Annotated in this window: 48 protein-coding genes, 3 tRNA genes and 3 pseudogenes (2 of these 54 running past the window's edge); 25 read left to right on the forward strand and 29 right to left on the reverse strand. The window is 58.8% G+C overall.

What is annotated here, in order from left to right:
- Positions 1-795: pseudogene (locus tag AB4N47_RS11185) on the forward strand (IS1182 family transposase); it begins 635 nt to the left of the window's first position.
- Between the two features lie 930 nt (positions 796-1725).
- Here AB4N47_RS11185 and AB4N47_RS11190 read toward each other — a convergent pair.
- From AB4N47_RS11190 to AB4N47_RS11200, 3 genes are all read right to left on the reverse strand, one after another.
- Positions 1726-2496 carry a molybdopterin-dependent oxidoreductase gene (locus tag AB4N47_RS11190; protein ID WP_341637664.1) on the reverse strand — a complete coding sequence of 257 codons (771 nt, stop codon included), beginning with the start codon at positions 2494-2496 and terminating at the stop codon, positions 1726-1728.
- Entirely contained in the window at positions 2493-3113 is a 621-nt protein-coding gene (locus tag AB4N47_RS11195; RefSeq protein ID WP_460154536.1) for a cytochrome b/b6 domain-containing protein, read from the reverse strand. The genes AB4N47_RS11190 and AB4N47_RS11195 overlap by 4 nt, the downstream gene beginning before the upstream one ends.
- Positions 3114-3184: 71 nt before the next feature.
- Positions 3185-3793 carry a hypothetical protein gene (locus tag AB4N47_RS11200; RefSeq protein ID WP_042609816.1) on the reverse strand — a complete coding sequence of 203 codons (609 nt, stop codon included), beginning with the start codon at positions 3791-3793 and terminating at the stop codon, positions 3185-3187.
- Positions 3794-4008: 215 nt separating this feature from the next.
- Here AB4N47_RS11200 and AB4N47_RS11205 point away from each other — a divergent pair, with 215 nt between their 5' ends.
- Both AB4N47_RS11205 and AB4N47_RS11210 read left to right on the forward strand, forming a co-directional pair.
- Complete coding sequence (locus AB4N47_RS11205) at positions 4009-4704, forward strand: heavy metal response regulator transcription factor (RefSeq protein ID WP_039760267.1); 696 nt, start codon at positions 4009-4011, stop codon at positions 4702-4704.
- Positions 4677-6065, forward strand: a complete 1389-nt coding sequence (locus AB4N47_RS11210; protein WP_341637665.1) for a heavy metal sensor histidine kinase — start codon at positions 4677-4679, stop codon at positions 6063-6065. The genes AB4N47_RS11205 and AB4N47_RS11210 overlap by 28 nt, the downstream gene beginning before the upstream one ends.
- On the opposite strand, the gene AB4N47_RS11215 is transcribed toward AB4N47_RS11210, so the two are convergent.
- Positions 6037-6543, reverse strand: a complete 507-nt coding sequence (locus tag AB4N47_RS11215) for a nuclear transport factor 2 family protein (protein WP_042609814.1) — start codon at positions 6541-6543, stop codon at positions 6037-6039. The two genes, AB4N47_RS11210 and AB4N47_RS11215, sit on opposite strands and share 29 nt — an antisense overlap.
- A 79-nt stretch (positions 6544-6622) precedes the next feature.
- Positions 6623-7381, reverse strand: coding sequence for an SDR family oxidoreductase (locus tag AB4N47_RS11220; protein ID WP_039760604.1), 759 nt, complete (start codon positions 7379-7381; stop codon positions 6623-6625).
- Between the two features lie 267 nt (positions 7382-7648).
- Here AB4N47_RS11220 and AB4N47_RS11225 point away from each other — a divergent pair, with 267 nt between their 5' ends.
- Complete coding sequence (locus AB4N47_RS11225; protein ID WP_241669482.1) at positions 7649-9061, forward strand: MFS transporter; 1413 nt, start codon at positions 7649-7651, stop codon at positions 9059-9061.
- A gap of 1 nt (position 9062) precedes the next feature.
- On the opposite strand, the gene AB4N47_RS11230 is transcribed toward AB4N47_RS11225, so the two are convergent.
- Positions 9063-9923, reverse strand: a complete 861-nt coding sequence (locus tag AB4N47_RS11230) for a LysR family transcriptional regulator (RefSeq protein ID WP_122704478.1) — start codon at positions 9921-9923, stop codon at positions 9063-9065.
- 118 nt (positions 9924-10041) lie between these two features.
- Here AB4N47_RS11230 and AB4N47_RS11235 point away from each other — a divergent pair, with 118 nt between their 5' ends.
- From AB4N47_RS11235 to AB4N47_RS11250, 4 genes are all read left to right on the forward strand, one after another.
- Positions 10042-10893 carry an NAD(P)-dependent oxidoreductase gene (locus AB4N47_RS11235; RefSeq protein ID WP_042609811.1) on the forward strand — a complete coding sequence of 284 codons (852 nt, stop codon included), beginning with the start codon at positions 10042-10044 and terminating at the stop codon, positions 10891-10893.
- A gap of 34 nt (positions 10894-10927) precedes the next feature.
- The gene (locus tag AB4N47_RS11240) at positions 10928-11260 is read left to right on the forward strand and encodes a chorismate mutase (RefSeq protein ID WP_042609810.1); all 333 of its coding nucleotides are present in this window, start codon (positions 10928-10930) and stop codon (positions 11258-11260) included.
- A gap of 46 nt (positions 11261-11306) precedes the next feature.
- Positions 11307-11960 (forward strand): hypothetical protein, encoded by a 654-nt coding sequence (locus AB4N47_RS11245; RefSeq protein ID WP_460154537.1) that lies wholly within the window; start codon positions 11307-11309, stop codon positions 11958-11960.
- A 232-nt stretch (positions 11961-12192) separates the two neighbouring features.
- Complete coding sequence (locus AB4N47_RS11250; protein WP_009049394.1) at positions 12193-12585, forward strand: RidA family protein; 393 nt, start codon at positions 12193-12195, stop codon at positions 12583-12585.
- Positions 12586-12776: 191 nt separating this feature from the next.
- Here the strand turns inward: AB4N47_RS11250 and AB4N47_RS11255 are convergent.
- A pseudogene (locus AB4N47_RS11255) lies at positions 12777-13378 on the reverse strand (terminase small subunit).
- On the opposite strand from AB4N47_RS11255, the pseudogene AB4N47_RS11260 reads away from it, so the two are divergent.
- Positions 13378-13863 (forward strand): annotated as a pseudogene (locus AB4N47_RS11260) (tyrosine-type recombinase/integrase); the annotation flags it as partial. The pseudogenes AB4N47_RS11255 and AB4N47_RS11260 sit on opposite strands and share 1 nt — an antisense overlap.
- A gap of 93 nt (positions 13864-13956) precedes the next feature.
- Here the strand turns inward: AB4N47_RS11260 and AB4N47_RS11265 are convergent.
- Positions 13957-14043 (reverse strand) — tRNA-Leu (locus tag AB4N47_RS11265).
- A gap of 493 nt (positions 14044-14536) precedes the next feature.
- Between AB4N47_RS11265 and AB4N47_RS11270 the strand changes: the two genes are divergently transcribed.
- Positions 14537-15070: a GAF domain-containing protein gene (locus tag AB4N47_RS11270; RefSeq protein ID WP_163012213.1), complete on the forward strand. Its 534-nt coding sequence runs from the start codon at positions 14537-14539 to the stop codon at positions 15068-15070.
- Between the two features lie 84 nt (positions 15071-15154).
- Here AB4N47_RS11270 and AB4N47_RS11275 read toward each other — a convergent pair.
- From AB4N47_RS11275 to AB4N47_RS11300, 6 genes are all read right to left on the reverse strand, one after another.
- Positions 15155-15228: transfer RNA gene (locus AB4N47_RS11275), tRNA-Cys, on the reverse strand.
- A 46-nt stretch (positions 15229-15274) separates the two neighbouring features.
- A tRNA-Gly gene (locus AB4N47_RS11280) sits at positions 15275-15350 on the reverse strand.
- 60 nt (positions 15351-15410) lie between these two features.
- Entirely contained in the window at positions 15411-15971 is a 561-nt protein-coding gene (gene pgsA / locus AB4N47_RS11285) for a CDP-diacylglycerol--glycerol-3-phosphate 3-phosphatidyltransferase (protein ID WP_016774513.1), read from the reverse strand.
- 32 nt (positions 15972-16003) lie between these two features.
- Complete coding sequence (uvrC, locus tag AB4N47_RS11290) at positions 16004-17827, reverse strand: excinuclease ABC subunit UvrC (RefSeq protein ID WP_024012762.1); 1824 nt, start codon at positions 17825-17827, stop codon at positions 16004-16006.
- A gap of 2 nt (positions 17828-17829) precedes the next feature.
- On the reverse strand, positions 17830-18471 hold the full coding sequence (gene gacA / locus AB4N47_RS11295) for a response regulator transcription factor GacA (protein WP_024012761.1): 642 nt from the start codon (positions 18469-18471) through the stop codon (positions 17830-17832).
- A gap of 127 nt (positions 18472-18598) precedes the next feature.
- On the reverse strand, positions 18599-19042 hold the full coding sequence (locus tag AB4N47_RS11300) for a GNAT family N-acetyltransferase (protein ID WP_341637666.1): 444 nt from the start codon (positions 19040-19042) through the stop codon (positions 18599-18601).
- 603 nt (positions 19043-19645) lie between these two features.
- Between AB4N47_RS11300 and AB4N47_RS11305 the strand changes: the two genes are divergently transcribed.
- Positions 19646-20719: a 3-deoxy-7-phosphoheptulonate synthase gene (locus AB4N47_RS11305; protein WP_341637667.1), complete on the forward strand. Its 1074-nt coding sequence runs from the start codon at positions 19646-19648 to the stop codon at positions 20717-20719.
- A 53-nt stretch (positions 20720-20772) separates the two neighbouring features.
- Here AB4N47_RS11305 and AB4N47_RS11310 read toward each other — a convergent pair whose 3' ends face one another.
- On the reverse strand, positions 20773-21852 hold the full coding sequence (locus AB4N47_RS11310) for a hypothetical protein (protein ID WP_341637668.1): 1080 nt from the start codon (positions 21850-21852) through the stop codon (positions 20773-20775).
- A gap of 334 nt (positions 21853-22186) precedes the next feature.
- Here AB4N47_RS11310 and AB4N47_RS11315 point away from each other — a divergent pair, with 334 nt between their 5' ends.
- The 10 genes from AB4N47_RS11315 to AB4N47_RS11360 all read left to right on the forward strand — a co-directional run bounded on the left by AB4N47_RS11315 (position 22187) and on the right by AB4N47_RS11360 (position 35111).
- Positions 22187-23056, forward strand: a complete 870-nt coding sequence (locus AB4N47_RS11315; protein ID WP_341638013.1) for an esterase/lipase family protein — start codon at positions 22187-22189, stop codon at positions 23054-23056.
- A 95-nt stretch (positions 23057-23151) separates the two neighbouring features.
- Entirely contained in the window at positions 23152-23433 is a 282-nt protein-coding gene (locus AB4N47_RS11320; RefSeq protein ID WP_016774509.1) for a peptidylprolyl isomerase, read from the forward strand.
- Between the two features lie 131 nt (positions 23434-23564).
- Positions 23565-25433 carry an extracellular solute-binding protein gene (locus AB4N47_RS11325; protein ID WP_341637669.1) on the forward strand — a complete coding sequence of 623 codons (1869 nt, stop codon included), beginning with the start codon at positions 23565-23567 and terminating at the stop codon, positions 25431-25433.
- Positions 25433-26494 (forward strand): microcin C ABC transporter permease YejB, encoded by a 1062-nt coding sequence (locus AB4N47_RS11330; RefSeq protein ID WP_071172270.1) that lies wholly within the window; start codon positions 25433-25435, stop codon positions 26492-26494. The genes AB4N47_RS11325 and AB4N47_RS11330 overlap by 1 nt, the downstream gene beginning before the upstream one ends.
- On the forward strand, positions 26494-27516 hold the full coding sequence (locus AB4N47_RS11335; RefSeq protein WP_341637670.1) for an ABC transporter permease: 1023 nt from the start codon (positions 26494-26496) through the stop codon (positions 27514-27516). Before AB4N47_RS11330 ends, AB4N47_RS11335 begins: the two co-directional genes overlap by 1 nt.
- 9 nt (positions 27517-27525) lie before the next feature.
- Positions 27526-29100 (forward strand): ABC transporter ATP-binding protein, encoded by a 1575-nt coding sequence (locus tag AB4N47_RS11340; protein ID WP_341637671.1) that lies wholly within the window; start codon positions 27526-27528, stop codon positions 29098-29100.
- Positions 29101-29231: 131 nt separating this feature from the next.
- Positions 29232-30659, forward strand: a complete 1428-nt coding sequence (locus AB4N47_RS11345) for a sigma-54 interaction domain-containing protein (protein WP_186567145.1) — start codon at positions 29232-29234, stop codon at positions 30657-30659.
- 265 nt (positions 30660-30924) lie between these two features.
- Entirely contained in the window at positions 30925-32316 is a 1392-nt protein-coding gene (locus tag AB4N47_RS11350; RefSeq protein WP_016774505.1) for a GntP family permease, read from the forward strand.
- Between the two features lie 7 nt (positions 32317-32323).
- Positions 32324-33097: a 3-hydroxybutyrate dehydrogenase gene (gene hbdH / locus AB4N47_RS11355; protein ID WP_122610517.1), complete on the forward strand. Its 774-nt coding sequence runs from the start codon at positions 32324-32326 to the stop codon at positions 33095-33097.
- Between the two features lie 58 nt (positions 33098-33155).
- Positions 33156-35111, forward strand: coding sequence for an acetoacetate--CoA ligase (locus tag AB4N47_RS11360; protein ID WP_341637672.1), 1956 nt, complete (start codon positions 33156-33158; stop codon positions 35109-35111).
- A 48-nt stretch (positions 35112-35159) separates the two neighbouring features.
- Here AB4N47_RS11360 and AB4N47_RS11365 read toward each other — a convergent pair whose 3' ends face one another.
- Positions 35160-38918 (reverse strand): hypothetical protein, encoded by a 3759-nt coding sequence (locus tag AB4N47_RS11365; RefSeq protein WP_460154538.1) that lies wholly within the window; start codon positions 38916-38918, stop codon positions 35160-35162.
- A gap of 134 nt (positions 38919-39052) precedes the next feature.
- Positions 39053-40162: a PilT/PilU family type 4a pilus ATPase gene (locus tag AB4N47_RS11370; RefSeq protein ID WP_460154539.1), complete on the reverse strand. Its 1110-nt coding sequence runs from the start codon at positions 40160-40162 to the stop codon at positions 39053-39055.
- A gap of 109 nt (positions 40163-40271) precedes the next feature.
- On the opposite strand from AB4N47_RS11370, the gene AB4N47_RS11375 reads away from it, so the two are divergent.
- Both AB4N47_RS11375 and AB4N47_RS11380 read left to right on the forward strand, forming a co-directional pair.
- Positions 40272-42821: a PAS domain-containing hybrid sensor histidine kinase/response regulator gene (locus tag AB4N47_RS11375; protein ID WP_341637675.1), complete on the forward strand. Its 2550-nt coding sequence runs from the start codon at positions 40272-40274 to the stop codon at positions 42819-42821.
- A 40-nt stretch (positions 42822-42861) separates the two neighbouring features.
- Complete coding sequence (locus AB4N47_RS11380; RefSeq protein WP_007912322.1) at positions 42862-43137, forward strand: peptidylprolyl isomerase; 276 nt, start codon at positions 42862-42864, stop codon at positions 43135-43137.
- Between the two features lie 116 nt (positions 43138-43253).
- Here AB4N47_RS11380 and kdgK read toward each other — a convergent pair whose 3' ends face one another.
- The 8 genes from kdgK to AB4N47_RS11420 all read right to left on the reverse strand — a co-directional run bounded on the left by kdgK (position 43254) and on the right by AB4N47_RS11420 (position 49920).
- On the reverse strand, positions 43254-44177 hold the full coding sequence (kdgK, locus tag AB4N47_RS11385; RefSeq protein ID WP_341637676.1) for a 2-dehydro-3-deoxygluconokinase: 924 nt from the start codon (positions 44175-44177) through the stop codon (positions 43254-43256).
- A gap of 134 nt (positions 44178-44311) precedes the next feature.
- Positions 44312-45526, reverse strand: coding sequence for an amino acid deaminase (locus AB4N47_RS11390; RefSeq protein WP_341637677.1), 1215 nt, complete (start codon positions 45524-45526; stop codon positions 44312-44314).
- A 38-nt stretch (positions 45527-45564) separates the two neighbouring features.
- Positions 45565-46329, reverse strand: a complete 765-nt coding sequence (locus AB4N47_RS11395) for an IclR family transcriptional regulator (protein WP_016774498.1) — start codon at positions 46327-46329, stop codon at positions 45565-45567.
- A 147-nt stretch (positions 46330-46476) separates the two neighbouring features.
- Positions 46477-46866: a RidA family protein gene (locus AB4N47_RS11400; RefSeq protein WP_016774497.1), complete on the reverse strand. Its 390-nt coding sequence runs from the start codon at positions 46864-46866 to the stop codon at positions 46477-46479.
- A gap of 31 nt (positions 46867-46897) precedes the next feature.
- Positions 46898-47689: an amino acid ABC transporter ATP-binding protein gene (locus tag AB4N47_RS11405; RefSeq protein ID WP_073474746.1), complete on the reverse strand. Its 792-nt coding sequence runs from the start codon at positions 47687-47689 to the stop codon at positions 46898-46900.
- Positions 47686-48348 (reverse strand): amino acid ABC transporter permease, encoded by a 663-nt coding sequence (locus AB4N47_RS11410; RefSeq protein WP_016774495.1) that lies wholly within the window; start codon positions 48346-48348, stop codon positions 47686-47688. Before AB4N47_RS11410 ends, AB4N47_RS11405 begins: the two co-directional genes overlap by 4 nt.
- Positions 48349-48357: 9 nt before the next feature.
- Positions 48358-49020: an amino acid ABC transporter permease gene (locus AB4N47_RS11415; RefSeq protein ID WP_024012746.1), complete on the reverse strand. Its 663-nt coding sequence runs from the start codon at positions 49018-49020 to the stop codon at positions 48358-48360.
- Between the two features lie 51 nt (positions 49021-49071).
- Entirely contained in the window at positions 49072-49920 is an 849-nt protein-coding gene (locus tag AB4N47_RS11420; RefSeq protein WP_016774493.1) for a transporter substrate-binding domain-containing protein, read from the reverse strand.
- Positions 49921-50378: 458 nt separating this feature from the next.
- Here AB4N47_RS11420 and AB4N47_RS11425 point away from each other — a divergent pair, with 458 nt between their 5' ends.
- Complete coding sequence (locus AB4N47_RS11425) at positions 50379-50810, forward strand: thioredoxin family protein (protein ID WP_341637678.1); 432 nt, start codon at positions 50379-50381, stop codon at positions 50808-50810.
- A 113-nt stretch (positions 50811-50923) separates the two neighbouring features.
- Positions 50924-52000 (forward strand): GGDEF domain-containing protein, encoded by a 1077-nt coding sequence (locus AB4N47_RS11430; RefSeq protein ID WP_341637679.1) that lies wholly within the window; start codon positions 50924-50926, stop codon positions 51998-52000.
- A gap of 35 nt (positions 52001-52035) precedes the next feature.
- On the opposite strand, the gene AB4N47_RS11435 is transcribed toward AB4N47_RS11430, so the two are convergent.
- From AB4N47_RS11435 to cobN, 4 genes are all read right to left on the reverse strand, one after another.
- On the reverse strand, positions 52036-53595 hold the full coding sequence (locus AB4N47_RS11435) for a TerC family protein (RefSeq protein ID WP_122699206.1): 1560 nt from the start codon (positions 53593-53595) through the stop codon (positions 52036-52038).
- A 357-nt stretch (positions 53596-53952) separates the two neighbouring features.
- Positions 53953-54645 (reverse strand): vWA domain-containing protein, encoded by a 693-nt coding sequence (locus AB4N47_RS11440; protein ID WP_341638014.1) that lies wholly within the window; start codon positions 54643-54645, stop codon positions 53953-53955.
- Positions 54618-55628 (reverse strand): ATP-binding protein, encoded by a 1011-nt coding sequence (locus tag AB4N47_RS11445; protein WP_122610530.1) that lies wholly within the window; start codon positions 55626-55628, stop codon positions 54618-54620. The genes AB4N47_RS11440 and AB4N47_RS11445 overlap by 28 nt, the downstream gene beginning before the upstream one ends.
- A 230-nt stretch (positions 55629-55858) precedes the next feature.
- Positions 55859-57671: the end of a cobaltochelatase subunit CobN gene (cobN, locus tag AB4N47_RS11450; RefSeq protein WP_460154540.1), read on the reverse strand. It continues 2036 nt past the right edge of the window; 1813 of the gene's 3849 nt are visible here — the last part of the coding sequence; its start codon lies off the right edge, out of view; its stop codon occupies positions 55859-55861.

The raw sequence follows: 57671 nt of genomic DNA on the forward strand, positions 1-57671 counted from the left end.
GCAGGTCATTGAAACTCAGCTCAACGAATCACCGGATAAACAGGTCTCACTGACCGATCCAGACGCCCGTTCCATGATGACGCGCGGCACTGGAATCGTCGGTTACAACGTGCAGACAGCGGTCGATACCCAGCACCATTTGATCGTTGCGCATGAGGTGACCAACGTCGGTTCCGACCGCGATCTACTCAGCTCGATGGCCAAGCAGGCCCGCGAGGCGATGGCGTCAGATACGTTGTCGGTAGTGGCTGACCGAGGTTACTTCAAAAGCGAACAAATCCTGGCTTGTCACGATGCAGGCATCACCGCCTATGTGCCAAACCGATGACCTCTGGAGCCAAGGCTGACGGACGTTTCAATAACGATGCCTTCATCTATGACGCGGCAAAAAACGAATACATTTGTCCCGCTGGAGAGGCGTTGATCTGGCGCTTTTCCAGCGTTGAAAAAGGCCTGACGCTGCACCGTTACTGGAGTTCTAATTGCCAGGGATGCGTGCTGAAATCGAAGTGCACACCGAGCAAGCAACGGCGAGTTCGGCGATGGGAGCATGAAGCCGTATTGGAGGAAATGCAGAACAGGCTGAGCAACGCGCCGGACATGATGCGAGTCCGCAAGCGTACGGTCGAGCATCCCTTCGGGACACTCAAACAATGGATGGGCGCCACACATTTCCTGACACGAAAGCTGAACGGAGTAAGTGCGGAGATGAGCTTAAACGTCCTCGCCTACAACTTGAAACGAGTCATGAAAATTCTCGGTACCAGCAGTTTAATGAAGGCGCTGTCGGCCTGAAGAGGTCTGTATTTTGGCCACCCAGCAAGGTAGAAGCGGCGCGAGGGGCTCCCTGACCCTCGTGATGATCCGCAGGACTTGTTGTGAGCAATTACTCAGCTAACAACCGTCAGCGCTGCGCGCCGACAGTGCATCAGCGCGTTTTTACACACTCTGGGCCGAAAGCGGCCGTTCACGAACGACTACCTTCGGCCAAAAGTAGCCCTGATGGCGGGCTATAATTCTCTGATGCTCAGAATAAACGGGGGATGACAGCGGGGTGGAAAAATAGGCTGTAAGTCGACGCTGCCTCATAACACCACCTTCGCCACGGTAGAGAAGCCATCGGGCTTTCTACTTCAGGCGAACGAAAGACCATTCAACGCTACAGGTGAGAATTGGCGGTATGTGCTTCTCCCTTAATAATACTGGCCTACGGCGAGCAAGCTCTCGAGACACGTCTAATCATAACCCCTATCCTCCGAGCTTGACCGGTTGAGGAAGGAGCTCTCGGCTGAAGAGGGATTGCGACGGCGAAAAGTCGGTATCCCAGGCGAACGCAGTGGCGCTCGAACAATCTCGGTCGGTACCCAGGTGACGGTTAGCGGCGAAAGAGCCACTGCAATGGCGAACGCATTCAGTCCCCCTGTGCCGATAACCTCAGAGCAGATAGCTCTTTTTTCGCCATTGAAGGTACATGCGGCAAGATTATCAAAGAGCATCCGAGTGCGAGCTTTATCCGACTGTTGTAAAGGTGGCCTGGACTGAGCCTGCAAGAGAGATTGGAAATCTGCTCCATCACTCGTTGCCCGCATCCTGGGTTCTGATGTCGGCAAGACGGATGGTGCTGGCGGTACTGCAGAAATACCGGTCATCGGCATGCCTCATATCACGCTTGGTGTCATGAATCTCGCCAGTGTTCCTGGCGTGACAGTTCCGTTCTTTGCTTCATCAGATCCCGCTGAACCAGTTGTAGCCCTGGTCTTCCCAATACCCGCCCGGGTTGTCGTTGCTGACGAAAATCTCGACAACATGCTTGGGGTTTTTGAAGCCCAGTTTGGTGGGGACCCGAACCCTCAGCGGATAGCCGTACTCGGGCGGCAGCGCCACGTCAGCGTAATCCAGTGCCAACAGCGTCTGCGGGTGCAACGCAGTCGGCATGTCCAGACTGGAGTAGTAACGATCGGCACATTTGAAACCGACAAATTTCGCTGTGGTGTCGGCGCCGATGTGTTCCAGGAAGGTTTTCAGCGGTACACCTCCCCATTGCCCGATCGCGCTCCAGCCCTCAACACAGATCAGCCGAGTGATATCGCTGCGTTGCGGCAGCTTGCGCAAGCTTTCGAGTGTCCACGGCGCCTTGTCCCTGATCCGGCCGGAGACGGCGAGCGAGTAACTGGTCAGGTCTACTTTAGGGATATCGTCCTGACCATAGAAAGCGTTGAACGGAAACGGCTTGGTGATCTGCGCGCGGGCGAAGGTCGGCGCCAGTTTCCGTCCACTGAACAGCCACGCCTGGACCCGGTCGTTCCAACGCGACATGGCCCAAAGCACTTTGTCGACCTGATCGCCGTCCTGCAGGTTGCAACCGGTCAGCATCGACATCGCGCCAACCGTCAGGCCGGCCCGAAGAAAATGCCGGCGCTGAATGTTTTCCAGTTCAAGCTGTTGCGCAGGTTCAATCCTGACGCGCTGACGCGTTGTTATTTTAAATTCAGTCATGACCCATTTTTCTCGTTATTAGGCGTCCGCACTCTACCCGTGATCATTGGCACCAGGGTTTTTGGTACCAGAATCACCAAGACCAGGTGAATCACTACAAACGCTGCAATCATCGCCATGGCCGCAAAATGTACGTAACGAGCAACGTCATAGCCGCCCAGTAACGCGACCAGCTCTTGAAGTTGAACCGGTTTCCAGATCGCTACACCCGAGATCACGATCAGTACACCTGCCGCCAGCACGATCCAGTACATCAGGCGCTGTACTGCGTTATAGACACCCTTTTCATGCACCAGCCGAAAGCGCAAGGCATCGGTCAGATCATGCTTCAATGCGGCAATGCCGATGGGCAGCAGCTCACGTTTGAAATGGCGACTGGCCAACCCGTACAGCACATAGATTGCGCCGTTGATCAGCAGCAGCCACATGAACGCAAAATGCCAGGCAAGTGCCCCGCCCAGCCAACCGCCCACGGTCAATGACACCGGAAACCTGAAACTGAACAGTGGCGAGGCGTTGTAGATAGCCCAACCGCTCATGAACATGCAGACCATGCAGGCCGCATTGAGCCAATGGGTGAGGCGAACCGGCCAGGGATGCAGTTTCTTCTGTCTCACGTGGTTCCCCTTGCAAGCCTTCCGTGTAGCGGAGCGTTGCCAGACGGCAACGCTCAAGCTTTCTCAGATGATTACATCGGTGGCTGGAAGCCATCCTTGCCGACTGCAATGCCGCGTGCGGTGCCATCTGCAGCGGGGAACACGACGATTTTCGTTCCTTTGACCAGCTCATCGGCTTTGCCTGGCTCGACGTAGGCGATAGGCACGTCATCCGGCACGACGATTTGTTTCTCGCCGCCCTGGTAGTTGACGGTCAACGTGCGGCCGTCGGTTTTGGACAGTTTGCCAACGGTGCCGTTGGTCATGGTGCCAGTGCTGCCGTCTGCGTTCTGCCAACCGTAATGACCTTCGCCGCTGCCCTTGAGCCTGGCGTCGAATACCGTGACCTCAAGCGCCTTCAAGGTTCCGTTGGCCTGCGGGATGGCCGCCGAGCCGATGAAGCTGTCGGATTTGATCGAGTCGATATTGGCCTTCGATACCCGGCTGATACCGGTCTTGTCAGTCAGTCCGATCGTCTGCTGGGCGCCAGAGCGGACAGTGAAGGTCAGCGTGTTGTTGCTGACGCTTTCCACCGTACCGCGCAGTGGTTTGATGACCGGCATGTCGGCGGCGGTGGCAATGACGGCAGCGCTGAGCATCACCAAACCGAACGTGGTAGACAGGGCGTTTTTGAGTTGCATGGCGACGATTCCTCATGGGTTGATGTGTCGCCATCCTCGACCGCAGACCGGGACGTCACGATGACCGTCGAATGACATTTTTGTCATTCGCCAACCCTGACCATGTATGACAGAAATGTAACCGACTGCGCCCGCTCATCCCGTTACACTGCACAGCCGAGATACCGATGTCGCGGACTTAACCCCGTCATGAAGAAACCCGAGCGCGCCTGACGATGCATATCCTGTTGATCGAAGATGACACCAAAACAGGTGAGTACCTGAAAAAGGGGCTCGGTGAGTCCGGTTACAACGTCGACTGGACCCAGCATGGCGCTGACGGCCTGCACATGGCCTTGCATACGACCTATGACCTGATCGTGCTGGACGTGATGTTGCCCGGGATTGACGGGTTTCAGATCATCGAGCTGTTGCGCGCCAGACAAGACGTACCCGTGCTGTTCCTTACCGCGCGCGACCAGTTGCAAGACCGCATTCGCGGTCTGGAACTGGGCGCCGATGATTACCTGATCAAACCTTTTTCGTTTACCGAACTGCTGTTGCGCATCCGCACTATTCTGCGCCGCGGTGTCGTGCGCGAAGCCGACCATTTCCACCTTGCCGATCTCGAACTGGATCTGGTCCGGCGCCGCGTGACCCGCCAACAACAGGTGATCGTGCTGACCAACAAGGAGTTCGCCCTGCTCCATCTGTTTCTCCGTCGAGCCGGCGATGTATTGTCCAGGACACAAATCGCTTCGGAAGTCTGGGACATGAATTTCGACAGCGATACCAACGTGGTGGACGTCGCTGTCAAGCGCCTGCGCAACAAGGTCGACCAGCCCTACCCGATCAAGCTGATCCATACCATTCGCGGTATCGGCTATGTCTGCGAGGTGAGGCCATGCGGTCCCGACGCCAACCCTCGCTGACGCTGCGATCGACCGTGGCGTTTGCCATGGTCGCGATGCTGGCCGTGGCCGGCGCGGGCTTCTATCTGTATCAGACGATGAAGGCCTCGGTATTGGTCTACAGCGATCACGCGGTGATGGGCCGTCTGGAGCATTTTCGCAAGCTCCTGCATTACGAACTCGCCATCGAAAAGCTGCGCGACAGCCCGCAGATTTTCAAGAACATGCTCGACAGCGAAGACGACATCTTCATCATTGAAGAGCCGGGGCAGCCACCGGTCATCCAGGTCAATCCACTCAACGTCACGTTGCCTGAACTGCCGGTGATCGGCCAGGACACAAAGCTGAGCGTCAATGATCTGCGCAGCGGCGTGACCGACTCGGGAACAAGGCTGCGCGCCGCCTCCGTAGTCACGACGTCGGGTGGCCGTGTAGTCCGATTGACGGCCGCCCACCTTATGGGCAAGGAAATGGCGATGCTTGCAGCGTATCGCGAGCGCATCTACCTGGCCGTGGCCCTTGCCTTTCTGGCAACCGCGTTGCTGGGTTATCTGTTATTGCGTCGCGGGCTGCGTCCGCTGCGCAAAATGGCCGCCCATGCCGCAGCCATAACGCCTGAGCGTCTGCACAGCCGTATGGACAGCGCCGATACGCCGGTTGAATTGCAACAGCTGAGTGACGCCTATAACGCGATGCTTGATCGTCTTGCTCAGGGTTATCAGCGACTGACGCAATTTTCCGCCGACCTTGCCCATGAAATCCGCACGCCGGTCGGGTCGTTGATGGGACATTGTCAGGTTGCCCTTCGCCAACGCCGTAGCGAGGACGAATATCAGGCGCTGATCGCTTCGAACCTTGAAGAACTCGAACGGATCTCGCGCATCGTCGAAAGCATTCTATTTCTGGCGCGCGCCGATGAAGCGCAAGCCGTAGTGGAGCGCCAGCAATTGTCGCTGCATGACGAATCACAGCGCATCGCTGAGTATTTTGAGGGTTTGGCTGAAGAGCGGCGAATGAGCTTCCAAATAACGGGCGATGGTATCGTGCTCGCTGACCCCTTGCTGCTGCGCAGAGCGTTGAGCAACCTGGTGGCGAACGCTGTTCGCTACGCTTACGAGGGCACCGAGATTCTGATACGGGTATTGGAAACCCACGGAGGTGCCCGGATTGAGGTGGAGAACCAAGGGCCGGTGCTGGGCGACGAAACCCTGGGCAAACTCTTCGACCGCTTTTACCGTGGCGATGCGTCTCGGCACCAGAATTCCGACTCCTACGGGCTTGGCCTCGCCATTGTCGTGGCCATCATGCAACTGCATGACGGCCACGTGGGTGTCGAACAGCCAAGGGCCGGGACTATTCGTTTTTCGCTGTCGTTCCCTTGAGCTGCTCGAACGGTGCAAACTGTTCTTCGCCCGCTGCGGGTACCCAATCTTTTAACGGCGTCAGGAAATGCATTTCAAAACGACGTGACAGGAACGCCCACTTTCCGTCCCGACGTTCAAACCTGTCGTGGTAAAGACCGCTGACTTGCACCGGGCCTTTTTCAATGTCATGAAACAGGCAATCCGCAGCTACCGTGCCCACTGCGCTGTCACCCTCGATTTCAATCAGCGGGTTGGCCATCCAGTGGTGCATATGGGGCATCTGGCGCCAGCTGTTTTGCGCCATCGCCAGGATTTCGTCACGGTTTCCAGCCTGGCCAAAACCCGGTAGATCCAGTGTCGACTCTTCGTGCCAGATTGAGCTAAGAAGCGAGGCGTCGATGCGGTCGAAAGCATTGGCGTAGGCGCTGATCAGCGACTCGATGGCGGCGCGACTTTCCAGGGCGTCCAGTCGGGCTGTCAGTTGTTCATTGTTCATGATGAGGTTTCCTGCAGGGGCTGCGCATAAGCGAGGAAGGCAGCCCTGCGCGAGGGCTGCGCTACGGTTGAGCACGTGGTCAGATCTGCGACAGGCCGCCGTCGACCATCAACTCCACACCGTTGACATATTTCGCATCGGCAGACGCAAGAAACAGCGCCGACGAGGCGATTTCCTCAGGCTCGGCCATGTACCCCAATGGCGTGATCTGCTCGACGTGCTGACGCAGCGCGGCGACGTCGGTTTCGCTCATCTTCAAGCCGTTATCCATCAGCGGTGTGCGGGTGAAGCCAGGGCTCAGGACATTCGCTCTGATCTTGCGACCTTTGAGTTCGTTGGCCCACGTCCTGGCAAAGGAACGTACCGCGGCTTTGGAGGCGTTGTAGAGGCTCAGTCCTTCCATGCCATTGCTGGAACAGATAGAGGCCGTCAGCACGATCGAAGCGCCATTTTTCAACAATGGCATCAACGTCTGTACAGTAAAAAAGACTCCCTTTACGTTGATGTCGAACATGTTGAAATAGGCGGCCTCGGTGGTCTCGCCCAGCGGGTTCTTTTCACAAATACCCGCATTGGCAAACACTGAGTCCAGTTGATCGCCGTGCGCCTCAATCGTCGCCTTGAGCTCGTCCAGATCAACCTGGCGCGCGACATCGGAAATGACCGCGACCGCCCTGTCGCCAAGCTTGGCCACCGCAGCCTCCAGCGTGGCTGCAGAACGCCCGGTGATGTAAACGCGCCTGGCGCCCTCGGCAATCAAACCCTGTGCAATCGCAAATCCGATCCCGGTGGACGCGCCGGTGACGACTGCGACCTGATCAGCGAATTTACCTGACATAACTGACTCCTCGATTTCGGTTGTGTGGCTCGACTGGAACCACAGTGCGGCCATTTTGCGAGGAGGCAGGGGCGCAGCGGCACTGCCATAAATGAACATTGGCCGTTCATTTATGTGAGGCGTCAGCCAGGGTTTGATCGTTTAGATTGAAGTCAGCTTATTCAAAGCATGACTCGCAATCGAAAATATTCTGGAGCCGAAGGGTTTCAGAAAGGAGACCTTATGCCTGAGAAAATAGTAGCCCTTCCGGAACAGCGGCGCTGGCTGATGTTCGCCATCCTGTTGGTCGGTGCATTCTTGCCGCCGCTGGATTTCTTCATCGTGAACGTAGCGCTGCCTTCGATTCAGCAATCGCTGGGCACGGCCTCCTCTGCAGAACAGTTGATCATCTCTTCTTACGCGGCGCTGTATGCCGTGACACTGATCACCGGAGGAAGGCTTGGCGACATCTTTGGCCGCATGAGAATGTTCTTCGTTGGCCTGATTGGCTTTGCCGTCGCCTCACTGATCTGCGGCGTCGCCGAGTCACCCTGGGTGTTGATCGCCGGACGCTCGCTGCAAGGCGTGACGGCCGCTGTCATGGCGCCGCAGGCACTCGCTTCAGTGCAGGCGATATTCCCTGAGTCGGAAAAACCCTTGGCGTTGAGCCTGTACGGTGCGGTGTTTGGTTTGGCGTCGGTAGTCGGCCAGGCACTTGGCGGGATTCTGATCTCGCTCAACCTGATGAACCTGGGCTGGCGGTCGATATTTCTGGTGAATCTACCGATTGCGTTGCTGGTCATTCTGATCGCCATCCCCGTGGTCAAGGAAACCCGCGCACCCCAGACCAGCAAGCTGGATCTGGGTGGAACGCTGTTGTCGATGGTGACGCTTGCGGCGCTGATCGTTCCACTGATCGAGGGACGTGAAGCGGGCTGGCCGTGGTGGGCCTGGCTGTCGCTGGCGGCGGTGCCACTGCTGGCCTGGCTGTTCTGGCGCTACGAAGCCCGCTTGTATCAAGCGCAAGGCGCGCCGTTGCTGAACCCTGCTGCACTGCGTGCGCCCGGGCTGGGCCGGGCATTGCTGGTGGCGCTGACTTTTTACGCGATCGGCGTGTTCTTCCTGCTGTTTTCCATCTATTTACAGGGAGCGCTGCATACGAGCCCGCTCAGTGCAGGTCTGGTCTTTCTGCCATTCGGCGCTGGTTTCTTGCTGGGGCCGCTCGCCACCCATCTATTCCGGCGTTTGCTGGGGTCTTATGTGAATCCCTTCGGAATGGCACTCGAAGTGCTGGGGTTCGTGCTATTGGCCTGGCTCGTGGCGCACACGCCAACCGCCGTCACGCCCTCTGCGCTGTCCCTTGCCGTGATTCTCTTTCTGATCGGTTTCGGACAAGGACTGGCCCTTCCGACATTGATGCGCATGATCACTGGACGCGTGGCACCGGCGTATTCCGGCATGATTGCGGGCATCACCAGTTCCACACTGCAAATCAGCACGGCACTGAGCGTAGCGATCATCGGTGGCATTTTTTACACGCTTCTGGGCAAGGACACGGACGCGGCGGCCATCACCCACGCCTTCACCGTCGCCATACTGTGCATCGCTGCGTGTCTGGTGGTAGGCGCAGGACTGAGTCTGAGTCTGGCGCGCCAATCTGCTGCAGAGCTGCAAACGGCGGCCATGCAGCCGGCAGAGTGAATCAACCGCCTGCCTGAGTGCCAATCATGACGGAGGCCAGGTCGGCAAGCGCGCGCAGACTGTCCATCTGGCGCATGTCCTGGTGGTAGCCCATCCAAATGTCGCGGCCTGGTGGCGGTTCATCTGAATCGATCAGACGCAGCGCCGTCAACTGGTCGCCCAAAGCGCGGGGCAATACCGCGACGCCCTGCCCCTGCGCACACATTTGCGCCTGGACTGTGCGGCTGCTACTGGTAAACACGGTACGCGCCAGAGGGTAACGCTGCTGCAGCCACTGCACATCGGGATAATGAGACTGGGCAACACTCATGGTGATCAGACCCAGCCCGGCGCCCTGTGGCTCAGGGTCAGCAGATCCAACGGCTGCGTATAACCCGTAAGTCAGGGAGATCAGCTTGCGGTGCACGATATCGGGTTCGGTGAACGGAACGATTCGAAACGCGATGTCGGCGTCGCGGCGAGCCAGATCAAACAATCGATGCCCGGCAATGACCTCGGGCACGATCAATGGATAACGCCGGCCCAGTTCACTCAGCACCGGGGCCAGCACATAACAGGCGAACCAGTCAGCGCAGGAAATGCGCAGCACACCTTCGGGCTGTGCGCTGTCCCCCGCGAGGCGCCTTTCGATGGCCAACGCACTTTGCTCCATTTCCTGCGCGAGGCTGAGGAGCTTCTCGCCGCTGTCGGTCAACACGAGACCTTGGTTGGTACGCAGGAAAACGGGTTGGCCACTGAACTGTTCCAGCACCTGCAAGCGCCGCCCCACGGTCGGATGGCTGACCCCCAACAGCTTGGCGGCAGCCCCTAATGACCCGCTGCGGGCAATCGCGAGAAAGACCCGCACATCACTCCAGTCCATGCTCCGCCCCCGTACAAAAATGAACAGTGAGAGTGCAGCAATGGCAGTGCCGTAGCAATCCCGTGCCCGACATACTTGTCTGCATTCACCGTCGTCGAATACCAACCGGAGACTGCAAATGAAGATTGGTTTTATCGGAGTGGGATGCATGGGCAGAGCCATCATTCCACTGCTCGTCCGCGCTGGCCATCACGTCTCGGCATGGAACCGCAGTCAGGCGGCGATCAAGGATCTCGAAGGCATCAGCGTTATCGAAACGCCGGCCTCGGCGTTCCAGCAAGAGGTAGTCATCACTCTTCTGGCCGATGATGCCGCCGTCAGGCAAGTGTTGCTCTCCAGCGCTGTTCTGGAAACTGCAGACAAAGCTTGCGTGCATGTCGTGATGTCGACCTTGTCGCCTTCGCTGATGTTGGAGTTGCAGCGCGAACATGAAGCCGTCGGCATGCCATTGATCGCGGCGCCGGTCTTCGGCGTGCCCGCCGTGGCGGCCAAGGGCGAGTTGAATATCCTGGCGGCCGGATCGCAGGCCGCTGTCTCGACCGTCCAACCGCTGTTCGACCTGCTCGGGAAAAAAACCTGGTATCTGGGCGACCAACCTGAACAGGCCTGTATCGCGAAAATCGCCGGCAACATGATGATCACCCAAGCCATCCAGTCGCTGGGCGAAGCCAGCGGACTCGTTCAACGCCACGGACTGAGCCCTTCGATTTTCATCAAGCTCATGACCCAGACCCTGTTCGCCTGCCCCAGTTATCAACGTTATGGGCAGAACATCGTCAGCAGCAATTTTGAACCGGGATTCAAACTGTCGCTTGGCCTCAAGGATATGAATCTGGCGATCGATGCGGGTCGTCTCAAGGGGCTGGAGTTGCCAGCGGCGGATGCCGTGCGATTGAAAATGACATCGGCGGTAGCCAGGGGAGATGGCGACAAGGACTGGTCGGTTTTTGCTCAGCAGACGAATCATTGAGAAGCTCTTTCGAACACCTGTCACGAGGTCATTCATGGAAAACTCCGACATCGCGCGTCAACTCTCAACATTCAGGAAAACCATCGACAATATCGACGCCGCCCTCATCCACCTGCTCGCGGAACGGTTTCGCTGTACCGATGAGGTCGGATTGCTCAAGGCCCGATATCAGTTGCCTGCGGTAGACGAGGCCAGAGAGCAGCAGCAATACCAGCGTCTGGCAGCACTTGCTCAGGAGGCCGAGCTGGATACGGCCATCGTGCAGAGGCTGATGCAGTTGGTCATTGGCGAAGTGGTCGAGCGCCACAGGCAGATCGCCGCCAGGCATGCCCCGGCACCCGCCAATAACCCTGACCCTCGGGCCTGACCCCGGCGCCACTTATCGAAGCAATCAGACAAACGAGCAGAACCGCATGAAATGGCCAACGATCGAGCAAATTCGCAGCTTCACCGATTTACCCTATGGCTACAGTTGGGATTACCTGAAACGTGAGGAGATCAATGTCGCGACAGATTTTTTCCGGACATGGTTTCCCTCCATTTCGGTGGGGTTGGCAAGCCCGTTTCTGGACCAGCAGTTCTACGCAGACAACGTGGTGCTCGAAGACGATCCGGATCGAGGCATATTCGCTACCGTCGTCCGCCAGAACGATGAGATTGTCGCTATCGCCACGTGGGAAAAAATTGACGGTGCTGACGTTATTTTCGGGCGGGTCGGCGCGGTAGCCAAACCGCACAGACAAGCCAGACTGGCCGTTGCGGCCCAGGACCTGGGAGAAAAAATCGGCACGTTCATGGGCGCGGGGCTGATCTATGGCATGGCAACAACCCGCACGCCGTATATGCAACAATCACTGGAGCAAGCCGGTTACAAAGCGGTAGGGATAATGCCTGGCTTGGACCGGGAAGAAACAGCACCTGGAATCGTGCGCAGGGTTTACGAAGTCATCTACGTAAAACGGCTCGCACCACACGCCGACTTTCTCATTCCTGCCGGTCATAACCTTACCCCTACAGTCGCGCGACTTTACGCAGATATATTTCAAGGTGATGACGACACGAACTGACGAGCCAGCCTAGCAGCGAACCAACCATCGAAATGCTTCTGATCAGTAACGCTACCGGCTCGCGCCTTTTGCATCGATCGAGGTAGCCACATTAGGTAATGAGTTCAAAAAGACTCAGCAGCGGCTAAAAGCACCTGTGGGGTTGATTAATAGATGAGAAGTGAACTGAGTGGACGCGGCTCTGGCCCCTGAGTTAGCTTTCGTAACCGTTCTAACTTGGGGCTCCGCAATCATGACTGACCGTCAGATCATTGTTCCAGATGGCATGAGATTGATCTACGAGCGCGCGGGTTATGCACCAGCAGTAAAGGTAGGAAAAACTCTCTACTGCGCGGGTCAGGTAGGCAGGACGCCGGAATTATCCGTCATTGAAGAACCTGAGCAGCAGTTTTTAGCTGCATGGGACAATCTCCGGATCGTCTTGGAGGCAGGTGGCTGTAAATTTGAAGATGTCGTAGAAATGACAACTTACCACGTCGACATGCACCGTCACATGCCAATTTTCAGACGCGTAAAGGATAAAGTATTTCCGAGAAGCACTTGTGCATGGACCTGCATTGGTGTCAGTGAATTAGCTCGACCTGGCCTTCTCGTGGAGATCAAGTGCGTCGCAGTAGAGCGATAACCCTCTGACAAGAACCTGCATATCCAGGTCTTAAAATGGGTGACTACGCATGCGGTGGTAGATTCAAAATTACACTTGCCTGCTGCATCGGTAGGCGCGTGATAACACTTTACGCCGACGGCTAATACTGACTGGAAGCAGGCGCCAATCAATTCCGATGCGAGCAGAAAAATGCCTATCAGCGGATATCCTTAGCACTCGCTAAACGCAAATCCAAAGTCATCGCTTGACACTTGTGCCGCTTCGTTAAGTCGTTGGCGCAGCGCAGCCGTTAGCTGCCTCTCCACCACCCACGGATCCGACAGCGCGGCGAGTTGTGGCGCCAATTGCGGCGACAGGCTCATTAGCGAATGATTAAGCGATCGCGCCGTTTCAAAAGCGGCTTTCTGCACAAAGCTGATTTCCACCAGCTCCCCCTGCGCCTTGCGAAACTCCATCTCAGCCATCCGCGCCAAGTAGTGCTCGCGATGTGCACGCGCTTTCTGAAAGTCCGGGGACTGCCCTTGCGCGGGATCAACGGGCGGCGGCGCAGCCATGTTGGTCGGTTCGGATTGTGTAGCGACGTGGCTGTACACATTACGCTGAAGCCGCTCCTGTTGGTGGCGAGCAGCGACGGCAGCCTTGCTCGGGTCAGCGGTATCGCGGATCAATGCTTCGGTGGCCAGAACGTCGACCTGCTTGCCATTGGGGACAGGACCAGTCGACCGTTTTCCTTCAGCCAGGTGATGTAACTCGGTGAGCGGCCGATGTGTGCGGCGAAGGCGCTCTTGGATAGGTACGTGGCTGCGGTCATACCAGCATGCCGATCAACCATTAAGAGATGCTTTGGACCTGTTCTATCTAACAGGTCAGAGGGTCGCTGACACATTGAAGATGGATGAGCGCGACATAAAGGACGGAAAGCTCTCCGTCCAGCAAGGCAAAACTGGGGCTAAACGAAGGATCGAAATCATTGGTGAGCTCAAAGTCGTAATAGATCGAATCATGGCGCGAAAGACCGGACAGAAAATCAGATCAACACGCCTGGTAGTAATCGACTCTGGGCAGCCGATGACGACCAGCATGCTCAGAAAAAGGTTCGATGACGCCAGGGAAGCAGCCGGGATTCCAAAAGCAGAATTTCAGATGCGCGACCTACGAGCAAAAGCGGCCACGGATAAAGAGGAGTCAACAGGGAACATCAGAGAAGCTCGAGACCAACTTGGGCACACCACCGTAGGGATGACAGAACAGTACATCCGTATGCGGAAGGGCATGAAGGTCACCCCTACGAGGTGACTAACGGTCACGAATTGCGGAAAAGATTTTTTGATTGCGGAAAAAAGAACTAAGGGCTTGCATGAGGTATGTCATGCAAGCCCTTGATATTCATGGTGCCCGAAGCCGGAATCGAACCGGCACGCCCTTACGAGCGGGGGATTTTAAGTCCCATGCGTCTACCAGTTTCGCCATTCGGGCGGTAGCGCGGTGTTGCTTTGCTCAGCCTTGCGGTTGCGATCCTGACAGGATGGCCGCTTGAAAAGCCGAGCGGGGAATATATACATCACGTCCCGGTGAAGCAAGTTTGGAGTGCGCGATTTGAGAACTAAATATCGCTGACCGAGGAAAATCAAAAAGCCTCAGAAATCAGGGAGCTACGGAGTTTGCTTGAAGTAGACGCCGAGGTTACTGGCAAATCGCAGCAACCCGACTGGAAATTGAGACGATAAACTCAAAAGATTCAGACGCTCACCATCACCTTAGCTGCACGGGTGACAGATGTTTCATCGATTGAGATTATGAGCAGGCAACCCAGGACTGGACGGGATGTCTACGCTAAAGGATGGCGCCGAAATCAATAATCAAAGGGTAATCAGCACGCCCCCCCTTCAACCACGATCACGCCTCACAGAACGTCACCAGAGCAGTGCTCAGGGATGTACAAGCAATCAGGAGATTTGATTCCATGCAAATGAGTGACACCGTTCTAAAAGCGTCTTTAAGCCAAGAGGAGCGCTCGGCGATCGCCGAGATCGAAGCGACCACCAATATCCTGCAACTTGTCACCCGTCTGACCGGTACACGCTTTGCCGGCATCGCAAAATTCACTGAAACAGAGTGGATCGTTTGTTCGGCGTACGATCCGATTGAACTGGGAATAAATGTCGGCGATACGCTGGATCTGGAAACCACCCTTTGCAGTGAGTTTCGACGAAATCCGCAAGCCCTCTTCCTTCCACAAATCAGCCAGGATGGACGACTTTCGTCACGTCCTGTGGTGAAGCAATATTCGATTGAAAGCTACGCAGGCGCGCCTGTTTTCCTGCCGGACGGGAGACTCTGGGGTGCCTTATGTGCTCTGGACTCAAGGGCTGTTCTGTTTGACAACCCCGATCTTGCAGAGACATTGACGCTGTTCGCGCGGCTCATTGGCTGCATCTTTTTCTCGAATCTCACGGTGGAAGGTGCCAGCCACATCCAGACCGGATCGTGCTTGACTGATTGACCCTCCGCAAACAGGTGAGCACCACATTTTTCTGCAGACAACAAAAAACCCCGTAGATCATTGATCTACGGGGTTTTTTGATAGTGGAGGCCGAGGTCGGAATCGAACCGGCGTAGGTGGATTTGCAATCCACTGCATAACCATTTTGCTACTCGGCCTCAAAGTCTTTGCTGTCAGTAGCACAACAACAAACACTGTACAAATTGGAGCGGGAAACGAGACTCGAACTCGCGACCCCGACCTTGGCAAGGTCGTGCTCTACCAACTGAGCTATTCCCGCTTGGTGTGGCGCATTCTATAGAATTAAGATGCCCCGTCAACCCCTTGATTCAAAAAACTTTTATTTCTTTTCGACATCGGTCTTCAGGTGCGGCCAGGCGGCGCGAAGGTATTGAACCATCGACCACAGGGTCAGCCCTGCCGATACGATCAGCAGCGTATAACCGAGCACGACCCAGAAGCTGAATGCCTTTGGATGAGCCAGCAGAATCACCAGCGCGAGCATCTGCGCAGCGGTTTTCCATTTGCCCAGATTGGAAACGGCTACCTGCGCTCGTGCGCCGAGTTCGGCCATCCATTCGCGCAGGGCCGAAATCACGATCTCGCGACCGATGATGACCGCCGCTGGCAGTGTGAGCCAGAGATTGCCGTGTTCCTGCACCAGCAGGACCAGGGCAACAGCGACCATCAGCTTGTCGGCGACCGGATCGAGAAACGCCCCGAACGGTGTGCTCTGCTCCAGTCGGCGCGCCAGGTAACCATCGAGCCAGTCGGTTGCGGCCGCGAAGGCGAACACCGAAGCGGAGGCCATGTAACTCCACTCGTAGGGCAGATAGAACAGCAAAATAAAGATCGGGATGAGCAGGACGCGTAGAACGGTAATCAGATTAGGGATATTCATCGGCACAACTGGCTACGAGGTGAAGGGGCATTCTACTCACTATGCAGGTTCGCATAAATCGACTCAGCGAGCTTTTTACTGATCCCCGGGGCTTTGGCGATCTCTTCGATGCTTGCACGAGACAGCTCCTGCAATCCACCAAAATGTTTCAACAGGTCACGGCGGCGGGTCGGCCCTACCCCTGCCACGCCTTCCAGCGTTGAGGTTCGGCGGGTCTTGCCGCGACGAGCGCGATGCCCCGTAATTGCGAAGCGGTGCGCCTCATCGCGGATCTGCTGGATCAAGTGCAAGGCAGGTGAATCGCCGCGCAAGGTGAACTCGTGCGCTGCATCATTCAGATACAACGTTTCGAAACCGGCCTTGCGGGTAGCACCTTTGGCGACGCCCAACAGGATCAGATCCGGTACGGCCAGTTCGTTGAGCACATCCCGGGCCATCGACAATTGGCCTTTGCCACCGTCGACCAGCAGAATGTCCGGCAACTTGCCTTCGCCGTCCTTGAGTTTGCTGAAGCGGCGAGTCAGCGCCTGGTGCATGGCCGCGTAGTCGTCGCCGGCGGTGACGCCTTCGATGTTGTAGCGGCGATAATCCGACTTGATCGCGCCTTCCGGCCCGAACACCACGCACGAGGCCACCGTGGCTTCGCCGCTGGAATGACTGATGTCATAGCATTCCAGGCGCTGCGGCGGTTCATCCAGATTCAGCACTTCGGCCAGCGCATCGAATCGCGCGGCGGTGTGCTGACGGTTGGCCAGACGCGCGCCCAACGCTTGTTCAGCGTTAGTCACGGCCAATTGCTGCCAGCGCGCGCGCGTGCCGCGCACTCGATGGCTGATTGCCAACTCGCGGCCGCGCAAGGTATGAATGCCTTCGATCAACGCCGGGAAGTCTTCGTGAACCACGTTGACGATCAGTTCGCTCGGCAGATCGCGTTCGGGGCTACTAATGTAGTACTGACCGAGGAATGCTGCCATGACCTCGGAAACGTCTTCCTCAATGCCGACCTGCGGGAAGAAATTCTTGCTGCCGAGCACGCGCCCGCCGCGCACGCTGATCAGGTGGACACAGGCGCCGCCTGGGTTGACGAATGCGGCAATAACGTCGATATCGCCGGTTCCGCCTTCCATGCTCTGCTGGTCCTGCACCCGGCGCAGCAAGGCAATCTGGTCGCGCAATTCGGCCGCGCGTTCGAATTCGAGATTGATCGCTGCCTCTTCCATCGCGGTGGACAGCTCGTTGGTCAGCGCGTGGCTGCGACCTTCGAGGAACATCACCGAGTGGCGCACGTCTTCGGCGTAGACGTCAGGCTCGACCAGGCCCACGCATGGCGCCTTGCAGCGTTTGATCTGGTATTGCAGGCACGGACGGGTGCGATTCTTGTAATAGCTGTCCTCGCACTGGCGGACGAAAAAGGTTTTTTGCAGGATGCTCAGGCTTTCACGTATGGCGCCGGCACTCGGATAGGGGCCGAAATACTTGCCCTTGGCCTTTTTGGCGCCGCGATGGATGCTCAGGCGCGGAAACTGTCCGTCGGAGAGAAACACGTACGGATAGGATTTATCGTCGCGCAGCAGGATGTTGTACGGCGGGCGCCACTCCTTGATCAGCGTCTGTTCCAGCAGCAGCGCTTCGGTTTCGTTGGCGGTGATGGTCGTCTCGACCTGAGCGATACGCCCTACCAGTGCAGCCGTTTTCGGCGCCAGCCCGGTCTTGCGAAAGTAGCTCGCCAGACGTTTCTTCAGGTTTTTCGCCTTGCCGACATACAGCAGGCGCGCCTCGCTGTCGAACATGCGATAGACGCCCGGGCGACCGCTGACGGTCGACAGGAAAGCACTGGAATCAAATGTCTCGGTCATGGTCAGGCGCTGGCATCCACCATGCCGTGACGCACCGCGAGCAGTGTCAGCTCGACGTCGCTGCTGATCGAAAGCTTCTCGAAAATGCGGTAGCGGTAGGTGTTCACGGTTTTCGGCGACAGGCACAACTTGTCGGAAATGATCTGGACCTTCTGGCAGCCGACAATCATCAAGGCAATCTGGATTTCCCGCTCCGACAAGGCATCGAACGGCGAATCATTGGTTGGCTGAAATGATTTGATCGCCAACTGCTGAGCGATCTGCGGACTGATGTAACGCTGCCCGGCGAAAACCAGCCGAATGGCCTGAACCATTTCCGGCAGACCCGCCCCCTTGGTCAGGTAACCGGCGGCGCCGGCCTGCAGCAAACGCGTCGGGAAAGGGTCTTCCTCGCACACCGTAACGGCAACCACCTTGATGTCCGGGTGGCTGCGCAGCAGTTTCCGTGTGGCTTCGAGGCCGCCGATGCCGGGCATCTTGACGTCCATGAGCACTACGTCAGGCTTCAATTCACGGGCTTTGATCAGGGACTCTTCACCTGACTCGGCCTGACCCACCACCTGCAGGCCATCGATATCGGCCAGCATCCGTGTAATGCCTGTACGAACGAGATCATGGTCGTCGACCACTAGCACCCTAATCAAGCAGACACCTCGCGATATGGTCTTATTGGGATGCCGGACACCTTAGCAAAAAGTGCCAGACAGACCTAGCGGAAAGCCGCATTTAAAAAGTTTCAATTCATCATTCAGGGCTTGCCGGCTGTGGGTTTCAGAGCACAGCTGTACTCACATCAAGCTGCATTCTGAGGAAACACTCATCCCTGCCTACGATACGCAGTCCTTTGCGGACATACAGTGCTTGCGCAGGATTGTTATCGAAGACCGTCAGTCGCAGTGCAGGACGTCGCGCCTGACGGGCCATGTCAATAACCTGATCGATAGCCCAGGACCCGGCGCCCTGCCCTCGCCAGGTCTGATCAATCTGCAATTCGCGTATGTACAGCGCCCGCGAATCCTCGCTCAGACTGACAAAGCCGATCAGCAGTTCATCCTGGAGGATCATCCAGCTCTCACGATACTGCCAGCCTGCGTCAAACGCCTCGTCCTGCCACAACAGATCGTGGTCAATGTAATAACGCAGCATGTTGCGACAGGTCAGGTCCCGCGCAAAAGCAAGATCATCATGGGTGGCATGCCGAATTCGATAACTCATTCAGCTCTCTCCAATCGTAAAAATGCACTTTAACCAGATCGTTTGCCAGTGATAGCCGTTTCGCTCGGCACGCAATAGCATTTTCTGATTGCTGACGCGTATCAGCGTCGAGTAAGCTCGGCGCATTCATCGGAGACAGACCATGTTCAACGCCCCTTCACAGTCTTGCATCGCCAGCGCCTCGCGCTCGATTGCGGCTGCGTGGGTGAACGACGCCTGCGCTCCAGACAACTTTTATTTTGGGTATTGGTTTAGCCACTGGCGCGCCTGATACCCAAACGGCGCCCATGATAACGGGTCGCCTACCAGAGATTTCTCAACCCCCGGTCGGCTTCCCGACCGGGGGTTTTGTTTTTTCAGGCCCATCACTTTCAGCGACACACCACATTTCGAGGTTTACACCATGAACTACGCCACTTATTACCGTTACGACAGCTTTAGCGCCTGGCGATTTACCAGCCTCCGCTCGGGACAGCCTGCCGCCTCCGATCGGTCACCTACAGGTGGCAAACACACACGCCTAGCCAGTACGGCCATTTGTCGAACACCCCAGTAGGGCCGAGTGCGCGGGAAAAACCCGCCATCCGCCCAGGAAGACCGAACATGAACTCTTCAGTTTCCGCTTTGCCGCCGTCCATCCTCGATTCTGCCAACGAAGCGCTGACCCTGCGTCTGCCCAGCTCGTTGCAGCTCAAACAGCAATTACCGCTCAGCCACTCCCTGCATCAGCAGGTCACTGCCCATCGCCAGGCGGTGCGCGCCATCCTCGACGGTGAAGACCCGCGCCTGCTGGTCATCGTTGGCCCCTGCTCTATCCATGATCCGCAGTCGGCAGTCGAATACGCCAGAAAACTCGCTCGCCTGGCCGAAGATGTCAGCGGTGAAATGCTGCTGGTCATGCGCGCCTACGTCGAAAAGCCGCGAACGACGATCGGCTGGAAAGGTCTGGCCTACGATCCGCATCTGGACGGCACTGACGACATGGCTACCGGCCTGACGCTGTCGCGCGAACTGATGCTGGAAATGATCCGGCTCGGACTACCGGTCGCTACCGAACTCCTGCAACCCATGGCCGCCAACTACTTTGATGACCTGCTGAGCTGGGTGGCCATTGGTGCCCGCACCACCGAATCGCAAATCCACCGCGAAATGGCCAGCGGCCTGAACATGCCGGTGGGCTTCAAGAACGGCACCGACGGCGGCGCCGCCGTTGCTGTCGACGCCATGCGCTCGGCAGCCCATGCGCATCGGCACTTCGGCGTCGACAGCCAAGGGCATCCGGCGATCGTGCAGACAGCTGGCAACGCTGATACCCACATCGTGCTGCGCGGTGGCCATCAAGGGCCGAACTACGATGCAAGCAGCGTGGCCAACATCAGCGCCGAGCTCAGCCGACTGAAGATCCCCAGCCGGATCATGGTCGATTGCAGCCATGCCAACAGCGGCAAGGATCCACTGCGCCAGCCAGCCGTGTTCAACGATGTGCTTGAACAACGCCTGCATGGTAACCATGCGCTGATTGGCATGATGCTCGAATCCCATCTGTTCGAAGGCTGCCAGCCGCTGAGCAGCTCTCTGCGCTACGGCGTATCGATCACCGACGGCTGCCTCGGCTTCAGCGCAACGGAACAATTGTTGACCGACGCTGCTACGCGCCTGGCACAAGCCAGAGCCTGATCGCAGATTGCCCTCCCGCTCCATCAAGAGCGCGGAGGGCTCACTGCCCCGGTCTAGGCCACGACGCTGATCCGCCTCACGGCAGATTGCTGACTGATGTCGTCCAGACGTTCGATGATGTAGCCAATCTCCACCGTCGTGCCGTGGTGCTCGCGCCAGAACCGATGGGGAACAGTGAAACTCACCGGTTGCCCGGCCGTCTCCCGAGTGATTTCAAGATCATCGCGATGACTGAAGAACTCACCATCGCACTTGAGATAGACCAACTCGTCTTCGTGCACCTGCGGGTCTTTGATCAGAATGGCAACCCCCTCTATCGAGTCCTTGACCGACAGCACATCATCGATCGCCCCAACAATATCCGGCGCGGCCAGTTCAGCACGCACTGCCGGCCCAATGAAAACCGTCGCAGGCTCCGACGTTCGGATCGTTCCCCAGCATTGTTCAACACGGTAGGCGACTACCACCTCGCCACCGCGATGCGCCTCGATGTAGCTACCCGGCACCCAGAACGACAGGCATTGCGCGACGGAGTAGGCCTCCACGTTCAATGAGTCGGTAAAGATCTCGGGCGAGGTATCGCCGTGCCAGGACAACATCACCCGATCACCCGCCGACATCCTCGCGTAAGGCTGCAGAGTCACCAGGGTGCCCTCTGCCACTCGCGATGGCTCCAGCGCTCCGTTTACCGAGCCTTCGATCTGTGGCGCCAAAAATTGCGTGCGCATATCGCCCACAGACAGTTGCAGGCGTGCAGATTCCAATGCCTTGGGCGCGGACGCACTTTGCAGTGTCCAGTAAACCTCCAGCGAGCCTCCATCCAGCGCAGCCACATGCATGCCCTTGATGATGAAGATTACGTCTTTGCCAATCTGGGCCTGGCTGATGAATCGAACGCTCTCGTATTGATAGGCAAAGCCTTCGATATCCAGCCCCTCCCAATACAGCACCAGCTGATCGCCACAGCTCATGTTGGCATAAGGAGAAATGCGAACGATGGCCCTGACCAGAGAAGGCTCAAGCACGCTGCCCTCAAGCCCGTCAATGGTCGGCGCGATCAGAGGATCGAAAGACACATCGGCAACCGCGGACGGACGCATCCGCCAGTAAAACTCGACTTCATGGCTATTCATTTTCGTCTCCACTCCCTGGAAAACGTGCCGTCCCGAATGACGACACTGACACCTACATTGAGGACTTCCTTGCAGGTTCTGGATGTCAGCCGAATACACCGCGACGACGGCGCAACCTCTACTCACAAGGTAGGCAACTGGGGTGTTCGCGCTGTTGTGACGACAAACGACCCTATGAACTTCCGATTCGGATTTCACAGCTCTCCGAAACTTCGTACGTCTCTTAGTCCATTTTCAAACGCAACGTGAAGCGTCTTCGTACTTCTTCAACGAGATGAGTGTTTTAGAGTGGCTCGGTGATTTCCCGATGAACTTCTACGAAAAAGGTAAGAACATGCAACGGAATGCTACAACTCGTTATCCCATCCTGTTGGTCCACGGTCTGTTCGGGTTCGAGCGTATCGGTCATTTCGAGCTGTTCCATGACGTCAAATCCGCGCTGAAAGCGGCTGGCTGTCGATTGTTTGTTCCACACCTTTCGGCCACCCATGACAATGAAGTGAGGGGTGAGCAATTGCTGTCACAGATTGCCTGTGTGCTGCGAGGCACAGGCGCGAAGAAAGTCAACCTTATAGGACACAGTCAGGGCGCACTCGCTGCACGCTATGCGGCGGCGCTTGCACCAAACGTAGTCGCTTCGGTCACCTCCGTCAGTGGTCCGAACCATGGTTCGGAGCTCGCCGACTTCCTGCGCAAGGCGCTGATCCCGGGCAAGCTCCCCGACGCCGTCGCTCAAAACGTGGCGACCCAATTTGCTGACTTAATGTCGCTGCTCAGCGGCAGCGTGGCACTGCCACAGAACGCGTTGGCCGCACTCAACGCACTGACCACGGTCGGCGTCGGTCAATTCAATGACAAATTTCCACAGGGGCTGCCACTGACTTGGGGCGGTCACGGCGCCGAGCAGGTCAACGGCGTGCGCTATTACTCGTGGAGCGGCGTTGTCCCGCAATCCACGTTGCCAGCGCAGGATCCGGTTCAGGGCATCTGCTGGGTGCTGTCGCAATATTTCACCACCGAACCCCAGCAGAATGACGGTTTCGTCGGACGCTTCAGTAGCCATCTCGGCCAAGTGGTCCGCTCTGATTATCCAATGGATCACTTGGCTAGTTTGCGGCGCAGCCCAGGCGTAAACGCGTCTTCGCCGGACCCTATCGAGCTGTACGTCGAGCATGCCCAGCGCCTGCGGGCGGCGGATCTGTGAGTAGAGTCAGGGAATCAGAATGGAACTTTGCCGAGAATTCACCGACTGATTCCGGTACGCTCCACCTTTTATTGAAACAGTTCGGAGAATTCCCCATGGCCAAAGCCACTGCCCGCCACATCCTGGTTTCCAGCGAAGACAAGTGCAACGAACTCAAGGCTCAGATCGAAGCCGGCGCCGATTTTGCTGAAGTCGCCAAAGCCAACTCCAGCTGCCCATCCAGCCGTCAGGGCGGAGACCTGGGTTCGTTCGGTCCAGGCCAGATGGTCAAGGAATTCGACACCGTGGTGTTCAGCGCGCCGATCAACGTCGTGCAAGGCCCGGTGAAGACCCAGTTCGGTTACCACCTGCTGGAAGTCACCAGCCGTCAGGACTGATTCGTCGTCCTGTTGCTGACAACGGCCCACCCTTTGGTGGGCCGTTGTGTTTCGGTTACATATACGGCTGGCGAGTGGCGCGCCGCTCGCGTACAACTTGCGCTTATCGATTTTGCGTTCCAAGGCTGACGATGCGACTGGTTTTTCCCACACTGATGCTCACCGCCCTCGCCCTGCTCACGGGTGCCGCCGGTGCGACCGCTGCCCCGCAACACGCACTGACCGTTTACGGCGAACCGGCCAAATACCCCGCCGGCTTCGGCCATTTCGACTACACCAACCCGCAGGCGCCGAAGGGTGGGACGATGCGGCGCTCGGCAATCGAAATCGGCCACTTCGATCATCTGCTGCCCTATATAGACAAAGGCATCGGCGTCACGCAGATCGACGGCCTGCTGTATTCGCCACTGGCCCAGCGCTCGCTGGATGAGCCCTACACGGTGTACGGTCTGGTGGCGGAAAAAATGGAACGCTCGGAAGACGGCCTGTCGCTGCGCTTTTTCATCAACCCGAAGGCGCGCTTTGCCGATGGCAAACCGATTACCGCCGAAGACGTTCGCTACACCTACAACCTGCTGATGACCCAGGGCAGCCTGCGTTATCGCACCCAGTTTGCCGACGTCAAAGGCGTCGAAATCGAGGCGCCACTGACCGTGCGCTTCGACTTCAAAAGCAACGAAAACCGCACCCTGCCCCTGGATATCGCGACCCTGCCGGTGTTCCCCGAACACTGGTGGAAGAGCCGCGATTTCGCCAGCGGCGGTGGTTATGAACCGCCGCTGGGCAGCGGGCCGTACCGGGTTGGCAAGGTCGACTCCGGGCGCAGCATCACCTTTGAACGCAATGGCGACTGGTGGGGCAAGGACCTGCCGGTCAGTCGCGGCCTGTACAACTTCGACCATTTCAGTATCGAGTATTTCGGCGACACCGATGTCGCCCGTCAGGTGCTGCGTGGTGGCGCCTACGACTACAACCGCGAGTTTTCCGCGACCGGCTATTCGATCGGCTACGACAGTCCCGCCCTCAGCGATGGCCGTTTGCAGAAGGCCCACCTCGCCACTGAAGCGCCGCAATCGGCCCAGGGTTTCGTGTTCAATCTGCAAAAGCCGATGTTCCAGGACCGCCGGGTACGCCAGGCACTGGCGATGCTCTGGGATTTCGAATGGAGCAACCGGCAGATGATGCGCAACGTCTATATCCGCCAGCAGAGCTACTTTTCCAATACCGATCTCGCCGCCCGGCAGTTGCCCGATGCAAAAGAGTTGGAAATCCTTGAACCGCTGCGCGGTCAGGTGCCTGAGGAAGTGTTCAGCAAAGTCTTCGAGGCGCCGAAGACCGACGGCAGCGGCATCATCCGTGACAAGCAGTTGCAAGCCCTGCAACTGCTGGAGCAGGCCGGCTGGAAACCGGATGGCGATCAACTGGTCAACGGCGCCGGCGAGCCGCTGAGCTTCACTTTTCTGGTCAGCCAGAACGGCATGGACCGCCTGCTGTTGCCCTACAAGCGCACGCTGAAGCAGATCGGCATCGAGCTGAATATCCGTCGCATCGACGCCTCGCAATACGTCAATCGCCTGATGAGTCGCGACTACGACATGATCGTCACCGGCTACCCCGTTACCACTTCTCCGGGCGGTGAGTTGCTCAACTATTTCGGCTCGGCAGCGGCCAACGATCCGGGCGCGAACAATTACATGGTGTTGAAAAACCCGGCGGTCGACACCTTGATCAACGGCCTGATCCGCGCCTCTACTCAGTCGGACATGCTGCATTACGCCCATGCGCTGGACCGGGTGCTGCAATGGAATTACTACTGGATTCCCAACTATTACCCGCCGGGCACCTCGACCGTGTGGTGGAACCGCTTCGGCATTCCCACGGTGCAGGCGAGCAATGACGAAGCCATCGAGAGCTGGTGGGAAATCAGCCGCACGCCACTGACCAATCAGCAGATGACCGCCGAGAAAATCAGTCGCGGCAGACCCGGAGGGCCGCACTGATGTGGGGTTACATACTGCGGCGCCTGCTGCTGATCATTCCGACGCTCGTGATCATCCTGCTGGTCAATTTCGTCATCATCCAAGCCGCGCCCGGCGGACCAGTGGAACAAGCCATCGCCCATCTGCAAGGCATTGGCGGCGCCAGTGTCGGCGGCGGAGCCGGCGAGACATCGAGCAACGCTTCGCGCGCCAGCCGTGGTCTCGACCCGCAACTGATCAAGGACATCGAAAAGCAGTACGGTTTCGACAAACCGGCCCACGAGCGCCTGTGGCTGATGCTGAAGAACTACGCGCAACTGGACTTCGGCAAGAGCTTCTTTCGTGGCGCGACGGTCACCGACCTGATTCTGGAAAAGATGCCGGTGACGATTTCGCTCGGACTGTGGGCGACACTGATCACCTATCTGGTGTCGATCCCGCTGGGCATCCGCAAGGCTGTGCACCACGGCAGCCATTTCGATATCTGGAGCAGCACGGCGATCATCATCGGTTACGCCATGCCGGCGTTTCTGTTCGCGATGTTCCTGATCGTGGTATTCGCCGGCGGTACTTCGTTGAACTGGTTTCCGGTGCGCGGACTGGTTTCGGACAACTTCGAATCGCTATCGACCCTGGGCAAGATCGCCGATTACTTCTGGCATCTGGTGCTGCCGGTCACCGCGCTGGTGATCGGTGGATTCGCGACCTTGACGATCCTTACAAAAAACTCGTTCCTCAATGAAATCACCCGACAGTACGTAGTGACGGCCCGCGCCAAAGGCTTGAGCGAACGCCGCGTGCTGTACGGACACGTGTTTCGCAACGCCATGCTGTTGGTGGTTTCGGGGATACCTCAGGCGTTCATCAGTGTGTTCTTCGCTGGCTCACTGCTGATCGAAGTGATCTTCTCCCTCGATGGCCTTGGGCGCATGAGTTACGAAGCAGCGGTATCGCGGGACTATCCAGTGGTGTTCGGTTCGCTGTTCATTTTCACCCTGTTCGGCCTGCTGATAAAACTGATCGGCGACCTCTGCTACACCCTGGTCGACCCGCGTATCGACTTCGCCGCGAGGAATGCCTGATGTTCGAGCTCTCGCCTTTGGGTCGTCGCCGTTTCGAACGTTTCAAGAAAAACCGTCGTGGCTGGTGGTCGCTGTGGCTGTTCATCGGCCTGTTCATCCTGACACTGGGTGGCGAGTTGATCGCCAACGACAAACCGTTGATGGTCAGTTATCAGGGCCAGTGGTACTTCCCGGTGTTCAAGCGCTATACCGAACAGGAGTTCGGCGGGCAGCTGCCGTTCCAGGCCGATTACCGTAGCGAGTACGTGCAGAATCTGATTCGCAAGGACGGCGGCTGGTTGCTGTTCCCGCCGATTCCGTTCAGCGATGACACGCCCAACTATGACCTGAACAAACCGGCGCCGAGCCCACCAACTTCGGTGAACTGGCTGGGCACCGACGATCAGGCGCGCGATGTGCTGGCGCGGGTCATCTTTGGTGCTCGAGTGTCGATTCTGTTTGCCCTGATGCTGACCTTTGTCAGCGCGCTGATTGGCATCGCCGCCGGCGCGTTGCAGGGCTATTACGGCGGCTGGGTCGACTTGCTCGGACAGCGCGTGCTGGAAGTCTGGTCGGGGCTGCCGGTGTTGTATCTGCTGATCATTCTTTCAGGTTTCGTCGAGCCGAATTTCTGGTGGCTGCTGGGGATCATGGCGCTGTTTTCATGGTTGGCGCTGGTGGACGTGGTGCGCGCCGAGTTCTTGCGCGGGCGCAATCTGGAATACGTCAAAGCCGCACGCGCCCTGGGCCTGACTGACCGCAAGGTGATCTTCCGGCACATCCTGCCCAACGCAATGAACGCGACGCTGAGCTACCTGCCGTTCATTCTGACCGGGGCCATTTCGACGCTGACCGCGCTGGATTTCCTCGGCTTCGGCATGCCGGCCGGCAGTGCCTCGCTGGGTGAACTGATCGGTCAGGGCAAGCAGAACCTGCAAGCGCCGTGGCTCGGGTTGACCGCGTTCTTTACCCTGGCGCTGATCCTCTCTTTGTTGGTATTCATCGGCGAAGCGTTACGTGACGCTTTTGACCCTCGATCCTGAAGCGTGACCATGACTGAAAACCTGATTGAAATCCGCAACCTCAATGTCGCCTTCCATGGCCAGACCGTGGTGCGTGACCTGTGCCTGGATATCCGCCCCGGTGAGTGCCTGGCACTGGTGGGCGAATCGGGCTCGGGGAAATCGGTGACCGCGCATTCGATCCTGCAGCTGCTGCCCGATACTGAGGCGCAAACCCGTGGCAGCATCCGCTATCGCGGGCAAGAATTGCTCGGTGCTGATCCGAAGGTCTTGCGAGAACTGCGCGGCAATCGCATCGCCATGATCTTTCAGGAGCCGATGACTTCGCTCAATCCATTGCACACCATTGAAAAGCAAATCGGCGAAACCCTGTTGCTGCACCGTGGCCTCGGTGGCAAGCAAGCGCAGCAGCGCATTCTGGAATTGCTCGGACTGGTCGGCATTCAAAAGCCCAAGGAGCGGTTGAAAGCCTATCCGCATCAGCTCTCTGGCGGGCAACGGCAACGGGTGATGATCGCCATGGCCCTGGCCTGCGAACCGGAGTTGTTGATTGCCGATGAGCCGACCACGGCGCTGGATGTCACCGTGCAGCGCAAGATTCTCTTGCTGCTCAAGTCCCTGCAACAGCGGCTCGGCATGTCGCTGCTGCTGATCAGTCACGATCTCAATCTGGTGCGCAGCATCGCGCAGCGGGTGTGCGTGATGAAGGCTGGCGAGATCGTCGAGCAGGCGCCCTGCGAAACCCTGTTTACCGAACCCAAACACCCATACAGCTGCGTGCTGTTGAACGCAGAGCCGGAAGGTGAAGCCCTGCCCCGTGACGAACGCGAAAATGTGCTGGAGGTCGCTGACCTGCGCGTCGATTTCCAGGTCGGCGGCGGGTTGTTCAGGCGCAAGCAGTATCTGCGCGCTGTCGATGGCATCAGTCTGAATATTCAGCGCGGCAAGACCTTGGGCATTGTTGGCGAGTCTGGTTCGGGCAAGTCGACGCTGGGTCAGGCGATCCTGCGTTTGCTGGATTCCGAGGGCAGCATTCGCTTTCAGGGCGAAGCGCTGGATGGCCTCAATCAAAAGCAATTGCGGCCGTGGCGCCGGCAGATGCAGGTGGTGTTTCAGGACCCGTTTGGCAGCCTCAGCCCGCGCATGTCGGTGGCACAGATCATCAGCGAAGGTCTCGAAGTGCATTGCGAGTCGACGGCCAATGAGTGCGATGAGCAAGTGATTCGCGTGCTCAGGGAAGTGGGGCTCGACCCCGAGAGCCGCCACCGTTATCCCCATGAGTTCTCGGGTGGCCAGCGCCAACGCATCGCCATCGCCCGGGCCCTGGTGCTTAAGCCGGCGCTGATTTTGCTTGATGAGCCGACCTCGGCCCTCGACCGCACCGTACAGAAACAGGTGGTCGCCCTGCTCCGTGATTTGCAGGAAAAATACGGTTTGACCTACCTGTTCATCAGCCATGATCTGGCCGTGGTGCGCGCGTTGGCCCACGACATGATCGTGATCAAGGACGGCCAGGTGGTCGAGCGTGGTGCCAGTCACGACGTGTTTGACAACCCGCAGCATCCCTACACCAAAGAGCTGTTGGCGGCGGCGCATCCGGGGTAGGTTTTTTCTGCTACTTCGCGGCTCGGCATTCGCGAGCAGTCTCGCTCCCACATTGGAATGCAGTCCCCTGTGGGAGCGAGCCTGCTCGCGAACGGGCCGGTACCGGCAACAAACAATCAGGACCAGCCTCCATGAACACCACCGAAAGCCTCAAGGACTACCAACGGGTACGCACCCTGGCGATCCGTTCGCTGTTCGAGATCATCGAGCAATCCAGTGAGGGCACGGTGATTGTCGATCGCGATGCGAATATCGTCTGGATGAACGAACGCTACGCCCGGCGCTTCGGTCTCGATTCAGCGGCCGGCGCTATCGGCAAACCCTGCGAAAGCGTGATCCCCGGCAGTCTGCTGCGCGAGGTGGTACGCACCGGTCGGCCGATTCTGCTGGATATGCAGGACACGCCAAAGGAACCGCTGGTGGTGATGCGCCTGCCGATCCACGACGATGCCGGCAGCGTAATCGGCGCCATCGGTTTCGCTCTGTTCGACGAGTTGCGTACGCTGTCGCCGATGCTCAAACGCTACCTGAGCATGCAGGAAGAACTGGCCTCGACCCGTTCGCTGCTGCGTGCGCGGCAGACCAAATACAACTTTGCCCACTTCATCGGTACCAGCGCCGCCAGCCTCGAAGTCAAACGCCGCGCCAGGCGCAGTGCCAGCGCCGATTCGCCGGTGTTGCTGCTGGGCGAAACCGGCACCGGCAAGGAGTTGCTCGCGCAAGCGATCCACAGCGCCTCGCCACGCGCGCACAAAGCCTTCGTCAGCATCAACAGCGCGGCAATTCCCGAGGCGCTGCTGGAAGCCGAGTTCTTTGGCACGGCACCCGGCGCCTTTACCGGCGCTGACCGCAAGGGCCGCACCGGTAAATTACAAATCGCTCAGGGTGGCACGCTGTTTCTCGATGAGATCGGCGATATGCCGCTGCCGCTGCAAAGCAAACTGCTGCGCGTGTTGCAGGAAAAGGAGTTCGAGCCGGTCGGCTCCAATGAAGTGATTCAAAGCGATGTGCGGGTAATCGCCGCGACGTCGACGGATTTGCAGGCTGCGATCAAGCGCGGCGAATTTCGCGCCGATTTGTACTACCGCCTCAACGTACTGCCGATCCAGGTGCCGCCGCTGCGTGAACGTCTTGATGATCTGCCAGCGCTGAGCGAAGCGATTCTGGAAGAGCTGCGCAGCCAGCATGAACTGCACCGCGATGCGCTGGCGTTGCTCGGCCAGCATGCCTGGCCGGGCAACATCCGTGAGTTGCGCAATGTGCTGGAGCGGGCGGCGTTGCTCAGTGATGATCTGATGCTGACCGAGCAGGATATTCGCGGCGCGATTGGCACCTTTACTCCGGTTGAGCGAACGTCCGAGCCGAGCATGCAAGCCTCCGCTGGGGAGACATTTGCACAGGCGCGGGCGCGGTTTGATCGGCAGTTGATCGAGTCGACCCTGGCGCAATGCGCGGGGAAAGTACCGGAGGCTGCGGTTCGGCTGGGGCTGGGGCGGTCGACGCTGTACAAGAAAATGGCTGCGCTGGGGATTGCAGAGTCTACATATAGAGACATCTGATCTCCATTTTAAGACTAGAGCAAAAGCTTCGCGAGCAGGCGCGCTCCCACAGGGGAATGCATGACCAATGTGGGAGCGAGCCTGCTCGCGAAGGCGACGGCCCATTCAAAGAAAATCTCAATTAAGAGACAAAAACAGCTCCCAGAACGCGACTCTGATCTAATTTCCTTATATTTCAAACAGTTAGAAGATTGGCACAAATCTCGCTAACCCACTCTCCGCACCCGTTCCACCCACAAAAATAACAATCCTGGAGAGACACACCATGAGTGTGATCATTGCCTTGGCAGCCCTGACGCTGCTGATGCTCGCCGCCTACCGTGGCTACAGCGTCATCCTCTTTGCCCCGATCGCCGCCCTCGGCGCGGTCCTGCTCACCGATCCGTCCGCCGTTGCCCCTGCGTTCACCGGGGTGTTCATGGACAAGATGGTCGGTTTCATCAAGCTCTATTTCCCGGTATTCCTGCTCGGCGCGGTGTTCGGCAAGCTCATCGAACTGTCCGGTTTCTCGCGCTCGATCGTCGCCGCTGCGATTCGCCTGCTTGGCACCAAACAAGCGATGCTGGTGATCGTGCTGGTGTGCGCCTTGCTCACTTATGGCGGCGTGTCGTTGTTCGTCGTTGTCTTCGCTGTTTACCCGTTTGCAGCGGAGATGTTCCGCCAGAGCAATATTCCCAAACGTCTGATCCCGGCGACCATTGCCCTCGGTGCATTCTCGTTCACCATGGACGCCCTGCCCGGCACGCCGCAGATCCAGAACATCATCCCCAGCACCTTCTTCAACACCACCGCATGGGCGGCGCCGTGGCTGGGGGTGATCGGCACGATTTTCGTGTTCTGCGCCGGCATGCTGTTTCTGCAGCGCCAACGCAACAAGGCGCAACGTGCCGGCGAAGGTTACGGCACTGAACTGCGCAACGAACCGGAAACCGCCGAAGACCTGAAGCTGCCCAACCCGTGGATTGCCCTGTCGCCATTGCTGGCGGTGGGCATCATGAACCTGCTCTTCACCCAGTGGATTCCGCAGTGGTACGGCAAGACCCACAGCCTGGCACTGCCGGGCATGGCCGCGCCGGTCACCACCGAAATCGCCAAGCTCACGGCGATCTGGGCGGTGCAGGCGGCGTTGCTGGTCGGCATCCTCATGGTCCTGGCGTTCGGTTTCAAGGCGATCAAAAGCAAGCTCGCCGAAGGCAGCAAAAGCGCGGTCAGCGGTGCGTTGCTCGCGGCCATGAACACCGCGTCTGAATACGGCTTTGGTGCGGTAATCGCTTCGCTGCCGGGGTTCCTGGTGCTGGCCGACTGGCTCAAGCAGATTCCCAATCCGTTGGTCAACGAAGCGATTACCGTGACACTGCTCGCCGGCATTACCGGATCGGCGTCGGGCGGCATGAGCATCGCGCTGGCGGCGATGTCCGAGCAGTTCATCAGTGCAGCGCACGCGGCGAATATTCCGCTGGAAGTGCTGCACCGCGTGGCCGCGATGGCCAGCGGCGGCATGGACACCCTGCCGCACAACGGCGCGGTAATCACCTTGCTGGCGGTGACCGGACTGACCCACCGCGAAGCCTACAAAGACATTTTCTGTATTACGCTGATCAAGACCCTCGCGGTTTTCGTGGTGATCGGCACTTTCTACGCCACTGGCATTGTGTGAGGTATTCATGACCACTCTTTCCGGCAAGACAGCCTTGGTAACCGGCTCCACCAGCGGCATCGGCCTGGGCATCGCGCTGACCCTCGCGAAAGCGGGCGCCAACCTGATTCTCAATGGCTTCGGCGACGCCTCGAAGGTGATCGCCGACGTCGCTCAGTACGGCGGCAAGGTCGGCCATCATCCCGCCGATGTCAGCGACCCGGCGCAGATTGCCGACATGGTCGCCTACGCCGAGCGCGAGTTTGGCGGCGTCGACATTCTGGTCAACAACGCCGGCATTCAGCACGTTGCGGCCGTAGAAGAGTTTCCTGTTGAGCGCTGGGATTCGATCATCGCGATCAACCTGTCATCGGTATTTCACAGCACGCGGTTGAGCCTGCCGGGCATGCGCCGCAAGAATTGGGGGCGCATCATCAATATCGCCTCGGTGCACGGCCAGGTCGGCTCCACCGGCAAAGCCGCGTACGTCGCCGCCAAGCATGGCGTGATCGGTCTGACTAAAGTGGTCGGGCTGGAAACCGCGACCAGCAACGTCACCTGCAATGCGATCTGTCCGGGCTGGGTGTTGACGCCGCTAGTGCAGAAGCAGATCGATGATCGCGCGGCCAAGGGTATTGATCCGCAGCAGGCGCAGCATGATCTGCTGGCGGAAAAACAGCCGTCGCTGGAGTTCGTTACACCGCAGCATTTGGGTGAGCTGGTGCTGTTCTTGTGCAGTGAAGCCGGCAGCCAGGTGCGCGGCGCGGCGTGGAATATTGATGGTGGGTGGTTGGCGCAATAAACACCTGGCCATTGTGGGAGCGAGCCTGCTCGCGAATCCGATAAGAAGAGGCAAACCCATGTCCGACATCCTCTGGCAACCCGACGCCCAGCGTATCGACCGTTCGCGGATGGACGTTTTCCGGCGCGAAATCAATCAGCGGCATTCGCTTGAGCTCGACGGCTACCCTGCCCTGCACCAATGGAGCATCGAGCAGCGCCCGGCGTTCTGGCAGGCGATCGTCGATTTCTTCGACATCCGCTTTCACACCCAGCCAGGCGCCGTTTTGCGTGAAGGTGCAGAAATGCCCAGCGCCGAGTGGTTTCCGGGCGCAACGCTGAACTTCGCTGAACACTTGCTGCGCCGACGCGACGATGCCGCGGCCGTGATCGCAGTTGCAGAGAATGGTCAGCGCGAGCAAATGACCTGGGCCGAGCTAGCCGAACACGTCGCCGGTTTTCAGGCCAGCCTGCGCGCGGCCGGCGTTGCGCAAGGCGATCGTGTAGCGGCGTGCATGCCCAACACCTGGCAAACCCTGGTGGCGATGCTGGCCACTACCAGCCTCGGCGCGATCTGGTCCTGCTCGTCGCCGGACTTCGGCACCCACGGCGTGATCGATCGTTTTGGCCAGATCGAACCGAAAGTGCTGCTCACCTGCGCCGGTTATCAATACGCCGGAAAAACCCTGGATCAGACCGCCAAGCTCAACGAAATCCTGGCACAACTGCCGTCACTGCAGCAGTTGATCATCGTGCAGTACGCCCGTGCGCAAGCGCGCATCGAGGATTATCAAACCCTGGCCGACGCCTCCTTCTGGGAGGATTTTTATCAACCCGGCGGCGAACCGGATTTCACCCCGGTGCCGTTCAATCATCCGCTCTACGTCCTGTACTCCAGCGGCACCACCGGCGTGCCGAAATGCATCGTCCACAGCTCCGGCGGTGTGCTGCTGCAACACGTCAAGGAACATGGTTTGCACTGCGACCTCGGTCCCGGTGACCGCTTGTTCTACTACACGACCTGCGGCTGGATGATGTGGAACTGGCTGGTTTCAGCGCTCGCCGTTGGCAGCGCCGTGGTGCTCTACGACGGCTCGCCGTTTCATCCGGATCACCAGCGCTTGCTCGACCTGATCGACGATGAACGCATCAGCGTGTTTGGCACCAGTCCGAAGTTTCTCGCGACGCTGGAAAGCAGCGGCGCCAGGCCCCGCGAAAGTCATGATTTGGGCAGTTTGAAAACGCTGCTGTGCACAGGTTCGGCTTTGTCACCGCAAAGCTACGATTTCGTTTACCGCGACTTCAAAACCGATGTGTGTCTGGCCTCGATGTCCGGTGGCACCGACATCGTTTCCTGCTTCGTCAATGGTAATCCGCTGTCGCCGGTGCGGCGCGGGGAAATCATGGGCAAGAGCCTGGGCATGGCCGTCGAAGTGTGGAACGACGCTCGCCAGCCGGTGATCGGTGAGAAAGGTGAGCTGGTCTGCACACGGCATTTCCCGGCGATGCCGATCGGCTTGTGGAATGACCCCGACGGCTCAAAACTCCGCCAGTCCTATTTCAGCCTGTTCCCCGGCGTCTGGGCACAGGGTGATTACGCCGAACAGTTGCCCCACGGCGCGATGATGATTCATGGCCGCTCGGATGCGGTGCTGAACCCGGGCGGCGTGCGCATCGGCACGGCGGAAATCTATCGTCAGGTCGAGAAGATCACCGAGGTGCTGGACAGCGTCGCCATCGGTCAGCAGTGGCAGGATGATGTGCGGGTCGTGCTGTTCGTGCGTCTGCGCGATGGTGTCGAACTCGATCAAGGGCTCGAACAGCGAATCCGCGAAGTGATCCGCGCCAATACCACGCCGAGGCATGTCCCGGCGCGGATTGTTGCAGTGACGGACATACCGCGCACCATCAGCGGCAAAGTCGTGGAGCTGGCGGTGCGCGATGTCGTGCACGCAAGGCCGGTGAAAAATACCGATGCACTGGCCAATCCCGAAGCGCTGGAGCAGTTTCGGGATCGACCGGAACTGGCTGATTGAAACCGGCACTGACGCCCTCATCCGACAGGCTGGCGGCAGTGCTTTTCATCAACGAGGTTTGTTCAAGGTAATGACCACCGGCTCGCCAATCGCCCGGCCTGCACTGGCCTCGAGCGCACTGGCAAGAACAGTCATGTTTTGATCGAAAGTGACCTCGTCAGTGATCAGTTGACTCAGCAATGAGGTGACCAGCGTGAGCGAGTCGGCGTTTTCGAAGGCTCTGGACGGCGCATGACAGTCAGCGCCGCTCTGCGACTGCGCCAGGCAACCTGCCCCCAGATTGAGCAATACGGACACATCCAGCTGCTGTCCGCTGTCACTGGCATGCACGGCGTCGGTGGCATAACCGACATCGTCGGTTTGTGCGCTGGCGTGGAACAGCTCATGAATCAGGTCGTCGGCGATCACATCGTGGTTCAGACCCATGCTGACGAAGTGTCGATTGAAGTTTTTCGTGTAGACCTCAACAAACGCTATAGCGCAATCACCGCTCGAACCCGCGTCTTTCCAGCGCTGGTAATTGTTTGCATCGAACGATGCCAGGGTGTCGTTGATCTTGAGGCCGTCGAGAACCATGTTGCTCAAGGAGAAACCGGCGAAATCGAAGCGGATCAAACGCAAGTAGTTCACCAGCCGATCAGTGGACACCTGAGAAGCATCGCCGAACACGATCTTCATCAGCGCGTCCCGATCGCGTTTGAAATCATGACGGTTGAAGATTTCCAATGCGTTGTCGATCTTGGCCCGGGCACGGGGCAGGCTTTGCTCGATGAACTTGCGCGTGTAACTGAGCGGCAACGTGCGCGGCGAAGCAGGCAGCTGCAAGGGGGCTTGATACACAAAACCCTCCAGAGACTTGCCCCACAAGTTGCCGCGTCGATTCAGCGAGTACCATTTGTCACCACTGCGCGCGGCCAGCACGGCGACGGCTTCATGCGTAGCCCCGCGTGGCCGCCAGCTCCCCAACCCGAATTGCGCGTTATCGGCCGCTTCAAGCAGATCATAGGATTGCCGGCGACCGCTGATCCTGTGCAATTGCCCCCTGGCCAGAGTAATCAGGTCATGAGTGTTCTTGTTGAACCGCAGCAGGCCCTTGTGTACCAGTTTACCGCCCGCCTGCAGACCAGAGGGCACACCGTCGAAGGTATTGAAAAGCGAGATGGCCGAAGTAAACGCCAGCCGGGTGAAACGCGCGGCCTTGGCAGTAGTGGAAATGGCCCTGGTGGAAATACTCAGCGCCTTCGAGCTGGCGCCAGCCACTGTTCCCACCAGGCCGATGCCGTCCATCAAACATCCGTAAACCCCGTCCACCATCTTGTTGTGTTCGCCCGAGGCGATGTCCTCGATGCATTTTTTGAACGGCACCAACAGGTCGATGAAGTAAGTCAGCAAGCGTTCGCCCTCTTCCCGGGAGAGCTCGAGCGGCGTCGGTACACGCACGAGCTCTCTGAGCTCGGTTTTATTCAGGAACGGTCTGTTCTCGGCGAGAAACCCGGCGATGCGCACGACGTTCGGGTCGTTGAATTTCTGGTAGAACCCTGGTTGCAACTGCGCAGATTGCGCTGGTGCTTTCAGCGCGCCGAAGTAATCGATGATCGCCATACTGCTGCTGATCGAAGCGTCCTCGGCCGCGGCATGGGTATAGCGCCTGATGTTCAGCGGAACGCTCTGGGTCAGGGTGTTGCTCAGGGGCGTCGTCATATTGGCACTGGCGCTCATTCTTGAGCGTTGCTGAAGCTTTTTTTCCCGTCTGATGAAAGCACCCAGCGCATCGTTCCTGCGGGTTTCTGCACGCGAGGTGAATAATTCATAACAAAGATCAGCGTCTTCATCAGACGTGTACATCACAACGCCGAAGCGGCCCGTGGCGGCATCCCGGCTTTGTTGTGTTTCTTGTTCAAGCCCTACATTCAAAGGTCCGCCGGCCCGGCGCGTAGTCACATAGGATGCCGATTCGCGCACGGTGAAAAAATGAATGTCGGCATTCATGAACACTTGCAGATCCGCTTCCGGCATGTGTGCCAACGCCAGCTTGACGGCAGACGTCATGCCGCCGTTCACCGCTTCGAAATGCACGGCCAACTGACGATCCATTTCCTCATCACAGGATTCAATCGTCAGCAGTCGCGGATAACGCTGATAAAGACTGAGACCCGCAGGGTTGTAGTTGATCGCAGGTTGCAGCAATCCGTTGGCGATCAAACGTACGGTGCGCCTGTCCCACTGACCGGTGACCAGATCGCCCGATTGGTGCAGCTCGACCATGGACATGATTAGCTGTCCGCCTTTCTCGGACAGCGCCTTTTCATCCAGTGTGTCGCAGCCAGGTGCAGCTTTTCTCAATTGGCTTCGGGCAATTTCCGCTCGGTTGGGTAACGGTGTCGAAAATGCGCGGGCTAGCTGGGCGAATTGGTCTGCGTGGTGCTCAAACGCGTCAATCGCCCTTCGTGTACAGGTTTCTTCTGCCTCTTCGAGTTCGGCTCTGGAGATAATCCGGTTGAGCAACGCCCACTCGACGATCGGGTCGATCAGCGCCAGATCGCGCATATGCTTCTGCGCTTCACTGACCGGCTCCAGTTCGCCGTAAGCGATGATCTGTGCATAGGTCAATTCCCGCGAGGCCCCGGTCTTTACTGCCTCGACCAATACTACAGCGCGACAGAACTTGACCCAGGCGATCGACCCAAGTGTCACTTCTGTCGGAATTTTCCTGACCAGAAATTCGGGTGCGTTGCGTGCCAGGAGAAGATGAACCACCAAAGGCGCCAATATCGGATCTACCCAGCGCTTGTTCCGCACAAACTCGGTGTAATCCTCGAGTATCTCTGATGGATGGCGCTCAAGATTGTCTGGCGAGTACAGGTCCCGCCGTTCGACCAGGTGGCGATGGCCGATCGATGGGTCCAGGTCGAGTAGGATCGCGGTCATCAACAATTGGCGGAGAATATTTTCGGAAAGCGTTTGCCCGTCATTCACCCCGTACCAATTCAGCTCTTTGATATAACTTCTGGCAAGATCCAGCGAAACTGGATAGGCGACAAATTCAACGAGGCGCTGCGCCGCCGTTTCGTGAGATATATCCGCGCGCCCCGTGACGTTGTACAAGGCTGTCAACAGTTTGCGCTTCGGCATCAACTTGGCGGTGACGCCACAAATATCTGCAAACTGCTCTTCGGATAACGCGTTGTGACTCTGCTCACTGGATTGAAAGTGATCCCAAAAAGCAACTGGCTCCCTGACCTCGGGTGAAAACTTGAACAAGCCGATCAAGTTACTGATCTTGGCCTTGGTGTCAGGCAGATCGATATCATGAAACTTGAACCACTGATCCAGGGTTACATCCAGATCGGGCCATACAAAACCGCCGGCGACTGCGGCAATGTCGGCGATGAGACTCACCGTCGAGCGCGTAGGTTGACTGTATTCAAAATACTGCGCCGCAACCAGATCTACCCAACCTCTGACGGCACGAACTTCCATCTTGCCTTCCGGCGTAATCCGAACCAGGCCGTTATGCTCGCGCGCCTCCTCTCGACCGATTGCACCAATGACCGGCCCGGTTTTCAGCAGTTCATTGAGCAGAAGTCTGCCGGGGTTATATATTTCATGCAGTGAAGAGCCTGGTTGCAACTCTACTTCACGCCCATACCAGTCTATATCGCGATCTTCAGTGTACTCATTCAATGCCTCTTCCAGATGCCGAAGAACCATATCGCGCTCGGTAGCATCTGCCGCAGACCGATACTTCCATTCAGCCAGCGCAACTTTCGATGGGCGGAATACTTTATTTTCCTTAACTTCGCTCAAGGTAAAACCTCATCAAACCAACTAGCTGACCATTCAGCGTGATGACGTTTTACCCAAACACATACAACCGAACCACGAGTTAATTATTAAGTGTTGTTGCCGTGCAAACACTCGATGCAATCGAAGACACCAAGTCAATCCATCAAACCCCACTCGCCAGTGCCTGTATTGTTAACACCTGCCTGATCGTGCTGAAGTTTGATTCGCAACTTCAAGTTATTCACCGAATCGGCATTCTTCAATGCTTCCTGCTCACTGATTGCACCTTCTGCAAACAGCGCAAACAGTGCCGCGTCAAATGTCTGCATACCGAGTCCGGTCGATTTTTCCATCATCGGCTTGAGCTCTTCGAACTGGCCGCGTCGGACCAGGTCAGCGATGGTCGGCGTACCCAGAAGAATTTCGACTGCCGCGCGCCTTTGCCCATCGGCAGTGCGGAGCAGACGCTGCGAAACACAGGCTTTGAGGTTGTTGCCCAATGTCTGCAAAAGCTGTTCGCGCTTCTCCTCGGGAAACATATTGATGATTCGATCCAGCGCCTGATTGGCGTTGGTCGCATGCAGCGTCGACAACACAAGATGGCCGGTGTCAGCGAATGACAGCGCATGCTCCATGGTTTCGCGGTCACGGATCTCACCAATCAATACAACATCCGGAGCCTGGCGCAGAGTGTTCTTCAAAGCCGCATGAAAGCTTCGGGTATCTACGCCGACTTCACGCTGATTGATGATCGAGCGCTTGTGCCGATGGATATATTCGATCGGGTCTTCGATCGTCACGATGTGTCCGGCGCTGTGGCGGTTACGGTGATCGATGAGTGCCGCCAGCGAAGTTGACTTGCCTGAACTGGTCGCGCCGACAAAAAGAATCAGGCCACGTTTGAGCATCACCGTTTCCAGCAACACCGGCGGCAGCTTCAGGTCTTCGAATCGCGGGATGTCGACCTTGACGTTGCGGATCACGATCGAAACGTCGTTGCGCTGCTTGAAAATGTTCACCCGGAACCGCCCGACGCCCGTTCGGGAGATTGCCAGGTTCATTTCCAGATCCCGGTCGAACTCCCGGCGCTGCTCGGCGTCCATCAGGGAGGTGGCGATGGCCGCGGTTTCGCCGGGATTGAATGGCTGATCGCTGAGCGCCGTCAGCACGCCATCAATGCGCGCACTCGGCGCTGCGCCGGTAGAGAGGAACAGATCCGAGCCGTTTTTTTGCGACAATATTGACAACAGTGCATCGATTTCCATGGCTGAAAGCACCCGCGAAGCATTGAATGAGCAAATTTGGCCGACGCTTGGCGCGGCTCCTGCAACAATGATAGACCCCGTCTCACCGAACCACGCTCAGGATTGAAACATGAATGCTGTATCCACCACCGATGACGCTCAGGCCCTGATTGCCCGCACCGACTGGAGCCGCAGCCCGCTGGGCGCCGCCGGCACCTGGCCGCAGAGCCTGCGCACGGCGGTGGACATCGTGATTCATTCGCCGATGCCGATGCTGCTGTTATGGGGTCCGCAACTCACGCAGATCTACAACAATGGCTTTGCCCTGCTCGCTGGCAGCAAGCATCCCGAAGCGTTCGGGCAGCCGACACATGAGGTCTGGCCAGAGGTGCGGGATTTTGCCGAGCCGATATACCAAGCAGTGCTGCAGGGCCAGGTGCGCAGCTTCAGCGAGCAGCGTTTCAGCGTGCAGCGGGACGGCAAAAAAACCGATTTCTGGCTGGATCTGACCTACAGCCCGATTCGCGATGAAACCGCACAGGTGGCCGGGATTCTGATCACTGCCATCGAAACCAACGAGCGCCGACGCATTGCCCTGGAATTGCAGCGTCGTTCCGAAGAAAGCCTCAAGGCCCAGCGCCAGTCCGAGGAGCGTCTGCAACTGGCCCTCGCCGCCACCGACGCCGTCGGCACCTGGGATTGGGACATTGGCGAAGACCGTTTCATCGCCGATGCGCACTTCGCCGAACTGCACGGCGTCGATCCGACCAGGGCCGGGCAGTTGCCGATCAGCGAATACATGCACGGGGTGCACCCCGAAGACCGCGCCATGGTCGCGCGCGGCATCAAATACTGCATCACCCATGGCACCGAGTACGCTGAGGAATATCGCCTGTTGCAGGCCGATGGCACGCTGCGCTGGGTGTTCGCGCGCGGGCGTTGCTACAAGGATCATCATGGTCGGCCGATGCGCTTTCTCGGCGCGGCGCTGGACCTGACCGAACGCAAACATACGGAACAGGCGCTGCGTCAGAGCCAGACCGAATTGCAGTTGATCATCAACGCCATGCCGATCCTGATCAGCTATGTCGACGCCGAAGAACGCTTTCGCTTGAACAACGCAGCCTATCTGGACTGGTACGGCCTGACGCCGCAGGAGTTGTATGGGCGCACGATCCGCGAAGTCATCGGCGAAGAGGCGTATTTCCTGCGTGCGCCGTACATCGCCGAAGCACTGGCCGGGCGCTCCTGCTCCTTCAGTTTCTACACGCCGCACCGCGACGGCAGCACCCGTCATGCCCTCATGAATTATCTGCCGCGACATGGCGCGGACGGCGCAGTGAATGGCTTCTACATCTTTGTCATCGACGAAACCGAGCGCAAGAAAACCGAGGAAGCCCTGCGCAATCTCAACGAGACCCTCGAAGAGCGGGTCAGCGCGCGCACCGAGCAACTGGCTCAGGCCAACGAGCGTTTGCAGAACGAGATGTTCGAACGCGAGCGCGCCGAAGACGCCTTGCGCCACGCGCAGAAGATGGAGGCTGTCGGCCAGCTCACCGGCGGCATCGCCCATGACTTCAACAACATGCTCACCGGCATCATCGGCAGCCTGGATCTGATGCAGCGCTATATCGCCAACGGTCGCGCCGATGAGATTGGTCGCTTCACCGAGGCGGCCGTGTCGTCGGCCAACCGTGCGGCCGCGCTGACGCATCGCTTGCTGGCCTTCTCGCGGCGCCAGTCCTTGGATCGCAAGCAACTGCACGTCAACGAACTGGTGCATTCACTGGAAGACCTGATCCGCCGCACCAAGGGCGATGCGATCGAGCTGCAACTGCGCCTGCCCGAGGATTTGTGGCCGGTGAGTACCGACGTCAGCCAGCTGGAAAATGCCCTGCTCAATCTGGTGATCAATGCCCGCGACGCGATGCCCGACGGCGGCACGTTGCTGATCCAGACCGCGAACGTGTATCTCGACAGCAGCGACACCACCATTCTCGAGCCGGTGAAGGCCGGGGAATACGTGATGCTAGCGGTCAGCGATAACGGCACCGGCATGACGCCGTCAATCCGTTCCAAGGCGTTCGACCCGTTTTTCACCACCAAACCGATCGGCCAAGGCACCGGGCTCGGCCTGTCAATGATTTATGGTTTCGCCCAGCAGTCCGGCGGCCATGTCAGCCTCGACAGTGTGCCGGGGCAAGGCACTTGTGTACGTCTGTACTTGCCGCGTTTGCTTGAGCCAGCACCCGAATCCTCGTCTGTGGAGAAAGCCGAACCGATTGCAGCTTCATCTTCAGGCGAGACCGCGATTGTGGTCGAGGATGATCCGGCAGTGCGCATGCTGGTGCTCGATCTGCTCAAGGAACTGGGCTACACAACCTTTGAAGCGGAAAACGCCACGAACGCCCTGCCCGTGCTCGAGTCCGTGCAACGCGTCGATCTGCTGGTTACCGATGTCGGCCTGCCGGGCATGAACGGGCGCCAGTTGGCGGAGATTGCTCGCCAACATCGTCCGGGGCTTAAAGTGCTGTTCATGACCGGTTACGCGCAGATTGCTGCCGAGCGTCAGGGCTTTCTTGAAGAGGGCATGGACATGGTCGCCAAGCCCTTTGTCCTTGAAGTGCTGGCGAGCAAGATTCGCAAGTTGAGCAACCCGACCCCGCGACTTGAGGCATAATCGCGCGCCCCGCTGTCACCCCGTTATCAGGTATTGCACGATGAAAGCCCAAGCCCGCCACATTCTGGTGAAAACCGCCGAAGAGGCCGAACAACTCAAACAGCGCATTGCCAAGGGCGAAGCGTTCGATGTGCTGGCGAAGAAATTTTCCACCTGCCCGTCCGGCAAACGCGGCGGCGACCTGGGCGAAGTGCGGCCGGGGCAGATGGTCGGCGCGATTGATGCGGTAATTTTCAAGAAACCGCTGCGCACCGTGCATGGGCCGATCAAGAGCAAGTTTGGGTATCACCTGGTGCAGGTGTTTTATCGGGATTGATTGCTGCTTCTGTGTAGGAGCTGACGAGTGCAACGAGGCTGCGATCTTTCGATTCTGCATTTTCGGATCAAGATCAAAAGATCGCAGCCTTCGGCGGCTCCTACAGGTATTGCATGTCAAGTTCGGGGGATCAGCGCCCCTGGCACCTGTATCACCCGACTGGCCAATTCATGTCCCGCTTGCGCCGCCTCTGCCGGACTGCCACCGAGCAAGCGCCTGGCCAGATACGCCGCACTGAACGAATCCCCCGCCGCTGTGGTGTCGACGACCTTGTCGACTTTCTGGGCCGGCACTTCAAACGCCTCCCCCTGACAACGAATCAGACACGCCTCGGCGCCGCGCTTGAGCACCACTTCCGGCGTGCCAATCTGCGCATACGTCGCAAACACCTCAGCGCAATCGGCAAACCCGAACAACGCCTGTTCGTCATCCACGGTGAGTAACGCCAGATCCACATATGGCAAGACGCTGCGATATGCCGCGCGCGCCTCTTCCACCGACGCCCACAGGCGCGGGCGGTAGTTGTTGTCGAAAACGATGCGTGCGCTGCGCTGTCTGGCTTCAATCAGGGTCTTGATCAGTCGGGCGCGGCCTTGCATTCCGAGTACAGCGAGGGTGATCCCGCTGAAATACAGCACGTCGTAGTCCGGCAACGCCGCGAGGATCGGCTCTGCCGCAGGGGTGGTGAAGCAATCGCGCACCGCCGCTTCGTTGCGCCAGTACAGGAAGCGCCGCTCGCCGTTGGCGTCGGTCTGGATGCAATACAGACCGGGCAGCCGACCGGGCAAGCGCTGCACCAGATCGAGGCCGATGCCTTCGCTGCGCCAGATCTGGCACATGGCGTCGCTGAAACTGTCATCGCCCAGCGCGGTGACGTAGTCGACTTGCGCCTTATCGCCCAGCGCGCGGGACAGATACACCGCCGTATTGAGGGTGTCGCCACCGAAGCTTTGCTGCAGACTGCCGTCGGCGCGTTGCTGCAGTTCGATCATGCATTCACCGATCAGGGCGATGCTTGGGGTGTTGTGAAAGATTTTCATCGGGTGGGATCTCGGGTGGTTCAGTGGTGGCTAAGCGGGCGTCTTCGCGAGCAGGCTCGCTCCCACAATGGAACGCATTGATCTTGTGGGAGCGAGCCTGCTCGCGAATAGCCGCCGCAACGCAATCTCAAGCCTTAGAAACAAGTCTCCATGGTCTCGATGACCGCCAACTGCTCATCCACCAGCAACCCTACCCGCCACTTGTCAAAAGTCAGGCATGGATGCGAAGTACCAAAGGAAATGATGTCGCCGACCCGCAGTTCTACACCCGGCGCCACGGTCATGAACGCATGCTGATCCATCACCGCCGTGACCTTGCACGCGCCGACATCATCCCCCGCCGCCGGCACCACGCCGGCCTTGTAGCGCAACAACGGCACCGGCAAACCGGCATCGAAGGCGACGTCGCGCTTGCCCAGGGCAATCACCGCAAAACCCGGTTCCGGCAGCGACTGCACATGAGCCCAGACTTCCAGCGCCGGGCGCAGGCCTTCGTGCAGGTCGCTGCGACGGTCGAGCACGCAGCACTGCGCCTCTTTGTAGATGCCATGGTCGTGCGCGACATAACTGCCCGGGCGCAACACACTGAGGAAGCGGCCAGCGGCGTTCTGGGTTTCGAAAGATTCGGCGATCAGGTCGTACCAGGCCGAACCCGACGCAGTGATGATCGGTCTGGCGATGGCAAAGGCGCCGCTGTCCTGTAGCTGCACCGCGAGGCGAACCAGCGACGCGGCGAATTCGCGAATGCCACGGACCGCGTGGTCGCCGTGAATAACACCTTCGTAACCTTCGATGCCGGTCAGGGCCAGTGCCGGTTGCGCATCGATGGCCTTGGCCAGCTCGATGACTTCCTGCTCGCTGCGGCAACCGCAACGGCCGCCAACCACGCCGTATTCGATCATCACGTTGAGCTTCACTCCCCGCGAAGCGAAGTAAGCCCCAAGGTCGGCGACGTTGTCGGGGTGATCGACCATGCAATGGAAATCGAACGTCGGATCAGCGAGCAGGTCGGCAATCAACGCCATGTTCGGCGTGCCGACCAGTTGATTGGCCATCAACACCCGGCGCACGCCGTGCGCATAGGCGGCGCGGGTCTGGGTGGCGCTGGCGAGGGTGATGCCCCAGGCGCCGGCGTCGAGCTGTCGTTTGAACAGTGCCGGAGTCATGCTGGTTTTGCCGTGAGGCGCCAGTTCGGCGCCGCTGTCGCTGACAAATTTCTGCATCCAGCGAATGTTGTGCTCCAGCGCCTCGCGGTGCAGCACCAGCGCCGGCAGGCTGACGTCGCGAGTCAATTGCGCACCGATGGCGGCGTCGCCTTTTTCTACGGCAGAGTTGATGGCAGTGGTCATGGTCCAATCCTCACAGGCGCGGCCGCAGGCAGCCGCGGTTATTCGTTGATCCGCCGGGCGAGGCTGTTGGCGCTCTCGATCAGCACCCGGCGATAGTCGTTGTAATTGTTTTTCGCATCGGCGCGCGGGGCGACGATGCACAACGTGCAAATGGCCACGCCTTGCGGGTCTTTGACCGGCGCGGCGAAGCAATGGGTGAAGGTGTCGGCGACGCTGTCGAAGGAGAAGAAGCCATCGCTGCCGGCCTGACGAATTTCCGCCAGAAAACGGTCCAGTGGCAGGCGTTCGCCGTCGGGCAGGATGTAGTCGTCTTCGTCGATCAGGTCGATGATCTGCTGATCGCTCAAATGCGCGAGCAACAGACGCCCGGAAGCCGTCCACGGGATCGGCGCGTTTTCACCGATATCCGATGAGATGCGGAAATGCCGCTCGCCCTCCTTCATCAACGCCACCGTGTATTTGCGCCCGTTGAGCAGACACATCTGCGCAGTTTCGCGGGTCTGGCTGACGATCTCCTGCAAAGCGTGATCGGCCTCGCGGCTGAGGTCGAAATGCCGCAGATGCGCCTGACCAAGGAAGTACAACTGGCGGCCAAGGTAGACGTGACCGTCCTTGCCCACCGGCTCGAGAATCCGTCGCTCCAGCAAGGATGCGACCAGTTCGTAGACCGTCGACTTCGGACTGCCGATGCCATTGGCGATGTCGTTGGGGCGCAGGGGCTGGCCGATTTCTTTGAGAAAATCGAGGATATCGAACGCCCGGTCCAGACCGCGTGCCCGGCGCTTGATGGTGTCTTCGGTCATGTCAGTGGTTTCCATTCAAAGTCGCCGGGAGTTTACCGAGAGTCCAGTGTCGCCTGTTACATCGCTTTCGCGAGCAGGCTCGCTCCCACAGGAAAACGCATTCCAAATGTGGGAGCGAGCCTGCTCGCGAAGAGGGCTGCACTTGTTTCAGGCCTTCTTCTTGTAGGCAATGCAGTCGATCTCAACCTTGCAATCAACCATCATGCTCGCCTGCACACAGGCCCGCGCCGGGGCGTGTTCGGGTTTGAAATACTCGGCGAAGACCTTGTTGAAACTGCTGAAATCCCGTGGATCGTCCAGCCAGACGCCGGCGCGGACCACGTCCTCGAGGCCATAACCAGCCTCTTCGAGAATGGCGATCAGGTTCTTCATGGTCTGGTGGGTCTGTTCGACGATGCCGCCAACGATAATCTCGCCATCCACCGCCGGTACCTGGCCGGACACATGCAGCCAGCCATCCGCTTCAACAGCGCGGGCGAATGGACGAGGCTGGCCGCCGGCGGCGGTGCTGCCGGTGCCGTAACGCGTAATGCTCATGGGTGTTTCTCCTGATTGCAAAAGTACAGATTCAAAACCGCGTGCTCTTGAGAAATTCCGCCAGACGCGGCGATTGCGGGCGTTCGAACAGTTCCTTGGGAGGTCCCTGCTCTTCGATCCGCCCTTGATTCATGAAAACGATCTTGTCCGAGACCTCGAAGGCGAAACGCATTTCGTGGGTCACCAGCAACATGGTCATGCCATCCTCGGCCAGCCCCTTGATCACGTTGAGCACCTCACCGACCAGCTCCGGGTCGAGGGCCGATGTGACTTCGTCAAAGAGCATCAGGCTGGGGTTCATCGCAATCGCTCGGGCAATCGCCACGCGCTGTTGCTGGCCGCCGGACAACTGACCGGGAAAGTGATTGCGCCGCTCCAGCAGGCCAACGCGCTCCAGCCATTTCTCCGCGAGCACTACGGCTTCGTCCTTGTGCATCTTCTTCACCTTGAGCAGGCCCAAGGTGACGTTCTGCAACGCGGTCAGGTGCGGGAAGAGGTTGAATTGCTGGAAGGCCATGCCGGTCATCGCACGATGGCGGGCAATGACCTTTTCCGCATGGCGCACGCGTTTGCCGTTGACCTCGTCGTAGCCGATGGACTCGCCGTCGAGCAGGATCTGCCCGCCCTGGAATTCTTCGAGCATGTTCACGCAACGCAGCAGCGTGGTTTTGCCCGAACCGCTGGAGCCGATCAGCGTGACGACGTTACCGCGCTGCATGCTCAGGTCGACACCCTTGAGCACTTCCACCGCGCCGTACTGTTTGTGCAGGCCGCGAATGTCCAGCAATGCCTGATCCTGTGAAGCAACTTGAGCTTGAGTCATGGCAAGGCCACCCGCTTTTCAATGTGCCGGCCGAGTAATTCGATGCCGTAGTTGATGACGAAGAACAGAAAACCGGCGAACAGGTAGAACTCCAGGGTCATGAAGTTCCGGGCGATGATCTGTTGTGTGCTGAGCAGCAATTCGGCGACGCCGATCACCGAGAGCAAGGTCGACGCCTTGACGATTTCGGTGGACGAGTTGACCCAGGTCGGCAGGATCTGCCGCAGCGCCTGAGGTAACAGGACGTAGCCGAGGGATTGATAGAACGTCAGGCCGATGGCTTTCCCCGCCTCCATCTGCCCACGCGGCAAGGCTTGCAGCGCACCACGAACGATTTCGGCGACGTGCGAGCCGCAAAACAGCGTCAGGCCCAGGGCTCCGGCCTGAAACGCACTGATCTGCCAACCGAGCGCCGGCGCCATATAAAAGCAGGCCAGCACCAATACAAACACCGGTGTGCCGCGAATCAGATCGACGTACAGCCGAAACGGCGCGCGCATCCAGAATCTGCCGTACGTCAGGACCAGGCCGGCAACCACGCCGAGCATGGTGCCCAACACAATGGCCAGCGCCGAGACCTGCACACTGGTCAGAAAGCCCTGCCACAACGGCTCGCGCGCGACCCACAATTCATGCAACCAACTGGGAGATTCGTACATCGCAGCCTCCTATCGGCGGATCGCCAGACGCTGCTCGAGGTAACGCAGCAGCATGGCAATGAGGTAACAGGCCGCGACATACAACGCCGTGGTCACCAGCCAGGTTTCGATCACCCGGTAGCTTTCGACGTTGATCTTGCGCGCGTAATAGGTCAGCTCCGGCACCGCAATCGCAGCGGCAAGCGAGGTGTCCTTGAACAGCGAAATGAAGTTGTTCGACAGCGCCGGCAACACGTTGCGCAGCATCACCGGCACGGTGACGTAAGCCTTGACCTGCCATTCACCGAGACCGATTGCCAGCCCGGCTTCGCGCTGGCCTTTGGGAATGCTCAGCAAGCCGCCACGGAAGACTTCGGTCAGGTACGCGCCGGCATACAGCGACAGCGTGATGATGAACGAAGGAATCTTGTCCAGACGAATGCCAAGGCTGGGCAGTGCAAAGTAGATCAACAGAATCAACACCAGGATCGGCGTGTTACGCACTACCGTGACGTACACCGAGGCCAACACCCGCAAGGCGCGATGTTTGGAGAGCAAGGCAAACGCCATCAGCAGGCCGATCACGCAGCCGATGGCGATCGACACCAGCGCCAGCTGCAAGCCCAGACCGAGCCCCGCCAGCAAGGTGTCGAAATCGCGCCACACGGCGGCAAAGTTCAACTGATAGTTCATGGTCAGCAGTACCTTGAGCGGGGCGATTTGACTCGCCCCACTCTCACGGGATCATTTGAATTCGACTGGGAAACCGATGGCTGGCGATGGCAGATCAACACCGAACCATTGTTTGAACGAAGCGGCATAGGTCGGGAATTCAACCCCGGTCATGGCTTCATGCAGTGCGGTGTTGACGAAGTTCAGCCAGTCCTGATCGCCACGTTTGACGGCGCAAGCGTAAGTCTGCGGGCTCCAGGCGTAGCTCGGGCTGCGGTAGCGGCCAGGGTTCTGCACCATCAGGTATTTGACCGACGACTGATCGGTGGCGGCGGCATCGGCGCGACCGGAGTTCACGGCCTGGTACATCAAGTCGACGCTGTCGTACTGATCGACTTTGGCCTTGGGCAATGCCTGATGCACCAGTTCTTCGGCGTAGACGTTCTGCAGCACCGCAACGGTGACGTCGTCGCCCGCCGCCTGCAGGTCTTCGATTTCCTTGTACTTGCTGTTGTTCGGCAACAGCAGCCCAACACCTTCGCGGTAGTACGGCAGGGTGAACGCGACTTGCTGTGCGCGGCTGGCGGTAACGGTGATGAACTGGCAGCTCATGTCGACCTTGTCGGTGAGCAGATTGGGAATCCGCGCATCGGACGACTGCACCACGAACTCGACCTTGCTCGGGTCGTTGAACAGCCCTTTGGCCACGATCCTGGCGATGTCGATATCAAAACCCTGCAACTTGCCGTCCGCGCCCTGAAAGTGCCACGGCGCATTGGTGCTGCCAGTGCCCACGATCAACTTGCCACGGGCGAGAACACTGTCGAGCTTGCTGTCGGCAGCCTGGGCCAGGCCCATGACCGAGGAAGAAGCCGCGAGAACAAAAACACACGCTTTGAACAACGAAGGACGGCGATGCATGGCAAGCACTCCAGAATTGTGTTTATTCCGCTATACCGGAACACGGTTTGTTACTACGGAATAGACAGCAGAAAGTGTGCCACAGGAATCTCGCGAAATCTGTAACTGCTTTTAACGCTATTGGAATCAACAAGATATGATTCGTGGACCAAAGGGTTTGGCCCGACTTAGAACGAAGGAAAGACCTGACACAGCCATTAAAGGGGTAATGCGTTCCCAACTTGGGTCAGATCGCGCCGTTGTGGTGCGAATCAGGGTGACAGTTGAACAAGACCCGGTATCAGCGCTTTAGCGCCTGCCTGTAGACATCCCCACCCTGCCGTTTCCCGACGGCTATCACCGTCACGACAGCACTTCTCGTGGTTACGCACCCCACCTGTAATTTCTGACAGTAGACCGCGACGCCCCTGCTCCTTTAACGTCAAGGTGCCTACCCGCTCGTTGAAAAGGACCCTTCGATGAACGCCACAAACACAACTTCCGCGCTGGATCCGGTCTACCGCAAAGCCCTGAAAACCTGGCGTCCGGTCATTCTGTATTTCGCCAATGATCACTGCCCCGCCTGCGAATGGGCCGGGCCGATCTTTCGGCAGATTGCCGAGCCATACCGACTGCGCGCCAACATCTATATGCTCAACACCAGCCAATCGCCCAAGCACCCGAACGTCACGGGCACGCCGACAGTGCTGTTCTATAAAAACGGCAGGCTGCTGAAAAAGCTCAAAGGTATCGGCACCGAGGAAACCCTGGCGAGGGATATGGCCCGGCATGTCGGCAGGACAAAGGCTCCCGCAACGCCACGCAAACATCACCATGATCTGGCATGGCTGCGGCGCACCCTCAGGACGTTGCGCACCGTCACTGGTTCGCGCCACCGGGTTTTGCGCTGACCCGACCGGTATTGGACAACCTGTTGTCTGCCTGCTTTGCTGTTGAGCAAACACATTGCGCGCCGCCCGCCGGTTCGGGTGGTTGCCAGATTTGCGCAGACAGCAGGATAAGCATGTTCGAAACCATTGAAGCGCAAGCATTGAAGGAAACCGCGTCTAACGAGTTGAGGGACGAGTTTCTCCAGCGCGAGTTCGAACGGCTCAAACCATTCAGCCTGTTGATCTACGTGGTCAGTGTGTTCATGTGGCTGCTGTTTGATCTGATCGTCAGTTTTCTCGGCGGCCAAGGCTTCACGTGGCGCTCGATGGCGTTTCTCGCTGGTTTCGCGCTGTTGACGGTGGTGCTCGGTTTTACGCGCAGGGCTAGCCATTTCGATGTGCTCACCCTGTTGCTGGTCCTGGGATTGACCGTCGGTGTGCGAATGATCGTCGACGGCCTCGCGCCTGCTTCGCACAGCTTGTGGCTGGTGCTGGCAGCAGCGAGCATGTTGTACAGCGTGTCAGTACTGCCGCTGCGGCGCTGGGCGTTCTTTGCGGTACAAGTTGTGATCTGGGTGATCCTCAACCCGTTTCTCGCCACCACTACCGAAATCACTGAACTGCGCGGCGTTCTGACTGCCTGCTACAGCGTGTTCCTCTGCGCACTCACGGTGTACACCTTTTTGAAGTTCCGTGAGGCCAAGCTGAACAACTACCTGATGTCGCGGTTGCTGCTGGATCAGGCCTATAACGACCCGCTGACGCAGATTCCCAACCGACGCTCGTTCATGACCCACGCAGGGCAACGGCTGCTGGCAAGCCCGCGCGAGCGCGATCATTACCTGATGATGATCGACATCGACAACTTCAAGAAGGTCAACGATACCTACGGGCATGACATCGGTGATGAGGTGCTCATTCGCGTCGCAGCCGATATCAAGGCAGTGATGATTTCGTTTGACTACGCGCGTATGGGCGGTGAGGAGTTCGCGATCTATCTGGCGGGAGTGCGGCGCGAGGATGTTGAAAGCCTTGCCACGCAACTGTGCCAGTCAGTGCGTGAACACCCCACCCGGCACCCGGTCACCATCAGCATCGGCATTACCCGGGTGGCCGAGGGTGACTCGTTGAATCAGGCGCTGATCAAGGCGGATGCGGCGTTGTACGAATCAAAGCATACGGGCAAGGACCGCTTTACGTTTTATCAGTAACAAGCGCAGCGACCGCTGCGCCATTCCACGAATGCTCAAGCCACCTCACGCTCCAGCAACACCCGCGTCACCCGTCGCTCTTCAACCGCTTTGACGGTCAATTGCCAGCCCTCGTATTCCAGTCGATCGCCGGTCATCGGCAACCGATCCAGCAGACTCATTACCAACCCGGCCATGGTCTGATAATCCTCGGTCGGCTCGGCATCGAAGCCGGTACGCTGGCGAACGCGGGCCAAGGGCAGCGCGCCACTGACCAGAAACCCGCCGCGCTCTTCGACCACATCAGGGCCTTCGATTTCACTGGCATCGGGCAACTCACCGGCGATCGATTCGAGGATGTCGGTCATGGTCAATACGCCGACGAAATCGCCAAACTCATTGACCACGAAGGCGATGTGCGTCGATGCCGCGCGCATCTGCTCCAGGGCATTGAGGATCGAATAACTGTCGAGCAGATTGACGGTCTTGCGTGCCAGATGCTCAAGGTTCGGCTCGTTGCCGGCCAGATACTCCTTGAGCAATTCCTTCTTGTGTACGAAGCCCAGCGGCTCGTCCACCGCGCCATCGCGAATCAGCGGCAAGCGTGAATACGACGAATGCATCAGCTTCGTGCGAATGGCTTCGGCGTCATCGGCAAGATCAATCAGGTCAACGTCGGCGCGCACCGTCATCAGGTTGCGAATCGGCCGCTCCGCCAGTTGCAGCACACCGCTGATCATCACCCGCTCACGACGGTCGAACAGCTCGGCCACCGGCGCTTCACCGTTGTCCAGCAGGTCGGAGATTTCCTCACCAACCTCCTCCGCCGCCAGCTTGCGGCCACCGAGCAGACGCATCACCGCATGGGCTGTGCGCTCGCGCATCGGGCGCACGCCCTGCATCGAACGTTTGCGCCGAGCCCGGGCGATCTGGTTGAAGACTTCGATGAGGATCGAGAAACCGATCGCGGCGTACAGGTAACCTTTCGGAATATGGAAGCCCAGACCTTCTGCGGTCAGGGCAAAACCGATCATCATCAGGAAACCCAGACACAGCATGATCACGGTCGGATGTGCGTTGACGAAGCGGGTCAGCGGCTTGCTGGCGACGATCATCAGGCCGATGGAAATGATCACGGCGATCATCATCACCGCCAGTTCATCGACCATGCCCACAGCGGTAATCACCGCATCGAGGGAGAACACCGCGTCGAGCACCACGATCTGCGCCACGATCGGCCAGAACAGCGCGTAGGTTGTGTTGGTCGAGCGCTCGCCGACATGGCCTTCGAGGCGCTCATGCAACTCCATCGTCGCCTTGAACAACAGGAACACGCCACCGAACAGCATGATCAGATCACGACCGGAGAAGCTCTTGTCGAACACCTCGAACAACGGCTGCGTGAGCGTAACCAGCCAGGAAATGCTCGCCAATAGGCCCAGGCGCATGATCAACGCCAGCGACAGGCCGATGATCCGCGCGCGATCACGCTGATGCGGCGGCAGTTTGTCGGCAAGAATTGCGATGAACACCAGGTTGTCGATACCCAGTACCAGTTCCAGCACGATCAGAGTCAACAGGCCTAACCAGGCTGTGGGATCCGCTAACCATTCCATAAAACGTCTCGATCTCTCTTCAGTGAATTCAGGCGGCCGGACACGGCGAAGTGCAACGCAAAGGCTCAAGAGCCGCGTTATCAACCATAGTCGGAAGTCGGAAGACGGGGTGCTGCGAAAGGATCAAGACCGCGCGAAGGCGTGCTGGAGAGTGCTGACTGGGAGGCTCCGAGAGGGTGTTCATGTAGATCCTGAATGAAAAATGGCCTTGGAGCGTACAGGTTCAACCGGCCTGTTCTACAGAGGCAAATCATTTCAAAATCTGTATGAATGAACTCGACCGGAGATTTTCAGCGTTGCTGAAGACGCCTTCGCGAGCAGGCTCGCTCCCACAGGGTGCGAGCGGCGCGGCGGATTTCAGCGCAAACCCAGCTCATCGATATGCTGATACTGCGCTTGCAGCGCGGTCGCCAGATCCTTCGCCCGGCCCAGTCGAATCGGCCCGCGCTCGATGTCGATGAGCAATCCGGGGCACGCCAGCACGGGCAACGCCGACAGCTCTTTCACGCGACCATCGGTCACGATCAGGCAGCGTTGCTGTTCGGCGGGAAAACGCTTGCGCCGCAGCGTCAGCCATTGCTGCGCCTGTTCCAGTGCCGCGAGCAACGGCGTGCCGCCACCGGCGCCCAGACCGTCGAGCCAGACGCGCAGGCCGCTTGAGGCCTTCAAGCCTTGCACCTGCCATTTCGGCGCAAAACCACTGGCGGTCAGCAACGCCAGCCGCGCCCGCTGGTGGTAAGCATCGTCGAACAACTGCGCGAGCAGGCCCTTGGCATCGCTCAAGGCCTGATGGCGACGGGTCGAGGCCGACGCGTCGACGATCACCAGCCAGATTTCATGGGGCGAGCGGGTACGCTGTTGAAACAGCAGATCGGCGCGGCGCTGGGGGCGGCCATTGAGCAGCGTGCCCGGCCAGTTCACCGATCCGCTGCCGGCCGCATGCCGCTGGCCCTGGCGGCCATTGTCTAGTTGTCCGGCACGGGGTCTGGCATTCGCCCCCGCGTCGGACCGGGGGCGAATGCCTAGGGCTTTTTTGCCAGTGGTGGCCAGCTCGGAACTTCGCGGCGGGTACCGGTGGCTTGCGCCGTCGCCGGCATCTCGCCCCACTGGCCCTGCCCTTCACCGGATTTGCTGTCTGCGCCTGACGGAGATTGCGCTTGTGGCTCCGCGCCGGCCAAGGGCTGCTCGCGACGGCGATGGCGCAGGGCAAATTCGGCCACCGCGTCGATGTCCTCTTCAGCAATCGCATCCGCCCCACGCCACGCCGCATGGGCGCGAGCCGCGCGCAACCAGACCAGATCGGCACGCAAGCCATCGACGCCAGCAGCGAAACAACGCTCGGTAATCAACGCCAATGCCGCGTCATCCAGTGGGATGGCTGCCAAGCGCTCGCGGGCGCTTTCACAGCGCGAACGCAGGATGTGTTGCTCGCTCGCCCACTGCGCGCAGAACCCTTGTGGATCGCTGTCGAAATCCAGCCGCCGGCGAATGATCTGTCCGCGTTCGGCGGGCGCGGTGTGGCCGCTGAGGGCAACGTTCAAACCGAAGCGGTCAAGCAGTTGCGGCCGCAGTTCGCCCTCTTCCGGGTTCATGGTGCCGATCAGGACGAATTTGGCCGAATGCCGATGGGAAATGCCGTCACGCTCGATCAGATTGGTACCGCTGGCGGCGACATCGAGCAGCAGGTCGACCAAGTGGTCGGGCAGCAGATTGACCTCATCGACATAGAGCACGCCACCGTCAGCCTTGGCCAGAACACCGGGCGAAAACTGCGCGCGACCGTCGCTCAGGGCAGCGTCGAGATCGAGGGTGCCGACCAGCCGCTCTTCGGTAGCGCCCAACGGCAACGTGACAAACTGGCCGCTGGCGAGCAGATCTGCCAGGCCCCGGGCCAGCGTCGACTTGGCCATGCCGCGCGGACCTTCGATGAGTACGCCGCCGATTTTCGGGTCGATGGCGGTCAGGCACAGGGCGAGCTTCAAGTCATCGGCGCCGACCACGGCGGAGAGTGGGAAATGCGGGGTGTCGGTCATTTGGGTTTTCCCTTTCGTGGTCTTTGGTGTGCTTGAGTTTTAGTGGGGTGTCAGTTGGGTGGCCCTCACCCTAACCCTCTCCCAGAGGGAGAGGGAACTGATCCGGGTGTTCTTGAAAGTTGCGCCGACCTGAATTATCGATTTGAACTCAGGCCTCAAAACCAACACAAATCGGCTCCCTCTCCCTCTCCCTCCGGGAGAGGGCTGGGGTGAGGGTAGCTTTTTAGCGGCTACATATCTTCCTCGACATCCAACAGCAAATTCTCCAGCGCCTCTTTATAAGCCCCAGGCTCCTGCCACATCCCGCGCTGCTGCGCTTCGAGCATGCGTTCGGTCATGTCGCGCAACGCATGCGGATTATGTTCACGAACAAAATCCCGGGTCGCCGGATCAAGCAAATATGCCTCCGCCAGCAACGCATATTGATGGTCATCGATCAACTGCGTAGTCGCATCGAAGGCGAACAGATTATCAACCGTCGCCGCCAGTTCGAACGCGCCTTTGTAGCCGTGACGCTTGATTCCGTCGATCCACTTCGGATTCGCCGCGCGCGCGCGCACCACGCGGTTCAACTCTTCCTTCAGGGTACGAATCTTCGGCAAATCCGGCTGGCTGTGATCGCCGTGATAGCTGGCCGCCGCTTCGCCACGCAGAGTCTCCACCGCCGCGAGCATGCCGCCCTGGAACTGGTAGTAATCGTTGGAATCGAGCAAGTCATGCTCGCGGTTGTCCTGGTTTTGCAGAACTGCCTGCACCTGGCTCAGGCGCTGGCTGAACTGCTCGCGGGCAGCCGTGCCCTCGTCGGCGCCGCCGTAAGCGTAGGCGCCCCAGTTCAGGTAGACCTCGGCGAGGTCTTCGCGGCTCTGCCACAGACGCCCATCGATCGCGCCTTGCACCCCGGCGCCATACGCCCCCGGTTTCGCGCCGAAGATGCGCCACCCGGCCTGACGCCGCGCGGTGTCTTCATCGACGCCCGACTGCAACAGCGCCTCGCGTTCGGCACGTACCTTGGCGGCCAATGGGTTCAAGTCATCCGGTTCATCCAGCGCGGCCACCGCTTGCACGGCGGCGTCGAACAGGCGGATGAGATTGGCAAACGCATCACGGAAAAACCCCGAAACCCGCAATGTCACGTCGACCCGCGGACGATCGAGCAGACTCAGCGGCAGAATCTCGAAATCATCCACACGCTGACTGCCCGTGGCCCAGATCGGACGCACGCCCATCAACGCCATGGCCTGAGCGATGTCGTCGCCGCCGGTGCGCATGGTTGCGGTGCCCCACACGGACAAGCCGAGCTGGCGCAAGTGATCGCCGTGATCCTGCAGGTGTCGCTCAAGAATCAGCGTTGCCGACTGGAATCCGATGCGCCACGCGGTGGTGGTCGGCAGATTGCGCACGTCCACCGAATAGAAGTTGCGCCCGGTCGGCAGCACGTCGAGACGGCCACGGCTCGGAGCACCGCTGGGGCCGGCAGGGACGAAACGACCGCTGAGGGCGTCGAGCAGCCCGCGCATTTCGGCCGGGCCACAAGCATCGAGCCGTGGGGCGACGACTTCGCGCAGATGCTCGATTATCGAATTAACCTCAGCCCAACCCGACCCTTGTGGGAGCGAGCCTGCTCGCGAAGGCGTCGGGTCAGACAGCTGTTCTTTTACTGACACACCGCTTTCGCGAGCAGGCTCGCTCCCACAGGGCACGTTCAGTGTTTGGGAGATCAAGTCTGCGGCAAACAATTCGAGGCGCTCGCGGGTGTCGCCGGCGGTGCGCCAGACTTCTTCGCTGATGGTCTGCAACTCGGTCGGACGCGGGCCGTTCCAAGGATCGGCCAAGGCGCAATCCAGCGGATCAAAACCGAGATCAAACGCGTTGGCCAGTGCTCGCAGCAGACTCGACTGCGCGCCCTTGCCGTCACCGCGCGGGATGCGCAGCAACGCCAGCAAGGTGTCGATACGCAAGCGCCCGCTCGGCGATTCGCCAAAAATGTGCAACCCATCGCGAATCTGCGATTCCTTCAGGTCGCACAGATAAGTGTCCAGACGC

The sequence above is a fragment of the Pseudomonas sp. S3_G06 genome (assembly GCF_054667565.1).

Coding starts and splice junctions, on each gene's coding strand:
- AB4N47_RS11190 (WP_341637664.1), bottom strand. CDS start 2,496: ATGACTGAATTTAAAATAACAACGCGTCAGCGCGTCAGGATTGAACCT.
- AB4N47_RS11200 (WP_042609816.1), bottom strand. CDS start 3,793: ATGCAACTCAAAAACGCCCTGTCTACCACGTTCGGTTTGGTGATGCTC.
- AB4N47_RS11205 (WP_039760267.1), top strand. CDS start 4,009: ATGCATATCCTGTTGATCGAAGATGACACCAAAACAGGTGAGTACCTG.
- AB4N47_RS11210 (WP_341637665.1), top strand. CDS start 4,677: ATGCGGTCCCGACGCCAACCCTCGCTGACGCTGCGATCGACCGTGGCG.
- AB4N47_RS11215 (WP_042609814.1), bottom strand. CDS start 6,543: ATGAACAATGAACAACTGACAGCCCGACTGGACGCCCTGGAAAGTCGC.
- AB4N47_RS11220 (WP_039760604.1), bottom strand. CDS start 7,381: ATGTCAGGTAAATTCGCTGATCAGGTCGCAGTCGTCACCGGCGCGTCC.
- AB4N47_RS11225 (WP_241669482.1), top strand. CDS start 7,649: ATGTTCGCCATCCTGTTGGTCGGTGCATTCTTGCCGCCGCTGGATTTC.
- AB4N47_RS11230 (WP_122704478.1), bottom strand. CDS start 9,923: ATGGACTGGAGTGATGTGCGGGTCTTTCTCGCGATTGCCCGCAGCGGG.
- AB4N47_RS11235 (WP_042609811.1), top strand. CDS start 10,042: ATGAAGATTGGTTTTATCGGAGTGGGATGCATGGGCAGAGCCATCATT.
- AB4N47_RS11240 (WP_042609810.1), top strand. CDS start 10,928: ATGGAAAACTCCGACATCGCGCGTCAACTCTCAACATTCAGGAAAACC.
- AB4N47_RS11245 (WP_460154537.1), top strand. CDS start 11,307: ATGAAATGGCCAACGATCGAGCAAATTCGCAGCTTCACCGATTTACCC.
- AB4N47_RS11250 (WP_009049394.1), top strand. CDS start 12,193: ATGACTGACCGTCAGATCATTGTTCCAGATGGCATGAGATTGATCTAC.
- AB4N47_RS11270 (WP_163012213.1), top strand. CDS start 14,537: ATGAGTGACACCGTTCTAAAAGCGTCTTTAAGCCAAGAGGAGCGCTCG.
- pgsA (WP_016774513.1), bottom strand. CDS start 15,971: ATGAATATCCCTAATCTGATTACCGTTCTACGCGTCCTGCTCATCCCG.
- uvrC (WP_024012762.1), bottom strand. CDS start 17,827: ATGACCGAGACATTTGATTCCAGTGCTTTCCTGTCGACCGTCAGCGGT.
- AB4N47_RS11300 (WP_341637666.1), bottom strand. CDS start 19,042: ATGAGTTATCGAATTCGGCATGCCACCCATGATGATCTTGCTTTTGCG.
- AB4N47_RS11305 (WP_341637667.1), top strand. CDS start 19,646: ATGAACTCTTCAGTTTCCGCTTTGCCGCCGTCCATCCTCGATTCTGCC.
- AB4N47_RS11310 (WP_341637668.1), bottom strand. CDS start 21,852: ATGAATAGCCATGAAGTCGAGTTTTACTGGCGGATGCGTCCGTCCGCG.
- AB4N47_RS11315 (WP_341638013.1), top strand. CDS start 22,187: ATGCAACGGAATGCTACAACTCGTTATCCCATCCTGTTGGTCCACGGT.
- AB4N47_RS11320 (WP_016774509.1), top strand. CDS start 23,152: ATGGCCAAAGCCACTGCCCGCCACATCCTGGTTTCCAGCGAAGACAAG.
- AB4N47_RS11325 (WP_341637669.1), top strand. CDS start 23,565: ATGCGACTGGTTTTTCCCACACTGATGCTCACCGCCCTCGCCCTGCTC.
- AB4N47_RS11330 (WP_071172270.1), top strand. CDS start 25,433: ATGTGGGGTTACATACTGCGGCGCCTGCTGCTGATCATTCCGACGCTC.
- AB4N47_RS11335 (WP_341637670.1), top strand. CDS start 26,494: ATGTTCGAGCTCTCGCCTTTGGGTCGTCGCCGTTTCGAACGTTTCAAG.
- AB4N47_RS11340 (WP_341637671.1), top strand. CDS start 27,526: ATGACTGAAAACCTGATTGAAATCCGCAACCTCAATGTCGCCTTCCAT.
- AB4N47_RS11345 (WP_186567145.1), top strand. CDS start 29,232: ATGAACACCACCGAAAGCCTCAAGGACTACCAACGGGTACGCACCCTG.
- AB4N47_RS11350 (WP_016774505.1), top strand. CDS start 30,925: ATGAGTGTGATCATTGCCTTGGCAGCCCTGACGCTGCTGATGCTCGCC.
- hbdH (WP_122610517.1), top strand. CDS start 32,324: ATGACCACTCTTTCCGGCAAGACAGCCTTGGTAACCGGCTCCACCAGC.
- AB4N47_RS11360 (WP_341637672.1), top strand. CDS start 33,156: ATGTCCGACATCCTCTGGCAACCCGACGCCCAGCGTATCGACCGTTCG.
- AB4N47_RS11370 (WP_460154539.1), bottom strand. CDS start 40,162: ATGGAAATCGATGCACTGTTGTCAATATTGTCGCAAAAAAACGGCTCG.
- AB4N47_RS11375 (WP_341637675.1), top strand. CDS start 40,272: ATGAATGCTGTATCCACCACCGATGACGCTCAGGCCCTGATTGCCCGC.
- AB4N47_RS11380 (WP_007912322.1), top strand. CDS start 42,862: ATGAAAGCCCAAGCCCGCCACATTCTGGTGAAAACCGCCGAAGAGGCC.
- kdgK (WP_341637676.1), bottom strand. CDS start 44,177: ATGAAAATCTTTCACAACACCCCAAGCATCGCCCTGATCGGTGAATGC.
- AB4N47_RS11390 (WP_341637677.1), bottom strand. CDS start 45,526: ATGACCACTGCCATCAACTCTGCCGTAGAAAAAGGCGACGCCGCCATC.
- AB4N47_RS11395 (WP_016774498.1), bottom strand. CDS start 46,329: ATGACCGAAGACACCATCAAGCGCCGGGCACGCGGTCTGGACCGGGCG.
- AB4N47_RS11400 (WP_016774497.1), bottom strand. CDS start 46,866: ATGAGCATTACGCGTTACGGCACCGGCAGCACCGCCGCCGGCGGCCAG.
- AB4N47_RS11405 (WP_073474746.1), bottom strand. CDS start 47,689: ATGACTCAAGCTCAAGTTGCTTCACAGGATCAGGCATTGCTGGACATT.
- AB4N47_RS11410 (WP_016774495.1), bottom strand. CDS start 48,348: ATGTACGAATCTCCCAGTTGGTTGCATGAATTGTGGGTCGCGCGCGAG.
- AB4N47_RS11415 (WP_024012746.1), bottom strand. CDS start 49,020: ATGAACTATCAGTTGAACTTTGCCGCCGTGTGGCGCGATTTCGACACC.
- AB4N47_RS11420 (WP_016774493.1), bottom strand. CDS start 49,920: ATGCATCGCCGTCCTTCGTTGTTCAAAGCGTGTGTTTTTGTTCTCGCG.
- AB4N47_RS11425 (WP_341637678.1), top strand. CDS start 50,379: ATGAACGCCACAAACACAACTTCCGCGCTGGATCCGGTCTACCGCAAA.
- AB4N47_RS11430 (WP_341637679.1), top strand. CDS start 50,924: ATGTTCGAAACCATTGAAGCGCAAGCATTGAAGGAAACCGCGTCTAAC.
- AB4N47_RS11435 (WP_122699206.1), bottom strand. CDS start 53,595: ATGGAATGGTTAGCGGATCCCACAGCCTGGTTAGGCCTGTTGACTCTG.
- AB4N47_RS11445 (WP_122610530.1), bottom strand. CDS start 55,628: ATGACCGACACCCCGCATTTCCCACTCTCCGCCGTGGTCGGCGCCGAT.